Raw genomic sequence first — 56,959 nt, forward strand, 5'->3', positions numbered from 1 at the left:
TGGTGTTGCCCACATAGGCCAGCGCCTGGATCAGCAGCTCGCGCGTGCCGTGGCCAATCCAGTCGTTCACCTGCTGCTGCGTCACGGGTGGCAAATCAAACCGCGTCAGGGTGTCGTTCACCGCATCGGCAATTTCGGGCGCGGTCTCTATCAGCGTGCCGTCCAGGTCAAACAGGATCAGGTCGTAGGGGTAGGCAGCCATTCAGTGGGCCCCTTTGATGATGTGCTCGGGCAGCGTTTCTTCGAGCCGGTGGGCGGCCCGGTGCACCAGGGTGCGCACGGCGTCACACACGCGCGCACTGGTGATGCCGAAGTGCTGGTACAGGTCTTTGGCCGGTGCCGACTCGCCAAAGCTGGCGATGCCGACCACCACGCCGGTGCGACCGACGTACTTGCGCCAGAAGTCGGGGTGCGCGGCCTCCACCGCCACGGTGGGCAGCGACAGCGGCAACACCTTGTCCTGGTAGGCCTCGGGCTGGCGGTCAAACACGTTGCTGCTGGGCATGGACACCACGCGGGTGCTGATGCCCTCGGCGGCGAGCGCGGCATGGGCTTCCATGGCGAGCGAGGTTTCGGAACCGGTCGCCACGATCACCGCCTGCGGGTTCGCGCCCTCGGCCAGCACATAGCCGCCCTTGCGGATTTTCGAGACCATGGACAGGTCGCTCAGGCGCGGCAGGTTCTGGCGCGACAGGCACAGCGCGCTCGGTCCGTCACGCCGCTCGATCGCGCAGGTCCAGGCCACGGCGGTTTCCAGGCCATCGGCCGGGCGCCACACGTCCAGCCCCGGGATGATGCGCAGGCTGGGCACGTGCTCGACCGACTGGTGCGTGGGGCCGTCTTCACCCAGGCCGATGCTGTCGTGCGTGAACACATGGATGACGCGCAGCTTCATCAAGGCGGCCATGCGGATGGCGTTGCGGCTGTAGTCGCTGAACGTGAGGAAGGTACCGCCATAGGGGATGTAGCCACCGTGCAGCGCGATGCCGTTCATGATGGCGGCCATGCCGAACTCGCGCACGCCGTAGCTCATGTGGTTGCCCCAGGCGTCGCGCCCGGCCTTCACACAGCCCTTGAAGTTGGTGAGGTTGGAGCCGGTCAAATCTGCGCTGCCGCCGAAAAATTCGGGCACCAGCGGCGCCAGCACATCCAGCGCGTTCTGGCTGGCCTTGCGGGTGGCAAAGGCGTCGGCTTTGGCGGCAATGGCTTCCAGCACCTCGGGCAACTTGTCGGCGAACGCGGGCAACAGATCGCCGGCCATGCGGCGCTCAAACTCGGCGGCTTCCAGCGGGTACTGCGCGCGGTAAGCCTCGAAGCGCTCGCGCCAGGCCCGCTCGGCGGCGGCGCCGCGGTCCACCGCATTCCAGGCCAAGGCCAATTCATCGGGAACTTCAAACGGCGGCGCCGTCCAGCCCAGCGCGTCGCGCGTGGCCTGCACCTCGGCAGCGCCCAGCGCGGCGCCGTGCACGTCGTGCGTGCCGGCCTTGTTGGGCGAGCCCATGCCGATCACCGTCTTGCAGCAAATCAGCGTGGGCTTGCCGTGCGGCAGCGCGCCCTGCTTCTTGGCCTCCACCAGTGCCGCTTCAATGGCGGCGGGGTCATGACCGTCCACGTTGGGGATGACGTGCCAGCCGTAGGCGTCGAAGCGTTTGGGCGTGTCGTCGGTGAACCAGCCCTCCACATGGCCGTCGATGGAGATGCCGTTGTCGTCGTAGAACGCCACCAGCTTGGACAGGCGCAGTGTGCCGGCCAGGGCGCAAGCCTCGTGGCTGATGCCTTCCATCATGCAACCGTCGCCCAAAAACGCGTAGGTGAAATGGTCGACGATGTGGTGCGTGGCGTCCTCGTCTTCGCGGTTGAACTCGGCGGCCAGCAGCTTCTCGGCCAGCGCCATGCCCACCGCGTTGGTGATGCCCTGGCCCAGCGGGCCGGTAGTGGTTTCCACACCGGGGGTGATGCCCACCTCGGGGTGGCCGGCGGTCTTGCTGTGCAGCTGGCGAAAAGCCTTCAGCTCGCTCATCGGCAGGTCGTAGCCCGTCAGGTGCAGCAGCGCATAAATCAGCATCGAGCCGTGGCCGTTGGACAGCACGAAGCGGTCGCGGTCGGGCCAGTGCGGGTTGGCCGGGTTGTGCTTCAGGTGCCGGTTCCACAGCACCTCGGCAATGTCGGCCATGCCCATGGGCGCGCCGGGGTGGCCGCTCTTGGCTTTTTCCACAGCGTCCACCGCGAGCATGCGGATGGCGTTCGCCATCTGGCGAGCGAGTTCGGGAGAGGGGTTGTTCATGGTGTCCTTCGGGCCTGAAGTGGTTCAAGTTTCTCAGTGGGGTCTCTGCTGGCTGGCCCCCACCCCTGCCCTCCCCCAGCGGGTGAGGGAGTCAAGCGGGGAAGCTCGGGCATTCGGGCTTCGCTCCTTCCCCCGCTGGGGGAAGGCGGGGATGGGGGCCCGCGCGAAACAACGCAGATCAAAGCATCAAGCCAAGCCCATGGCTCTCTTCTTGCGCTCCACCATGCGCCATATAAACGGCGTGAAGATCAGCTGCATCGCCAGTTCCATCTTCCCGCCAGGCACCACGATGGTGTTGGCGCGGCTCATCATGGAGCCATTGATCATGCTCAGCAGGTACTGGAAATCGATGCCCTTGGGCTTGGCGAAGCGGATCACCACCATGCTCTCGTCGGCAGTGGGCACGTCGCGCGCCACAAACGGGTTGCTGGTGTCCACGATCGGCACGCGCTGGAAATTCACATGCGTGTGCTGGAACTGCGGGGTGATGTAGTTCACGTAGTCGGGCATGCGGCGCAAGATGGTGTCGGTCACCGCGTCGGCGCTGTAGCCGCGCATGTTCTTGTCGCGGTAGAGCTTCTGAATCCATTCCAGGTTGATGACCGGCACCACGCCGACCAGCAGGTCGGGGTATTGCGCCACGTTGTGCTCGGGCGTCACCACCGCGCCGTGCAGGCCTTCGTAAAACAGCATGTCGGTGTCGGCCGGCAGGTCTTCCCAGGGCGTGAAGGTGCCGGGCTCTTGCTTATAGGGCGCGGCTTCTTCGGCGTTGTGCAGGTACTTGCGGCTCTTGCCTTGCCCGGTCGCGCTGTAGGTGCGAAACAGGTTTTCAATCTCGCCGAACAGGTTGGCGTTGGCACCAAAGTGGCTGAAGTTGTTGTTGCCCGCCGCTTCGGCCTCGGCCGCCTTCAGCTTCATTTCCTTGCGGTCGTAGCGGTGAAAGCTGTCGCCTTCAATGATGCCGGCGGTCACATTCTCGCGGCGGAAGATGTTCTGGAACGTGCGGGTAACCGTCGAGGTACCGGCGCCGCTGGAACCTGTGATGGCGATGATGGGGTGGCGTTCAGACATGAAGTTCTCCAAAAAACAAAATCAGTTCAGCAGAGGGGATGCTCACCAAGGGCACAGCGGAACCGGCTTTGCCGGGCCGCCAGTGCCGCCCCCTTGAGGGGGTGACGCGCCCTTAGGCGCGGCGCGGGGGTGGTCAATCCCTGAAAAGGCTACGTTCGGCAAACAGCGGGTTCGCGTCTTCCTTGTAGGCCGCCGGCTCGTGGTGGTAGCGCTCAATGCGCTCCACCTCGTTTTTGCTGCCAAACACCAGGCCAATGCGCTGGTGCAGCGCGGTGGGCATGACGCCCAGCATGGGCACGCTGCCGGTGCTGGCGCGGCCACCGGCCTGCTCCATGAGCATGCCGATGGGGTTGGCCTCGTAAAGCAGGCGCAGGCGGCCGGGCTTGCTGGTGTCCTTGGTGTCGCGCGGGTACATGAACACGCCACCGCGCATCAGAATGCGGTGCGCTTCGGCCACCATGCTGGCAATCCAGCGCATGTTGAAGTCTTTGCCCCGGGGCCCGGTTTTGCCTGCCAGGCACTCGTCCACATAGCGCTTCACCGGCGCTTCCCAGAAGCGGCTGTTGGACGCGTTGATGGCAAATTCCTGCGTGTCGGGTGGAATCTGGATGTTGTGGTGCGTCAGCTTGAACTCGCCCAGGTTGGGGTCGAGCGTGAAGCCGTTGACGCCGTCGCCCACGGTGAGCACCAGCATGGTGGTGGGGCCGTAGAGCGCGTAACCCGCCGCCAGTTGCTGGGCACCAGGCTGGAAGAAGTCTTCGGCGGTGATGTCGCGGCCGCTGTCGATCACGTCTTGCGGCGCCCGCAAAATGGAAAAGATGCTGCCCACCGACACGTTCACGTCGATGTTGCTGGAGCCATCCAGCGGGTCAAACACCAGCAGGTATTTGCCGCGCGGGTACTGGCCCGGAATTTGATAAGGCTCGTCCATTTCTTCCGAACCCATGCCCGCCAGGTGGCCGCCCCAGTTGTTGGCGCTGATGAACATGTCGTTGCTGATCACGTCCAGTTTCTTCTGCGTTTCGCCCTGCACGTTGACGCTGGCGCCGCCGGCGGCAGCGTCGTGGTTGCCCAGCATGCCGCCGAGTTCACCAAAGGCCACCGCCCGGGCAATGGCTTTGCAGGCCAGCGCCACGTCCAAAATCAAGGCGTTGAAGTCGCCGCTGGCACTGGGGAAGCGCCGGCGCTCCTCAATCAGGAACTGGGTCAGCGTAGAGCGTTTGGACAAAGGCATGGCGGTCTCTCGGTGGTTTTTTTGATGCAGAAAGGGCTCAGGCGCTGCGGGCGTTCTTGCGCAGCTGCTTCATCACGGTGCGGTAGCCGCCGTCGTTGTCGGGCGCGCCAAACACGGCACTGCCGGCCACCAGCGTGTCAGCGCCGGCCCGCACGATCTCGGCGATGTTGTCCAGCTTCACGCCGCCGTCCACCTCCAGCCAGATCGGCTGGCCGCCTGCGGCCACGTGGGCGTCGATGCGGCGGCGCGCGTCGCTCAGCTTGGCCAGCGTGCTGGGAATGAACTTTTGCCCACCAAACCCGGGGTTCACACTCATCAGCAGCACCACATCCAGCCGGTCCATCACATGGTCCATCCACTCCAGTGGCGTGGCCGGGTTGAACACCAGGCCGGCCTTGCAGCCGTGGTCGCGGATGAGTTGCAACGTGCGGTCCACATGGCGGCTGGCTTCGGGGTGGAAGGTGATGATGTTGGCGCCCGCCTTGGCAAACAGCGGAATGAGCGCGTCCACCGGCTCCACCATCAGGTGCACGTCAATGCCGATCTTCACGTGCGGGCGGATCGCCTCGCACACCAGCGGACCGATGGTGAGGTTGGGCACGTAGTGGTTGTCCATCACGTCAAAGTGAACCAGGTCGGCGCCGGCCGCTTCAATGGCACGCACCTCGTCACCCAGGCGGGAAAAGTCGGCAGACAAGATGGAGGGCGCAAGGCGAATGGGGGTCATGGAACGGGCCGGTGGGGTGAAAGAAACGGTGGGCAAACGCGGCATCAGCCGTTGTGCCATTCGCGCAGGCGCGCCACGTTGACCTGGCTCAGGTCGGGCACCACCCGCAGGGCGCCGGTGAAGTCGTGGTGCGCGGTGAAGCTGTTGGGCGTGATCACGGTGGCGAGGCCGGCGGCCCTGGCCGCGCGCAGGCCATTGGCCGAGTCTTCAAAGGCCAAGCAATCGGCTGCACGCAGGCCCATGTCGGCCAGCACCTTCATGTAGACCTGCGGGTTGGGCTTTTTGACCGGGGCATTGCTGGCGTCGCCCACGGCCAGAAAGTGGCTGCGCCAGTCAGACCCAATGGCGCTGCGCAGCAGGGCCGCAATGTTGACGGGCGAGGTGGTGGTGGCAATGGCCAGTTGCAGGCCTTGCGCCCGGGCTTCGCTCATCAGCGCCAGCACACCGGGGCGCAGGGTCACCGCGCCGTTGTTCACCGCGTTTTCGTAATAGGCGGTCTTGATCTCGTGCAGCCGGTTGATGGTGGCCTCCACCGCGCCGCCGGCCAGCTCTTTCAAATCCGGCTGCAGGCTGCGCCAGTGGTGCAACATGCGCTCTTTTCCACCCGAAATGTCCAGCAACTGCGTGTATTGGGCCAGGTCCCAGTGCCAGCCCATACCGGCTTGCTCAAAGGCGTGGTTGAACGCGGCCAGATGCACGCTTTCGGTGTCGGCCAGGGTGCCGTCAACATCAAAAATCAGGGCTCGGAGCATGGGCTAAACCAGTGAATGCCCCCGAAAAACCGGGGTGTTGGCGAACTATAGGCATTCACTTAAATAAGGTAAATTCACGATTACTTGCTTTTAAGTTAAGCTTTTACTTAATGAAAAACGCCACCTTCCGCCAACTCAGGGTTTTCACTGAGGTCGCCAAACACCTCAGTTTTGCCCGCGCCGCCGAGGTGCTGCACCTGTCGCCGCCGGCGGTGACCATGCAGGTCAAAGAGCTGGAAGGCCATGTGGGCCTGCCGCTGTTTGAGCGCACCGGGCGCCAGGTGTCGCTGACCACGGCGGGCGAATACATGCTGGTGTACGCCCGCAAGGTGCTGGCCACGCTGAAAGACGCCGAAGACGCCGCCGCCCGCCTGCAGCGGCTGGAGGTGGGCACGCTCACCATCGGCATGGTGAGCACCGCCAAGTACTTTTTGCCCCGGCTGATGGCCGAGTTTCAGCACGAGCACGAGGGCATTGAAATCCGGCTGGCCGTGGGCAACCGCGAACAGCTGGTGAAGATGCTGCAGGGCAACGAGCTGGACATTGCCATCATGGGGCGCCCGCCCACCGAGCTGGCCACCCGCGCCGAGCCGTTTGCCGCCCACCCGCATGTGTTTGTGGCCGCCACCGACCACCCGCTGCTCAAGGTGGGCCACCCCACGGTGGACTCGCTCAAGCCCTACGGCTTTATCTTGCGCGAGCGCGGTTCGGGCACGCGCGCGGCGATGGAAAAGTTTCTGGAACGCACCCGCATGGAACCGCGCGTGGTGATGGAAATGACCAGCAACGAAACCATCAAGCAAGCGGTGATGGCCGGCATGGGCATCAGCTTTTTGTCGCTGCACACCATCGGCCTGGAACTGGAACACGGCCTGATTGCCACCCTGGACGTGGAAGGCACGCCCATCGTGCGCGCCTGGAACGTGGTGCACACCTTGTCTAAACTGCTCTCCCCGGCCGCCGAAGCGTTTCGCTATTTCATGCTCGAGCGCGCCGAAGGCCACCTGGCCGAAAAATACGGCCAGTTGCTGAAACTGCCGCAGGCGCTGTAGGCGCCCCATTTCCACCCCATACCCATGACAACCCCCAACACCCCGGCCACCGACCGCACCGACGAACGCCTGACGCAGCTCGAGATCAAGCTCAGCTACACCGAAGACCTGCTGGACACCCTGAACCAGCTGGTGGCCACGCAGCAAGACCAGATCGACCTGCTGCTGCGCGAAGTAGGCCGCCTGCGCCAGCACGGCGGCGGCGAAAGCATGGCCGCCCCACGCAACCCGCGCGACGAACTGCCACCGCACTATTGAACCCACGTTGGCCCGGGGGTGCGCGAACGAATGCACACCCCGGCCCGGGTGGTTACAAAGCGGGTTTCTGAATCGTTTCTAATTACCCCCGGCCACCGGTTTCGCCCTTTTCGGCGAATTCGATGCTGGCCACACCGGCTGCCGGCACACCTGCCGCAACCGACCCGTGTGCACACCCCAACGTTGACGCGACATTCAGGCCGAAGCACTGGATGAACACCCAGCGATGGACCGGTGCCCAGCGGCCTCCCCGGCCCACCCATTTTCAACCGCTTGATGGCCCCGTTTCGGGGTGAAGGATTGGTTTTGCGCAGCAACTTCAGCAGTTCCAGACTGGTGCGCCTGCTCGGTGACGGCATGCCCGCGCCGGCCGAGTCGCCCCGGCAGGACGTTGCCGAGCGGCTGGGCCAGTGGCTGAATGTGGCGGACGCCATTGCGCTGCATGCGGCCCACCAGTCGATCCAGGCCATGGCCTCTGCCAAGCCCGCGCGCGCCCGGGCCCACGGCACAGGCCGCGCAACCGCCTTGACCGCCGAATTTCAGCGCGTGCGCGCCACGCTGACCCAAGCCATCCAGACCCCACCGCCAACCGGTGCCAGCACCAAGCGGCACCGCCACGCGCTGCCCGCCAGCGTGCTGCCGTTGGACGCGGAAGCCCCGCCCGCCGCACCCGACATCAGCTTTGCTCCCTTCCAGCAGCGTTACCAGGAACACCAGCGGCGCATGGACATGAGCCTGGAAGCCCTGCGCGGCCATGTGCGCCAGACGCTGGCCAGCGCCACGCCAGCCCTGGCCCAGCTGGCCGCACTGGACGCCGTGCTCGACCCTTTGCTGGGCGGGCGCGAACAAAAAATGCTGGCCACTGTGCCCGCATTTCTGGAACGCCGTTTTGACCAGCTGCGCCAGCAGCACCCCACCGAGCCCGATGCGCCGGCGGCAGCGCCAAGCTGGCTGGCCTCTTTTGAACCGACCTTCCAGGCCACCTTGCTGGCCGAACTCGACGTGCGCCTGCAGCCCGTCCTGGGAATGATCGAAGCACTCAGCAACTCCGTGAATCAGTGAAGCAACAACAATGAGCAGAATCGTTTTGGCCGTGGCCTTTGTCCTGGGTCTGGTGGCCGTCCTCTGGGTGGGTGTGGGTTTTGTGGGCACCAGCGCGCTGGCGCTGGCCATGAGCGTGGTGATTGGCGCGGTGTACGTGTTGGGCGCCGTGGAAATCCGGCGCTTTCGCGCCGTGACCGCCTCGTTGCAAACGGCGCTGAGCCACATTCCGCAGCCACTGGCTCAGCTGGGCGACTGGCTCGCAGGCCTGCACCCTTCGGTGCAAAACGCGGTGCGCGCGCGGGTAGAGGGCGAGCGCGTGGCCTTGCCTGGCCTGGCGCTCACGCCCTACCTGGTGGGCTTGCTGGTCATGCTGGGCATGCTGGGCACGTTTGTGGGCATGGTCGTCACGTTCAAGGGCGCGGTGTTTGCGCTGGACGGCTCCACCGACCTGCAGGCCATTCGCTCGGCGCTGGCCGCCCCCATCAAAGGGCTGGGGCTGGCCTTTGGCACTTCGGTGGCGGGTGTGGCGGCGTCGGCCATGCTGGGCCTCATGTCGGCCATCAGCCGGCGCGAGCGCCTCGGCGTGGTGCGCCTGCTGGACGCGCAGATCGCGACCACCTTGCGGACGTTCTCGCTGGCCCACCAGCGCCAGGAAAGCTTCAAAGCCCTGCAGTCGCAAGCCCAGGCACTGCCCGCCGTGGTCACCCAGCTGCAAGCCCTGATGGCGCAGATCGAGCAGCGCAGCGAACAGCTGGACGCGCAGTTGCTCAGCCGCCAGGCGAAGTTTCACAGCGACGTGTCGGTGGCCTACACCGGGCTGGCCAGCGCCGTGGCCACGTCGCTGCAAGACAGCCTGAGCGCCAGCGCCCGGGTGGCCGGCGAGAGCCTGAAGCCGGTGGTTGAGTCCGCCATGGCGGCCATGGCCGAAGAGTCGGCGCGCCAGCATGGGCGCGTGAGCGACGCGGTGCAAACGCAGTTGAACGGTCTGGCCACCCAGTTTGGCGCCACCGCCACCACCGTGGCCGACACCTGGACCAGCGCCCTGGCCCAGCATGCGCACACCAGCGAACAGCAGGTGAGCGGGCTCGACCGCGCGCTGAACGCTTTCACCCACACCTTTGAAGAACGCGCCACCGCCTTGCTGGCCAGCGTGCAGGCCAGCGCCGCCCAGTCGCTCGCCGGGCTGGCGCAGGCCGACCAGCACAAGCAGGCCGCCTGGACGCAGTCGCTGCAAGCGCTGGCTTCCACGCTGCAAGGCGAATGGCAGCAGGCCGGCGCACAAACGCTGGCCCAGCAACAGGCCGTGTGCCAGGCACTGGAACACACCGCTACAACGATCAGCGAACGCGTCAGCCAGCAGGCCGGCCGCAGCCTTGACGACATGGCGCGCCTGCTGGCCCAGTCCGAAGAACTGGTGCGCGCCCGCACCGAGGCGGAAGCCCGCTGGGCTCAAGACCACGGCCAGCGCATGGACGCGCTGGCCACGCTGTGGCGCACCGAACTGGCCGCCCTGCGCAGCGACGAAAGCACGCGCGGCCAGGCCGCCGTGGAGCGCATGGAAGCGCTGCAGACCACGCTGGCCGACCAGCTGGCCGCCTTGCGCACCGACGAATCGGCACGAGGCCAGGCCGCCGTGGACCGCTTGGAAGCCCTGCAAACCACGTTGGCGCAACAGCTAACGGCTTTGCGCACCGACGAATCCACACGCGGCCAGGCCGCCGTGGACCGCCTGCAAACCTTGCAGGCCGAGCTGAGCGCCCACATGAGCACCCTGCGCACCGAAGAAGCCACCCGGGGTGAAGCGGCGGTGAACCGGCTGGGCGAGCTGCAAGGCGCGCTGGCCAGCCACCTGGCCACGCTGGGCACCGCGCTGGAAACCCCCATGACCCGCCTGCTGGAAACCGCCTCAGAGGCGCCGCGCGCCGCCGCCGAGGTGATTACCCAGCTGCGCCAGGAAATGGGCCACATCACCGAGCGCGACAACCTGGCTCTGAAAGAGCGCACCAGCCTGGTGGCCCAGCTCGACACGCTGCTGCACACGGTCCAGCAGGCCACGGGCGAACAGCGCGCCGCCATCGAGTCGCTGGTGGCATCGGCCGCCACGGTCATGGCGCAAGCCAGTGGCCAGTTTGCCCAGACCCTGGGCGCGCAGGCCGGCCGGGTGGACGAGGTGGCCGCCCATGTGAACGCCAGCGCGGTCGAGCTGGCCAGCCTGGGCGAGTCGTTCGGCCACGGCGTGCAGCTGTTCAGCGCCAGCAACCAGCAGCTCATGGACAGCCTGCAGCGCATTGAAGGCGCCATTCAGCATTCGATGGCGCGCAGCGACGACCAGCTGGGCTACTACGTGGCGCAGGCGCGCGAGGTGATCGACCTCAGCATCAGCGCGCAGCAAGGCATTGTGGAAGACCTGCGCCGGCTGCACGGCACGCCTGCCACCCAGCCGGTGGGAGCCGCGGGATGACCGACCTGGACGACCGCGACGACGGCGGCCTGGAACAGACCGCCCCGGTCTGGGCCGTGTTTGGCGACCTGATGTCGGGCCTGCTCGGCGCTTTCGTGCTCATTTTGGTGGGTGTGCTGGTGGTTCAGATGGACCTGATGAGCAACCTGGCCTCTGAAATTGCCAAGCGCGAGGCCGAAGAGCAGCGCCGCATGGCGCTGGAAAAAGCGCTGGCCATTCCGTTGCAAACGGGCCGCGTCACGCTGAACAACGGGCGCATTGGCATCAGCGGCAGCGTGCTGTTTCCGCTCAACTCCGACGAGCTGCGCCCCGACGGCCGCCAGCTGCTCAAGAGCCTGGTGCCGCCGCTGCAGGTGTACCTGGGCGAGCGCGACGAAATGCTGATGGTCAGCGGCTTCACTGACGACCGCCCGATCCAGGACGGCAACCGGCGCTACGCGGACAACCTGGAGCTGTCGGCCCAGCGCGCGCTCACCGTGACCCGCGCGCTCATGGACGAAGGCATGCCGCCCGCGCGCGTGTTTGCCGCCGCCTTCGGGGCCGAACAGCCGGTGGCCTCCAATGCCGAGGAACAGGGCCGCACCCTGAACCGCCGGGTTGAAATGGCGCCGGTGCCCAAAACCGCCACCCCACCCGCGGCCAAGCCATGACCGAGCCGCTGGCCGCCCTGGCCGATCTGCGCAACGCGGGCGCCCACCAGCTGGACCCGGTGCGCTTTCACTACCTGGAGGCGCTGGCCGCCCGCGTGCAAACGGCCACGCCGGGCGTGCAAAGCGCGCTGGCCGCCCGGCTGGGCGCAGCGCTGGCCGACTACCAGCAGCGCGCCACACAAGCCCTGCAGGCGCGCCAGGGCGCAGAAGACGCGCAGACCGCGCAACACACTCGGCAAAAAATGGAGCGGCGCCGGCTGGCGGCGGCCTGCGGCGTGGGCATGCCGGCAGCCAGCGCCCAGGCCGCCGAGTCGCCGCTGGCCGAGCTCACCCGCTACATCGATCGCGTGCGGCAGGCGCCGGCCGACGATCCGCTGGCGCACGGCGCCCAGCCCCACCAGCACGCCCTGCCCGAACTCAACAGCGTGCGCCGGTTTCGCGAAACCTGGTCGCGCATCTGCGCCGAAGACCAGGTGGACCTGGCCGTGGAGCGTGGCCCGGAAAACGCCGGACCGCTCAACTCGCACATGCTGGTGCTGCGCTCGCTGGCGCTCATGCGCGAGCTGTCGCCCCACTACCTGCGGCGCTTCATGGCGCATGCCGACGCCCTGCTGTGGATCGAGCAGGCCAGCGCCCGCCTGAAGCCCCCCGCCGCCAAGCCCAAGGCGGTGCGCGGCGCCAAGGCCAAAAAACCCAGCTAAAACCGGGTTTGTTGCCGCTCTTCGCGCTGCACCGGGCCGGCCTTGGCCAGCGCCATCCACACATGAAACGGCAGGCGCTCCAGCGCGCGGCGCGGTGCCTCGCGCACCACCATCAGCGCATCGGGTGTGGCCAGCATCACACCGCATTCGGGTGGAATCTCGTCGGGCTCGCCAATCGGGCGGCCGCGCGCGTCGTGCCCCAGCACATACCAGCAAGCGCTGGCCAGCCCCAGGTAGGCGGCGCGCTTGGCGGGTTTTTTCAGGTCGCCCAGCAGGTCGGCGCGGTTCACCTTGATCTCGTGCACCACCGGCTCCAGGTAGGCTTCCACCGAGCTGCGGCGAATGGAAAACACGTCGGGGCAGGCCATGCACCAGGCGTGGTCGGGCTGGCCGGGCACGGTGTCGGTGTCGTCGTCCAACGCGCTCAACTGCGCGGGCGGCCCGGCCACCACGGTCGGCGCCACGCCATCGTCCAACGGGGCGCCTTGCAACAACGTGCGCGGCAAGGGAACCCGCAGCGCCAGGCCGCGCCAGGCCAGGCGCCCCGCGCGGCCCATGGCCACCGCCACCTGCTCCACCAGCGCTTCGTGCGGGGAACGCGCCGCCTTGTTGCTGGCAAACACCCGCGCCAGCGTTTCAATGCCGGCGTCGGTCACGCGCAGCGTCTCGTGGCCCTGGTCCGACAGGCGCCGCTCTACCTGCCCCGCGGCCAGCAGCTCCACCTCAAGCAGGTCCTGGCAAGGCCAGCCGGCCGAGCGGTAAATGTCGCGCAGGCGCTGGTGGTGGCGGCGGGTCAGGGTGGGCACAAACGAACTCATCAGCTGATGGTATATCCAGTACGATGCCACACCCCAACGCCTGCCCATCTTGAACACCGCCGCCCCCCGCCTGGAAGCCGAAACCGCTGAAGACTCCCCGCTGGGCGCGGTGGCGGTGCGCGCGCTGTGCGACTTTGCGGCCCGCGCGGGCGACCTGGACCTGCGCTTCACGCCCTCGCCCAGCGGCAGCGAAGGCGTGGCCGGGCACAGCGAGGTCACCTCGCGCCGCGGCGCGGGCTACCAGCGCGAACTGCCCCTGAGTGTGGTGTGGGGCGGGCTGCGTGTGCAAGGCCGGGCCGATGGGTTTGATTCCGTGGCCCTGCGGCTGGAAGAAATCAAAACCCACCGCGGCGACCCGGCCCTGATTGGCGCCAACCAGCGCGCGCTGCACTGGGCGCAGGCCCGCGTGTATGGCCACATGCTGTGCGAACAACTGGCGCTGGACGGGCTGGACCTGGCGCTCGTTTATTTCAACATCGACACCGCGCAAGAAACGCCGCTGGTGCAGCACCACAGCGCGCCCGAACTGCGCGCGTTTTTTGAAGCCCTGTGCACGCGCTACGCGGTGTGGGCGCGGGCCGAGCGCGCGCACCGCCTGGCGCGCGACGCGGCGCTGCGCGCGCTGGCCTTTCCATTTGCCGCGTTTCGCACCGGGCAGCGCGCGCTGGCCGAGGCGGTGTACCGCACCCACAGCCACGGCCGGGTGTTGATGGCACAGGCGCCCACCGGCATTGGCAAAACCATGGCCACGCTGTTTGCCGCGCTCAAGGCCGCGCCCGGCAACGGCAAAGACCCGGGCACCGACAAACTCTTTTACCTGACCGCCAAAACCCCCGGCCGCCAACTGGCGCTGCACGCGCTGGACAAGCTCACCCAGGCCGACACACCGCAGGCCATCCCGCTGCGCGTGCTGGAACGCGTGGCCCGCGACAAAGCCTGCGAGCACCCCGACAAAGCCTGCCACGGCGACAGCTGCCCGCTGGCCCAGGGCTTTTACGACCGCCTGCCTGCCGCCCGCCAAGCCGCCGCGCAGGCCCGCTGGCTGAGCAAAACCACGCTGCGCCAGGTAGCGCTGGAACACACCGTGTGCCCCTACTACCTGGGGCAAGAAATGCTGCGCTGGAGCGACGTGGCCGTGGGCGACTTAAACCACTACTTTGACCACGGCGCCGCCTGGCACGCACTGACCGAGGCCAACGGCTGGCGCGTGGGCCTGCTGGTGGACGAAGCGCACAACCTGATCGAGCGCGCGCGCCTCATGCACAGCGCCACGCTGGAGCCCGCCGCCTTTCAGGCGCTGCGCCAGGCCGCGCCCGCCGCGCTGAAAAAGCCGCTGGACAAACTGCAACGCCGCTGGAGCGCCCTGGCCAAAACCCAGACGCAGGACCACGAGGTGCTGCCCGAGCTACCCGGTGAATTCATCACCACGCTGCAGCAACTGTGCAGCGACATCGGCGACCACCTTGCGCAGCACCCGCAAGACGCGGTGGACGGCCCGCTGCAGCGCTGGTGGTTTGAGGCGCTGCACCTGCTGCGTGTGGCCGAGCAGTTTGGCGAGCATTCGCTGTGCGACCTGACCCGCGACACCAGCACCGGGCGGGCCAAGCACCCCGCGCTGGCCATCCGCAATGTGGTGCCCGGCCCGCTGCTGGCGCCGCGCTGGGCCGCAGCCCACAGCGCCACGCTGTTTTCAGCCACGCTCGCGCCCATGGACTTTGTGGCCCACATGCTCGGCCTGCCGGCCGAGACGCTGCGGGTCGATGTGCCGTCGCCCTTCGCGCCCGAGCAGCTGGCGGTGCGCGTAGCGCCCCACATTTCCACCCGCTGGAGCGACCGCAAGGCCTCGCTCACGCCCATGGCCAAGGTGATGGCGGCGCAATACGCCGCCGAGCCCGGCAACTACCTGGCGTTTTTCAGCAGCTTTGACTACCTGCAGCAAGCGCTGGACCGGTTGCAACAGCACCACCCCGCCCTGCCGGTGTGGGCGCAGTCGCGCGGCATGAGCGAGCCCGAGCGCGACGCCTTTGTGGCCCGCTTCACCGAAGGCGGCCAGGGCATTGGCTTCGCGGTGCTCGGTGGCGCGTTTGGTGAAGGCATTGACCTGCCGGGCCGCCGCCTCATTGGCGCCTTCATTGCCACGCTCGGCCTGCCGCAGGTGAACCCGGTCAACGAGCAAATGCGCGCGCGCTTGCAAGCCCTGTTTGGCCGCGGTTACGACTACACCTACCTCTACCCCGGCCTGCAAAAAGTGGTGCAAGCGGCCGGGCGGGTGATCCGCACCGAGCAAGATCACGGCACCGTGTGGCTGCTGGACGACCGCTTTGCGCGCCATGACGTGCAACGCCTGCTGCCGGCTTGGTGGCGCGGCCCGCGCACGGCACCGAACACGCCTGACCTATAGTGCGGCCTGGGCTGCACCCGCTTGGCGGTGCACTGCGCAGTACCCCAAAGCACCACCATGCCCACGGCCCAGCGCCCTTTTCTCGCCAACCCATGCCAGACACCCAACCCGACCCAAACACGCCGCCTCGCCCCGAGCGGCCCGAAGACGCCATAGCGCTGCATGCCGAGCCCGGCCACCTCATCCGCCGCGCCCACCAGCTCGCCGTGGCCACCTTTCACGACACCCACGGCCGCCAGATCACGCCGGTGCAATACGCCCTGCTGCGCGCCCTGCAAGAAGAGCCCGGCCTGGACCAGGTGACGCTGGCGCAGCGGGTGGCGCTCGACACCTCCACCACCGCCGACATCGCCACCCGGCTGGAAAGCAAGGGCTGGATCGTGCGCGAGCTGCTGGCGCGGCGCCAGCGCAGCCTGCGCCTCACGCCGGCTGGCGAAACCATGCTGAGCGACATGCTGCCCCGCGTGGAGCCCATGTACCAGCAACTGCTGCAGCCACTATCGCCCGCTGAGCAAGCCGAGTTTTTGCGCCTGCTGCGCAAGTTTGTGCACCTGAACGAAGCCGCAGCACCGCCGCAAACCTCGGGAAAACCCGAATTTTGAACCCCTGTCATTGGCGCCACACATTCCGTAAAATACGCGTCATTCAGCATACTGAATGAAACACACCCCACAGGAGACGCTGCATGTTCCCCAAAAACACCTGGTACGTGGCCTGCACGGCCGAAGACATTGACGCCAAGCCCCTGGGCCGCAAAATTTGCAACGAGCGCATCGTTTTTTACCGCGCGCAGGCCGGCAAAGTGGCCGCCGTGCAAGACTTTTGCCCCCACCGCGGCGCCCCGCTATCGCTGGGCTACGTGTGCGAAGGCAAACTGGTGTGCGGCTACCACGGGCTGGAAATGGGCTGCGACGGCAAAACCATCGCCATGCCCGGCCAGCGCGTGGGCGGCTTCCCGGCCATCCGCAGCTTCCCGGTGGAAGAGCGCTACGGCTTCATCTGGGTCTGGCCCGGCGACAAAGACAAGGCCGACCCGGCCCTCATTCCCCACATGGAGTGGCACGACAACCCCGAATGGGCCTACGGCGGCGGGCTCTACCACGTCAAGGCCGACTACCGCCTCATGGTCGACAACCTGATGGACCTGACGCACGAAACCTATGTGCATTCCACCAGCATCGGTCAAAAAGAGATTGACGAGGTGCCCTGCAAAACCACGATCGACGGCGACACCGTGGTCACCAGCCGCTTCATGGAAAACATCTCGGCCCCGCCATTTTGGAAAGCCGCCCTGCGCGCCAACCACCTGGCCGACGACGTGCCGGTGGACCGCTGGCAAATCTGCCGCTTCACACCACCCAGCCACGTCATGATTGAGGTGGGCGTGGCCCACGCCGGCCACGGCGGTGTGAACGCACCGGCCGAACACAAGGTGTACGCCGTGGTGGTCGACTTCATCACCCCCGAAACCGACACCTCCATGCACTACTTCTGGGGCATGGCGCGCAAGTTCAACCCGCAAGACAAAGCGCTCACCGCGCAAATCCGCGAAGGCCAGGGCAAGATCTTTTCAGAAGACCTGGAAATGCTGGAGCGTCAGCAGCAAAACCTGAGCGAATTCCCCGAGCGCGCCCTGCTCAAGCTCAACATTGACGCCGGCGGCGTGCAGTCGCGCCGGGTGATTGACCGGCTGATTGCCGCCGAACAAGGCGCCGCCCCATGAACCAGCCCAGCCCCACCCTGGCCGTGTGCGTGGCCAGCAAGCGCACCGAAGCGCTGGGCATTTGCAGCCTGCAACTGGTGGCCACCGAGGGCACCACCCTGCCCGCCTTCACCGCCGGCGCCCACGTGGACGTGCACCTGCCCGGCGGCCTGGTGCGCCAATATTCCCTGTGCAACCCGCCCAGCGACGCCGGCCGCTACGAAATCGGCGTGCTGCGCGACGCCCAGTCGCGCGGCGGCTCGGTGGCCGTACACGACGCCGTGAACGAAGGCACTGTGCTGCAAATCAGCGCGCCCAAAAACCACTTTCCCCTGGCCGCAAACGCCGACCACCACCTGCTGCTGGGCGGCGGTATCGGCATCACGCCGCTGCTGGCCATGGCCGAGCACCTGGCCAGCCACGGCAAAAGCTTCGAGCTGCACCACTGCACCCGCTCGCGCGAGCGCACACCCTTCACCGAGCGGCTGGCCGCGGCAAGCTTTGCGCGCCACGCGCACCACCACTTTGACGACGGCCACGCCACCCAAAAGCTGGACATAGCCGCCACGCTGCAACAGGCCAACCCCGGCACCCACCTGTATGTGTGCGGCCCGCAAGGCTTCATGGACGCCGTGCTGAGCACCGCCCGCGCCCAGGGCTGGCCCGAAGAACGCCTGCACCACGAATACTTCAGCGCCGCCCCGGCAGATACCGCAGGCGACGGCAGCTTCGAGATGGAAGTGGCCAGCACCGGCCAGGTGATCACCGTGGCTCCCGCCCAAACCGCCCTGCAAGCCCTGCTGGCCGCGGGTTTTGACATTCCCATGTCGTGCGAACAAGGCGTGTGCGGCACCTGCCTGACCGGCGTGAAAGCCGGCACCCCCGACCACCGCGACCACTACCTGACGCCAGAAGAACAAGCCGCCAACGACCAGTTTCTACCCTGCTGTTCGCGGGCCAAGGGTGGGCGGCTGGTGTTGGATTTGTAGATGGCTGGACGCACGCATTTGCATTTATTGGGGGTACATTGATATATTGAGATCGAGCTGAGACGACGCCAAGCGCAGCAGAACCCTGCTGGAGCGTGGCCTGGACTTTGCGCATGCAAAGGCCGTGTTTGAAGGCTTGCATTTCACAGCGCAAGACACCAGAGCGGGCTACGAAGAAGATCGGTTCATCACCGTGGGGTGGCTGGATGCCCGTTTGGTGGTTTTGGTCTGGACCCCACGCGGCGAGGTACGCCGCATCATCAGCATGAGGAAAGCCAATGACCGGGAAAAAACGCTCTACGCCAGCCACCTGGAATGACCCGGACGATGCACCGGAATTGACGGATGCATTTTTCAAGTCCGCCGACCTGTATGACGGGAACAAACCCAAGGCACGCGGCCGCCCCAAAGCTGCCACCACCAAGGAGCCTGTCAAGCTGCGCCTGGATGCCGACGTGCTGGCCGCGCTGCGCGCCAGCGGTGAGGGGTGGCAGACACGCATCAACGACACCTTGCGGGCAGCACTGAGCCTGGCCGGGCGGGTCTAAACCGAGGGCTGGCCCGAAGAACGCCTGCTCCACGAATACTTCAGCGCCGCCCCGGCAGACACCGCCGGCGACGGCACCTTTGAGGCGGGAGTGCACAGCACCGGCCAGGTGGTCACCGTGGCCCCCGCCCAAACCGCCCTGCAAGCCCTGCTGGCCGCGGGTTTTGACATTCCCATGTCGTGCGAACAAGGCGTGTGCGGAACCTGCCTGACCGGCGTGAAAGCCGGCACCCCCGACCACCGCGACCACTACCTGACGCCGGAAGAACAAGCCGCGAACAACCAATTTCTACCCTGCTGTTCGCGGGCGAAGGGTGGGCGCCTGGTGCTGGATTTGTAGATGGCGGAGCGCGGGTTGCTGCGCATTCACCCATGGGCAAAGGGTCGCGATTCGCGGCCCTTTGTTTTTGGCGCGCGGCTGGAAAGGCTGCACTGCCGCAAACTGCACCTGGGTTGAAGGGGTGAATTGGGCCAACTGAATTCACATGACTGACAGTCAGGGTGCTGACTGACCACTGACGACCCGTTGCGGCCGATTGGTCATCCGAGTCAATGGCTGCAGTGCAGCGACAGCGGTAGTTGGTGGTCGCGCTCGCAGTTCACGGTCATGTACACAGACCTGTCAGCCAGGCAACTGCGATGTCGCTGGTCCGATGACCGTTCATCGGGCCAATGCTGACGTTGCCTGCTGTAAAGGAGTCGAGGCCGGCCGAACGTCCGCTGACTGATCTGTCCAACAGGCACTGCCGACCCGCAGCAGACGGGGGTTCATGTGGTTGCACTACTATTGCAACATGCCGCCAGGACTCCCAACTCCTCAAGAACTCGTCGACGGTGAGGTAGCGTTCTTTTCCCTGGACACGGATGTCATACAGGCCGCTGGCTACAACTTCGGCAAGGGAGCGCTCAACCAGCTTCCGCGCCAGCTTCCTACCGCCATGAAGCTCCAGCTCACGGAGGTCGTTCTGCAGGAGATCGTTGGTCACAAGCTGGCTCCCGTGAAGGAAGCTGCCGACAAGTTCCAGGCTTCGACCGCAGGCCTCACCAGGCTTACTGGCCTAGATTTCAGTCCAGTAGACTTTCATTTCAGCAAGCTAGATGTGCTCGCTGCCGCGCAGCGGAAATTTGAGGCAGACGTCAAGAACTACGTGTCGCAGTGCGGCGGTGACGTCCTATCCATAGCGGATGTCGACCCGGAGATGCTCTTTGCTCGGTACTTCGCGGCAGATCCCCCATTCGGCCTCAAGGCCGACAAAAAGTCGGAGTTCCCAGACGCGGCGGCGTTGTTGCTCCTTGAGCAGCACGCGATTGACGAGGAGACAAAGGGCATTCTTGCTTCGGGAGATGCTGGCTGGAAAGCCTTTGCAGACCAGTCTGCCCACCTTTACTGCGTCTCATCGCTGGACGACTTGGCAGCGCTATTTGCCGCGACCGATGCCCACGCTCAAGCGGTGAGGGACAAGATTGCGGCCGCCGTAGGCGACAAGCATTCCGCTCTACGGGCGCAACTTACGGAGTCACTCAAGGAACACGTTTCTAGCGCAGATTGGGACGCGAGCGAACTGTACAACGGGTCTCGACGCATCGAACCTGAGGTTAGTGATGTGGAGCTGACGGACTATTCCGTCCACGAAAGCTCGCTGAACGTCTGGAAGGTCGAGAACGAACCGGGAGCCTGGGTCGTCGAACTGACGGCCAGCGTAACGGTAGACGTCACAGTGAGCGTTCAGTTTTTTGTCTGGGACTCAATTGACCGTGAAGAATTGGCCTTCGGCCATGACAGCTTCACGTTCTCCCAAGAAGTGGAAGTTGAGGCGTTTCTCACCTGCCACTCTGTGAAGCTGGAAGTGGCGCCTGAATTGTGGGAAATTGAAGTTGAGATTGGCTCCGGGAAGTACTCGCTTGAAGCTGCCGAAGTGGAGCCGGACTTCAGCGACCACGATTGATCGCGGACGTTCCTAGGCTGATGCCCTTGGCCCCGTGACTGGCACCTGTATGGGAAACCATCCCAGTTGGCAGCTTAACCAACGTTGGCACTGCGCCTGGAATCAGTCACGGTCAGTTGGTGGTGCGACTCTGCTTGTCCAACTATCATTCTTCGATGCCTCAACGGACCAACCAATTCCAAAGACTCGCGGTTCACATCCACGCTCGGTTAAGTAAGGGGTGGAAGGTCGAAGAGTCAAAGATGCTGGTTGATCGGATAACGGGCGAACTGCGAGAGGTGGATGTGACAGCCACGGCGACTGTTGGTACGCATCAAATCGTCCTTAGCGTGGAGTGTCGGGACCACCAGCGGCCCGCCGATACGCCTTGGGTGGAGTCGATGGCTCAAAAACACGCTAACTTGGACACGTCAAAGCTTGTGCTCTGGTCACGCAGCGGCTTTACCGCCCCTGCAGCTGCTAAGGCGAGTTTCCTCAACATCGATACTGTTTCGGCACGTGATGTGAAAGATGCTGATTGGGCCAAGTTCGCTCGCGCCTCTGTAGGTTCCAAGATTCGACTCGTTACCCCTGCATTCCAGCCTGAGGTCTTGGTCGTAACCGCAAATAGCGACGTTGTTCCAATGAATAGCCCGGAACTGGCGGTCTGGTTCGATGAAGCTGGACGTGTGGCTGGTTCAATGCAGGGCGTACTGAACCAGCTCTTAACAGACGAAGAAGTGCGGACTGTAATGCTTGACCATGCGCCGCTCGGCTCGGGGGACTTCTGGACGCATGTTGTTCCCCCGGAAGGGAGGACATGGTTTGTCCAGTCTGACAAAGGGGAGCGCATAGTGGTCCGGCGCATCGCGGTTGGGATCAAAACCATGACCGAGGTCGTGAAATTGCAGACTGCCTCAGCGCCCTACGACGGAAAAATCGTCACGCTTGCGAGCGGTGTGCAGGAGAACGGCCGGCACGTGAACGTCTACGTCGAGGAATCCCCGCCTAGCCTAGCCAGCTCCAACATTGAAGAAGACAGTGGCACGGACCCGCAAAGTTAAGTGCCAGCTCTTGGCCGACCGCTGATTCCGCGGCTCCAGTCGTTCGACCCTTCTGTGCTCGAAAGACAGGTGAACGCGGCGTCCGACATTCAAGAGTGCCAAGTCACCGGCTGCACCCAGCCTTTATCGGGTACCCGGCTGGCGCCGGGCAAGGTCAGCTGATGGCCGAAAGCGGCTTCCTGCTGGCAAAAAACTGCTTGCTCCCGCCCGGAGCACAACGGCTCAAACCGCGCCACGACTAAAACTCAAGGCACCAACACAGCCCGCGCCACCGCGTTTGCCTCCACCTGCACGGGGTTGAACCACCACGCGGTGCGCTGGCCCGCTGCCCACAGGCGGGCCTGGTCGTTTTGGTGGGGTTGGAAGTGGCGTTCGCTCACGCCGCCGGCGAGCACGGCTTCTATTTTGTCGGGGTCGCCGAAGTCCACCACCAGCTGCATGGACGCGAAGAACTTGGTGTCGAACGGGGCCATGAAGTCGTACACGCCGCGGTTCAGGGTTTCGCCGCTGCCCGATTTGTCGAACGCAAAGCCGCCCACCAGCTCTTGGCCGGCGCCTTTGCGGCGCAGCGGGCTCACAAAGGCGAGCCGATGCGAGCGGCCCCATTGCCATTGCGACACGTCTTTGCCTTGCTGCGCTTCCAGCGTGGCGCGGGCGCGGGGGGCGGCGCTGCGGATCACGTCGGCCAAGGTTTCCTGCCGGTCGGGGGTGCTCACGTCGTCAAACCATTTCGCCTTGGGCGTGGCCACCAGGGCGGCAAAGCGCTGTTGCCAAAAATACCAGCTGGACATCATGTCGCCCGCGGTGTCGGCGCCGAGTTCGTCCACAAAGGTGCCCAGCGCCACTTCGCGGTAGAGCGCCTGGTACACCAGCGGGGCGGCGTCGGTGGCGCGGTCCACGCCGTCCCAGGCAGCGAGCAGCGCGGCCAGGTCGGCGTGGGCGGGGTCGTTTTGCAGGGCGGCCACCAGCAGCGGGCGCAACACGTCGCTTTGCAGGTTGCGGTCGTCGCGCATCAGGGCCCAGTGGTCGTCCACCCGCATTTGGGTGGCGCTGCCCAGCACCTGGCCCATGCGCTGGTAGCGGTAGTCGGGCGCCACGTAGTTGGTGTAATACCAAGGGAAGCCTTCGGGGCGGGTGTCGTGGTTGGCGGTGCCCACCCAGGCGCGTGCGGGGTTCAGCTGGCCGGGCATGCGGTCTTTGGGGATGAAGCCAATCCAGTCGTCGCCGCCGTCGGCCGGCGGCAGGCGGGGCGCGCTGCCGTCGGCCCCGGCGCGCAGGGGCACGGCGCCGCTGGCGCGGTGTCCTATGGCGCCTTGCGCGTCGGCAAACACGAAGTTGAACATCATGAGGTCGATTTTTTGCACCTCGGCGTCAAAGGCGGCGGCGTTGGGCGCGGTCAAGAAGCCTTCCACGCCGATGACCGGGCCCAGCACTTCGGCGTCGGTAGAGCGCAGCACCAGGAGCTTGTCGCCCTTGGGGCCCAGGCCGGGGTGGTCGCTGATGACGGGGCCGCGCCGGGTGCTGCGAACGGTGAGTGTGTGCTCACGCACGCCGCCGGGGGCTGCGCTGTCTTTCACGCGAATGACCTCGCTCACGGTGCCAAAGGGCACGCTGCGCCCACCGTCCAGGTAGTGCTGGGGGTTGGCCGGGTCCCGCGTTTCAATGTAGAGGTCTTGCACGTCGCCGTAGGCGTTGGTCACGCCAAAGGCCACATGCTGCGTGCGGCCCACCAGGATGCCGGGCACGCCGGGCAGCGCTGCGCCCACGGCCTGTATGCCGGGCGCGAACAGGCCCACGGGGTGCCACATGCCGGGCAAGATGCGGTTGTCCAGGTGCGGGTCGTTGGCCAGCATGGCCTGGCCCGAGGCGCTGCGCGACGGGCCCACGGCCCAGTTGTTGGAGCCCAGGCCTTGGTGGTTCAGGGTGTCGGGGCGCACCAGCAGGTGGTCCCAATCCAGGCCGAGCGCTGCGGTCTGCTCGGCGGCAGGCTTTGGCGCTGCGGTCTGGCGCTGCAGGCTGGTGGCGGGCCAGTCGGGGTTGCTCAGCAGCGGAAACAGTTCGCGGGCGCGGTCTTCGCCCAGCTGGTCGATCAGCTTCTGCGCCACCACCTCGGTTTTGAAGTTGGTGGCATGGGTGTAGTGCACAAAATGCACCAGCGTGACCAGGTCGGCCACACCCCAGGGCCTGGGCACCAGCCCAGCAATGCGCAGCTCGACCGGATGGTCGGCGGTGTGGTCTTGCACATAGGCGTTCACGCCGTCCACATAGGGCTGCAAAAACGCGCGGGTTTCGGGCGAAATGCGCTGGGCGTGGCGTTCGCCGTTGCGGGCAATGCCCAGCACGCGCATGCGGATGTCGCTGGGCAGCGCGGCTTCACCAAAGCTGGCGGCCAGCTCGCCGCGCCAGGTGGCGCGGTACAGCTCCATTTGCATCAGCCGGTGCTGCGCGGTGACGAAACCCTGGGCGCGAAACAGGTCGGGCGTGTTGGCCGCAAAGATGTAGGGCACGCCGTGGCCGTCGCGCAGCACCTTCACCGGTGCGGTCAGGCCGCTGAGCTTCAACTCGCCGCCCACCTGCGCGCGGCCGGAAGCGCGCAGCAAACCGTAGGCGGCCAGCGCAGCCAGCAAGGCCAGCACCAGCACAGCCACCACCAGCCATTTCAGGGTTCGGACCACGGCGTCTCCTCGTTGTGTTGTGAAGGCAAATGGTACCCGTGGGCCTGGGTGGGCGGTGTCACGGGGCAGCCATTTTCAGCGGTAGCTGGCCAGGTGGATGCTGGTTTCGGTGCCGCGAATGCCGCTGATCAGCCGCACGCGCTCCAGCACGTCCGACAGTTCTTTCATGCTGCCCACCTCCAGCTCGGCCAGCAGGTCCCAGCGGCCGTTGGTGTCGTGCAGGGCGGCCACACCGGGCTCGCCCAGCAGGCTGGCAATCACCAGGCGGGTCTGGTTGCCTTCGACCTGCACACCCATCCAGGCGCGTATACGTTCGGGCTGTGCTTCGGGCCGCAGGCGCACGGTGTAGCCCACGATCACCTGCGTGTCTTCCAGCTTGCGCAGCCGGTTGGTGACGGTGCCGCGCGACACCTTGAGCTTGTGCGCGAGGTCGGCCACCGAGAGCCGGGCGTCTTGCCGCAGCAGGGCAATGAGTTGCTGATCGAGCTGGTCCATGGTCAAAACGCCATCCAAGGTTGCCGAAATGCTTGATTTTCTGTCATTTCAATACCTTTTTGGCGATTTTCATTGCCGCGCCACCCCGGCAAACTGCTTGCACAGTTTGGCGAACCCACGCCAGCCCCCCAAGAGACGACCATGAACAACACCGCACTGACCCGATTCAAAGACACTGGCACCCTGTACCTGAGCGCGCCCGAAGCCGCCGAGCTGGTGCGCCGGCTGGGCCTGCCGCACTGCCTGCAACACATGGCCGAGCACATACGCGCCGACTTTCTGCGCTGGGCCGACTTCGACAAAAGCGCCCGCGTGGCGGCCCATTCCAAAGACGGCGTCATCGAGCTCATGCCCGTGGCGGACGACCACCGCTACAGCTTCAAATATGTGAACGGGCACCCGGGCAACACGCGCTTGGGGCTTTCCACCGTGATGGCCTTCGGTGTGCTGGCCGACGTGGACACCGGCGCACCGCTCTTCCTGAGCGAGCTCACGCTCACCACCGCGCTGCGCACCGCCGCCATGTCGGCCCTGGCCGCCAAAACCCTGGCCCGGCCTGAAAGCCGCGTGATGGCGCTGATTGGCAACGGCGCGCAAAGCGAGTTTCAGGCGCTGGCTTTTCAGCACCTGGTGGGCATCACCACCCTGCGGGTGTTTGACGTGGACCCTGCCGCCAGCGCCAAGCTGGTGGCCAACCTGCAAGGCAGCGGGCTGCGCATTACCGTGTGCCCAAGCACGGCCGAAGCCGTGCGCGGGGCTGACATCGTGACCACCGTGACCGCCGACAAGGCGATGGCCCTGATCTTGACACCCGAAATGTTGGAGCCCGGCATGCACCTGAATGCCGTGGGCGGCGATTGCCCGGGCAAGACCGAGCTGCACGGCGCCATATTGGACGCAGCCAAGGTGTTTGTGGAATACGAGCCGCAGTCGCGCGTGGAAGGCGAAATACAGCACAAGCCCGCAGACTTTGCCGTGACCGAACTCTGGCAGGTGTTGCGCGGTGAAAAGCCCGGGCGCGACCACGCTGCCCAAGTGACGGTGTTTGACTCGGTGGGCTTCGCGCTGGAAGATTTTTCAGCCCTGCGCTTCATGATGGACAGCGCCACCCGCCTGGGCATGGGCGAGCGCATGGCGCTGATTCCGCAGCTGGCAGACCCGAAGAATTTGTTTGGCCTGCTGGGCGCTACCGCGCCGGTGGCCTTGGCCGCGCACGCGAGGCGCCTCGCGGCCTGAGGCAACGCTTACTGGATTTTTTGGTAACGGCCGTCGCGAATTTCGGTGAAAAACACCTTGCGCTGGGTGTCGCCGTTGGCGTCAAAAACCATTTCTTGCTGCAGGCCGGTGAAAGGGCTGCTGCGCAGCGCAGCAGATTTCACGGTTTCGCCCTTCTGGCGGTTTTTCAGCGCCTGCAGCACCACGGTGGCCGCGTCGTAGGCCGACACCGAGCTGTAACCCGGGTTGCGCTGGAAGCGCTTGAAATAGGCTTCGCTGAACGCTTTGAAACGCTCTGAGGTGTCATCGCGGTCGTAGTTTTGCACGATCAGCAGGCCTTCCACCACCGGGCCACCCAGCTCGATGAGCTGCTCGGTCGAAGCCCATTCAGCCGCGCCAATGGGCAGCGTGGGCGCGAGTTTGCGGGACTGCTGGGCAAAGCGGGCCACGTCCAGCGCACCCGAAATGAAGAACAGGCTGTCGGGATTGACGACCAGCATGTTTCGCACCACGACGTCAAAGTCGGTGTCGATGCCTGAGGCATAGGGCACCTCTGCGGCCAGCTCGGCGCCCAGGGCGTTTGCCGCGGTCCGGAATTCGGTGAGCCAGGATTCGGTGAAGTTTTTGTTGCGCGTGTCATAGGCCACGGCCACACGCTTCTGGCCCATGCCCACCATCACTTGCGCGTAGTCGCGGGCGTTGTCACGGGTGGTGCGGTTGATGCGAAACAGGTTGTCGTCTTTGCCGTAGAAGTCCATCGAGGTGATGGTGGGGCTGACCTGAAAAATGCCCGCAGCGCCGGTGATGGGCACGATCACCTGGGCCATGCTGCTGGTGAACGGCCCGACCACCGCTTCCACCTGCGCTGCCACCAGCTCTTCAGACGACTTGGCTGCCACAGCCTTGTCCTGGGCATCGTCTTTGGGCAGCAGCTCGACCAGCCGCCCGTCCACACCGCCCGCGCGGTTGAACTGTTCCACCGCCAAGATCACGCCATTCAGGCCGGACTGGCCGTTGTCCGAGTTGCGATCGGTCAGGCCGCCAATGAACCCGATTTTGATGGGCGGCGGTGGGCTGCAAGCGCCCAACAACAAAGAACCTGCCAGAAGCAAAAAAAGAGGCAATTTTTTCATATTTGTACCGATAAACAAGGGATGAAATCCCATTCGTCGAAAGAGCACCCGAGAACGGGTCTGCTGAGCAGCCACCACAAAAGCCCTTCAGCGCCTGAAAGCGCGCGGTGCAACCGCCTAGAGCGCCATGTCTGACCACGATCCGATATCGACCTTTCCGGAAGAAACTGAAACGCTGTACAGCCGCTCTCTGGCGAGCCAATGGCGCCGGCGCTGGACTGGGTCTCTGCGCTTTCGGCTGCTCGCGCTCGGCCTCATGCCGCTGCTGGTGGCGTTTCCGCTGGTGATTGCAGCGCTGGTGGTGCTGGGTGGCCAGCGGGCCCAGGCGCTGCTGGAGTCCAACCTGCGCAGCCACCTGGCGGCGAGCCGCAACTACCTGAGCCAGGTGAGGCTGGAAACCGGGGTGCGGGTGACCCAGCTCGCCCGATCTGAGCGCATGCGCGACCTGCTGGCCCCCGACACTCCCCAGGAAATCCGTCAGCGCGCCCTGGCCGCCGCCGCCGAGAGCAGTGGCCTGGACTACCTGCTGCTGGCCATGGCGGACGGGCGCGTACTGGGGGCCAACACACCGGTCGCTGAAGGCGCCCGGTTGCCCGACTCGTTTGTGATCCGGCAGGCCGCCATTGGCGTGGCCAACGCGGCGTATGAGGTATTTGATGCGCAAACGCTGGCCACCTTTTCGGCGGCTTTTCCCGAGGTGGCCCGGGTGCCCCTGGCGCTGCAGGGCGGCAAAGCGGCGGAGTCTGAAACCCGTGGGCTGCTGATCAACGCGGCGGCGCACTTCCCGCTGGGTGTGGACACGCCCGACGCGATCTTGCTGGGCGGCGTGCTGCTCAACCGCAACAACTCGCTGATCGAGCACATGCGGGAGATCATTTACCCGGTGGGCTCGCTGCCCGACGATGCCGAGGGCATCACCGCCATTGCCTTGGGCGGGGTGCATGTGGCCATGAGCCACCAGCGCCAGCAGGGCCACCGGGTGCTGGGCACACCGGTGAATGACGCAGCGTTTTCAGCGGTGATGGAACAAGGCCAGGCGTGGCACAGCCGCCTGGTGCTAGACGGTGCCGAGCACCTGGCGGCCTACGAACCGATCGTTAACGGCGATGGCCAGCGCGTGGGCATGCTGGGCGTGGCGTTTCCGTATGCGCCGTACCAAAACAGCGTCCAGCTGCTGATGTGGATGGTGGGTGCTTTGCTCGCGCTCACCATGCTGGCCATTTCGCTGGCCTTCCTGTTTGCGGGCCAGCAGCTCACGCAGCGGCTGGCCCACATTGGGCAGACCATGTCGGCGGTGCGCCGCGGTAACCGGCACCACCGCGTGGCATCGTCGGTGCACCAGGACGAGCTGGAACAGCTGGCGCGGCACTTCAACGTGTTGCTCGACACCATTGCCACCCAGGACGCCGCGCAGCACCAGGCGCAGCAGACGATTGCGGACGAAGCTTCGCGCCGGCGCGCGTTGTTTGAACACGAGCGCGACGGCGTGGTGATTCTCAACGCCGACGGCACGGTGTTTGAAGCCAACCCCAAGAGCGCGGCCATGCTGGGCTACAGCGGCGAAGAAATGCAAGGCCTGCATGTGAGCGACTGGGACGCCCACTACAGCGCGGCCGAGGTGCGCGCCATCATCCAGACGATGGGGCCCGCCGGCGAGTTTTTGCAAACCGTGCACCGCCGCAAAGACGGCAGCACCTACGACGCCGAGGTGTCGATCAGCCTGGCCACATGGGGTGACAAAACCTTTGTGTTCATGCTGCAACGCGACATTTCAGAACGCAAGGTGGTGGAAGCCGAACTGGAACAGTACCGCCGCGACCTGGAGATTCTGGTGGGGCAGCGCACGCAGGAACTGTTTGACCGCTCGGAACAGCTCAACACCATCTTTGCCCTGAGCCCGGACGGCTTCGTGTCGTTCAACCACCGGCGACAGGTGAACTTTGCCAACGAAGCGTTTTTGCGCATGACGGGCCTGTCCGTGCAGGACGTGGTGGGTCTGAGTGAGGCGGCCTTTGCGGCCCGCATGGGCGGGCTGTGCCGCAGCGCAGAAGACTTCCCCGACATTGCTTCGCTGCGCCAGGCCCAGCAGCGCCAGGAAGACGAACCCGCCAAACACGCACCGAAGGCGCAGCGGCACCAGTTGCTGGAACTCACCGCCGCAGGCAACCGCATGCTGGAGCTGGATGTGCGGGTTTCCGAGTCGGCCAATGTGTCGCTGGTGCTGTATTTCCGCGACGTGACGCACGAAACCGAAGTAGACCGCATGAAGAGCGAGTTTTTGTCCACCGCCGCCCACGAATTGCGCACACCCATGGCGAGCATTTACGGGTTTTCCGAGCTGCTGCTGGCGCGCAAATTCAGCGAAGAACAGCGCCGCGATCTGCTGGAAACCATATCGCGCCAGGCCACCCGCATGTCCACCATCATCGACGAGCTGCTGGACCTGGCCCGCATTGAAGCCCGCCAGGGCAAAGACTTTGTGCTGGCCACGCTGCCGCTGCAGGCGCTGGTGAAACAGGTGCTGGGCGACTACAACCCGCCCACCGGCCGAACCGCGCCCAGCCTGGACGCGGGCCACCACCCGCTGCAGGTGCGCGCCGACAGCGACAAGCTGCAACAGGCGTTGCTCAACGTGGTGTCCAACGCCTACAAATACTCGCCCGAAGGGGGCGAGGTGCAGGTGCGGTGCCTGTGGGACGAAGCAGGCCAGCGCGCCGGCGTTGAGATCAGCGACCAGGGCCTGGGCATGACACCCGAGCAGGTGGCGCGCTTGTTTGAGCGCTTTTACAGGGCCGATACCTCAGGCCAGATCCCCGGCACGGGGCTGGGCATGAGCATCGTGAAAGAAATTGTGGAACTGCACGGCGGGCAGATCGATGTGCGCAGCGCCCACGGCCAGGGCACCACCATCACCCTGTGGCTCCCTGTGTGGAACAGCGCCACAGCACACAGCGAAGACACGGAGCCAGCAACCGCGTGAGCGGCTGCCGCGCCCAAAGCCACGCTCAGCCTCTTCAGTCGTCGTCGCCCAGCTCGGCGCTCCAGCCGGCGGCCTTGGCGCGTTGCACGGCGCCGGCGTGGATGCGGGCATGGCGCTCGGCCAGTTCGGGCGGCAGGCGGCTGGGCAACTGGCCGTAAGGCTCCCAGGCCTGGTGCACGGCCTCGAACAGGTTTTGCATGTCGCCTGCGCTTTTGCCGGCAAAGCCATCGCCCTCGGGCAGCACGCCAAACACCCAGGCGTCTCGGATGATGCGTCCGGTCATGGTCATGCCGTGGTTTTCTTCGTGGTCCATGCCAGCGTAGCTGTGGGTGCGGGTGTGAATCATGGCAAGGGGTGCTTTCAGGTTATCGGGTGAGGCCAGCATAAAGCACCGGCAGTTTCTCGGGCAGGCGTTCCACCTTGTCCACCACCATGTAATGCCGCTCGCCAAAGATGCGGCGCACATACTGGTCGGCGCGCGGGTCCAGGCTCATGCAGTAGGTCATCACGCCGTTTCGCCCCGCTTCTTCCACCGCCTTCTTGGTGTCGTGCCGCAGGTACTGCGGGTCGCGCACGTCCACGTCGGCCGGTTCGCCGTCGGTGATGACGAGCAGCAGTTTCTTGCTGCTGCGCTGCGCCTTGAGCGCGGCCGCGGCGTGGCGGATGGCCGCGCCCATGCGGGTGGACAGCTGCCCTTCCATGCCGGCCAGGCGCGCCTTGGCCAGGTCGTCGTAGGGCTGGTCAAAGTCCTTGAAGCGCCAGTAGTTCACGTCGTGCCGGCCGTCGGAGCAGAAGCCGTGGATGGCGAACGGGTCGCCCACCTTCTGGATCGCGTCGGCCAGCAGCGCGCAGGCGGAGCGCGTGAGTTCCAGCACCGTGTGCTCCTGCCCGGTCACCTTGTCGTTCGTCGACTGGGACAGGTCAAGCAGCACCAGCACCGAGATGTCGCGCGTCTTGCGCACGCTGCGCATCATGATGCGCGGGTCGGGCTGGCGGCCCATGCGCTGGTCGATCACCGAGGCCAGCGCGGCATTCAGATCAATCTCGTCACCGTCTTCCAGTTTGCGGATGCGCTGCACGCCCTGCGGCTGCATGGCGTCCAAGATGTACTTCATGCGGCCGGTCAGGCGCCGGTGTTCGGCCAGGATCGCGTCGATCACCGCCGCGTCGCCAGCCTTGGGGCGGCGCTCCTGCACCGTGGCCCAGGCCGGGCGTTCGAGCTGGATCATGTGGTCCCACTCGCCGTAGTGCACCGGCGGCAGAACCGGCTCGCGGCCTTCGCTCTGATTGAACGACACGCCCAGGTCTTCGTAGGGAAACAGCTCGGTGCCCAGCACCCAGATTTCCTGTGCGTCGTCGCCCGCGCCCTCCACCTCCAGCTCGTTGACGAACTCCATCAGGTTGACCTGCTTGCGCACCTGCTGCGGCGGCTCGTAGCCGGCTGCAATCGATCGCTCAAAGTCGAAACCGTCGAAAGCCCAAAAGTAGCGGTTGTCGTCGCGGTAGGCAGCCGTCTGCAGGTCCGTGCGCGGCTGGAAGGCTGGCCCCTGTGTGAGCTCGCGGTAGCTGTGCGCCAGCTGCACGCCAATGTCCCACGACACGGTGTTGTCGTGCGGATCGGCCTGCATGCGCGGCAGCGCCTCGGCCAGCAGCGTGCGGCCCTGGGCGATCCAGGGATGCGCGTCTTCGTACGCAGGGTCGAGCAAGGCGCGCGCCAGGCGGTTGAGCCAGTCACCAGCGGTCTTGTCTTCTGTGGCTTGCACGGTGTGCAACTGCGCCCAGAGCGGGCGCAGGCCGGGAAAGCGCGTCAGCGTCAGCGACTCGACCCGCGCATCTTCCACCAGCCCGATCAGCGCCATCTGCCAGGGGTTGAGCGACTCGGCCGAGATCGGCTGGCGGGTGAACACCACGTGCGCCGCGGCGTGGGCGGCGGCGGCGCGGTAGAGCTGTGTCGCGTCCACGGTGCCAGCGTTGCCGTCGACCGCGTCGTAGGCGTCGGGCAGGTGGATGAAGTAGTCCTCGATGAAAGGGCGGTAGCCTTCGCGGCTCTCAAAATCGCCCGCCGTGGGGCGCATGAAGAAGTCGCGCCCCCAGAGCGCGCGCAGGTACATGTTGATGCGCCGCTGCACGTCCACCAGCAGCGTGCCCTTGCGCTCTTTCTGCAGCATGGCCAGCGACTCTTTCGACTGCAGACCGAAGTAGGCGATCTGCTCTTCGTAGTTGGTGCGGTGCGCCTGCGCGCCCCAGGCGGCCCAGCGCCGCAAGCCGCCCAGCGTGAGCTGACCCAACAGCGCGTCGAGCTGGCCCAGCATGGGCCGCAGGCCGCGCGGCGCCTGCGCCACCAGCGTGTTGAGGAACTGCAGGTACTGCATGAACAGCGCACCGTCGGCCAGTCGGCGCGCGGCGGTGGGCGCGGTGGCCAGCACCAGCTCGATCACCGCGCCCGAGGTCTTGGACGCCAGCAGCAGCGCGGTGGTGGCGAGTTCGCCGACCACGTCTTCGCCAATCTCCTGCGCCACCTGCGGCGCGCCGTCGATCCAGGCGTTGACCAGCTCGTGGCCACGGCCCAGCCCGCGCAGCGCGGCGGCGCCTTTGACGTAGTTGTCCAGCCCGCGCGCCGAGAACACCTTGGTCGCGTCCGGCCAGCGGTGCGCCAGCAGCTCGCGCGAGGCGGGCTCCAGCTGGTCGGTCCACTCGGCGTGGTCGTGCAGGTGGACGCTCATGGCTCGTCAGAAAAACGTGGCGACGGCGGCATCCAGCGCGTCGCGCATGTCCGGGTCGTCCGTGATCGGGCGCACCAGGGCCACGCGGCAGGCGGCCTGCGCGGCCACGCCCTTGGCGATCAGGCTGCCCGCGTAGATCAGCATGCGGGTGGAAATGCCTTCGTCCAGGCCATGGCCCTTGAGGTTGCGCGCACGCTCGGCGATGCCGACGAGCTTGCCCGCCACGTCCAGACTCACGCCGGTTTCGTGGGCCACGATCTCGGCCTCGACGGCGTGTTCGGGGTAGTTGAAATCCAGTGCGCCGAAGCGCTGTTTGGTGGACTGCTTCAGGTCCTTCATCAGGCTCTGGTAGCCCGGGTTGTAGGAGATGACGATCTGGAAGTCCGGGTGCGCCTTGACGAGTTCGCCCTTTTTTTCCAGCGGCAGCACGCGGCGGTTGTCGGTCAGCGGGTGGATGACCACGGTGGTGTCCTGCCGCGCTTCAACCACTTCGTCGAGGTAACAGATGGCTCCCAATCGTGCGGCCATGGCGAGCGGGCCGTCTTGCCAGCGGGTGCCTTGCGCGTCGAGCAAGAAACGGCCAACCAGGTCGGAAGCCGTCATGTCTTCGTTGCAGGCCACGGTGATGAGCGGCTTGTTGAGCTTCCAGGCCATGTACTCGACGAAGCGCGTCTTGCCGCAGCCGGTGGGGCCCTTGAGCATCATGGGCATGCGCACCGAGTAGGCGGCATCAAACAGCTCGACCTCGTCGGCCACCGGGCGGTAATAGGGTTGCTGTGCGACGCGGTAGGCGTCGAGGGTGTCGCTCATGTTCGTCTCCGTTGCTTCTCGTTCGCCTACACCGCGTGGCACGGCGCGGCCGACTCCGTTCGTGTCCCCCGCCGGCCTGCGGCCGGCTCCTCCTTTACCTCACTGCGTCAGCCATCCCGCGCCACGCTCACGAGCACTCAGCAGAAAAGACATTCCAGCCAAACGTCCGGAGCGCGTGCAGTGACCAGAGATGCCGTGGAACTGGCTCCGCCAGGCCACAGGCATCGCCCCCTGGGGGGTGACGCCGCAGGCGGCGCGGGGGGATCACCAATCAGACAGTCTTCCCGCGGAAGATCACCATGCTCGCACCCTGCGACTGCTTGAAGTTGTCGTAGCCAATCAGGCGAATGTGGTTGTCCGGGTTCGCTTTGCGGCAGGCTTCGCATTCGGCCAGCACCACGTCCACGTCGGTCTCGCCAAACATGGGCAGCTTCCACATGTACCAGTAGGAGTCCATCAGGTACTGCGGCTCGATGTGCTCAATGGCCGGGTTCAATCCCTTTTTCACCAGGTATTGCACCTGCTTGCGGATTTCCTCGGTGGTCATCGCGGGCAGGTACGAAAAGGTCTCGAACTTGCGGCTGGCCGGGTCGGAGAGGCGGGAGTTGTAGTCTTGCATGCTCATGGTGTGTGTCCTTTAAAAAATGGGGCTGCGTCCGACAGGTTCACTTGTGAGCGATGTCGAGCTTGTCCACCGTGTCAAATTCGAACTTGATCTCTTTCCAGGTTTCCATGGCGATCTTGAGTTCGGGCGAGTGTTGGGCGGCGTCCATCAGCACGGTCTTGCCTTCCTTCTCCACCGCCACACCCTCGTTGCGCGCCTTCACGCAAGCTTCCAGTGCCACGCGGTTGGCGGCGGCGCCGGCGGCGTTGCCCCAGGGGTGGCCCAGCGTGCCGCCACCAAACTGCAGCACCGAGTCGTCGCCAAAAATGTTCACCAGTGCGGGCATGTGCCAGACGTGGATGCCGCCCGAAGCGACCGGCATCACGCCAGGCATGGAGCCGAAGTCCTGGTCGAAGAAAATGCCGCGGCTGCGGTCTTCTTTGATGAAGCTGTCGCGCATGATGTCGATCCAGCCCAGCGTGGAGGCGCGGTCGCCTTCGAGCTTGCCCACCACGGTGCCCGAGTGCAGGTGGTCACCGCCCGAGAGGCGCAGCACCTTGGTCAGCACGCGAAAGTGGATGCCGTGGTGCGGGTTGCGGTCGAGCACGGCGTGCATGGCGCGGTGGATGTGCAGCAGCATGCCGTTGTCGCGGCACCAGTTGGCCAGGCCGGTGTTGGCGCACAGGCCACCGGTCAGGTAGTCGTGCATGATGATCGGCGAGCCCAGTTCCTTGGCGTATTCGGCGCGCTTGTACATCTCTTCGGGCGTGGGCGCGGTCACGTTGAGGTAGTGGCCCTTGCGCTCGCCGGTCTCGCGCTCGGCCTTTTCGATGGCTTCCTGCACGAAGTCGAAACGCTGGCGCCAGCGCATGAAGGGTTGCGAGTTGACGTTCTCGTCGTCCTTGGTGAAGTCCAGGCCACCGCGCAGGCATTCGTACACGGCGCGGCCGTAGTTCTTGCCCGACAGACCCAGCTTGGGCTTGATGGTGCAGCCCAGCAGCGGGCGGCCGTACTTGTTCATGATGTCGCGCTCGACCTGGATGCCGTGGGGTGGGCCACCGCAGGTCTTCACATACGCAATCGGGAAGCGGATGTCTTCCAGACGCAGGGCGCGCAGGGCCTTGAAGCCAAACACGTTGCCCACCAGCGAGGTCAGCACGTTGACCACCGAACCTTCCTCAAACAGGTCGATCGGGTAAGCCACGAAGGCGTAGAAGCAGGTGTCGTCGCCGGGCACGTCTTCGATGCGGTAGGCGCGGCCCTTGTAGTAGTCCAGGTCGGTCAGCAGGTCGGTCCAGACCGTGGTCCAGGTGCCGGTGGACGACTCGGCGGCCACGGCGGCGGCCACTTCTTCGCGGTCCACACCGGGCTGAGGTGTGATCTTGAACACCGCGAGGATGTCGGTGTCTTTCACGGTGTAGTGGGGTTCCCAGTACGTGCTGCGGTATTCCTTGACACCGGCGTTGTAGGTTTTCGTGGCCATGCTTGCTCCTGTTCGGGTGGTTCTGAATGCGGTTCTTCGGCGCTCAACACGCGGGTGAAAGACTTTCGAAGCCCGTCGTTTTGCGTTGAACTGGAGCGGATTGTTGGCCAGCCAGACGATAAATAAAAGTAAAATGTTTAGACCGTTACGTTAGATTTTTATAAATGTATTGGAGCCATCGGTATGCACCTGCGCCACGCCACCTTGCACCAGCTGCGCATATTTCTGGCGGTGGCACGCCACTGCAGTTTTGCGCGTGCGGCCGAAGAGCTGCACCTGTCACCGCCCACGCTGTCGCTGCAGGTCAAGCAGCTGTCGGAAACGGTGGGGCAACCGCTGTTTGAGCAACTGGGGAAAAAAATCTTTTTAACGGCCGCTGGCCAGACCCTGGCCGAGGCCTGCCAGGACATCGAGGGCCGCATGGAACGGCTGTCGCAAGACCTGGCCGCGCTGCAGGGCGTGGAGCGCGGCAGCCTGAAGCTGGCGATTTTGACCACGGTGAAATACACCGTGCCCAAGCTGCTGGGCGGCTTTTGCGCGGCGCACCCTGGCATTGACGTGGCCATGGTGGTGGGCAACCGCGAAAACCTGCTGCAGCGCCTGGCCGCCAACCAGGACGACCTCTACATCATGGGCCAGCCGCCCGAGCAGATGGACGTGGTGTGTGAAGACTTTGCCGACAATCCGCTGGTGCTGGTGGCTCCGCCCAACCACCCGCTGGTGGGCCAAAAGAACCTGTCACCCCAGCGGCTGATGAACGAGCCCTTCATCTTGCGCGAACCCGGTTCGGGCACACGGCTCACGGCCGAGAAATTTTTTGCCGCGCAAGGCGTCACCCTGAAGAACCGGCTCGAAGTCGGCAGCAACGAAGCCATCAAACAAACCGTGGCGGGTGGTCTGGGGCTGGCGGTGCTCTCGGCCACCACGGTGGTGTCAGAACTGGCGCTGGGCGAGCTGGTGCTGCTGGATGTGCAGGGCTTTCCGCTCATCCGGCGCTGGCATGTGGTGTACCCGCGGGGCAAGCGGCTCTCGGCCGCGGCGCTGGCCTTCAAGGCCTGGCTGTTTGAGCACCGCGAGCAACGCGGCTGAACCACTCAATCTGCGGTTGCCTCGGCTTCAGGCAAGCGCGCAATCAGCACCTGGTCGATGCGCCGGCCATCGAGCACCAGCACCTCAAAACGCCAGCCTGCCGCATGGACCTCCTCGCCCTGTTGCAGCAACTCGCCCGCCACGGTCTGCATCAGGCCAGCCACAGTGTTGTAGCGGCCCTTGTCTTCGTCGGGCAGCTCCTCAATGTCCAGGCGCGACTTGAGCTCGGCCACCGGCATGGCCCCGTCCACCAGCCAGGCACCGTCGTCTCGCTGGGTGGCCCAGGCGTCCACCGCGGCCTCGGGTGACAGCTCGCCGGTGATCGCTTCCAGCATGTCCAGCGGGGTCAGCAGACCCTGCACCACGCCGTATTCGTCCACCACAAACACGATGCGGGTGGCGCGCTCACGGAACTGCTCCAGCAGCTCCATGCCGGTCAGGGTTTCGGGCACAAACACGGCCGGCTGCACGTGGCGCATGAGCGGCTCGTTGTCGCCTTCGGCCTGCAAAGCCAACATGCGCGGCAGGTGGATCACGCCCACCACGTCTTCCAGCCCGCCGCGGCACACCGGGTACCACGAATGGCCGGTGGTCCAGGCCTTTTGCACCGCGTCGTCGATGCTGTCCTGCGCGTCCAGCCACTCGATCTCGGAGTGCGGCACCATGATGGACGTGAGCTGGCGGTCGTCGAGCAAGAACACATTGCGCACCATCTGGTGTTCGTGTTCTTCAATGATGCCCGCGTCAACGCCCTCTTCCAGGCTGGCATTGATCTCTTCTTCGGTCACATGCTGCACAGCGTTGCTGTCCACACGCAACAGCTTGAGCATGCCTTGCGTGGTCTGGGTCAGCAGCCACACAAACGGCTTGGCGGCCTTGGCCACAAAGGCCATGGGGCGAGACACCCAGCGCGACACGGTCTCGGGGTAGAGCTGGCCAATGCGCTTGGGCACCAGCTCGCCAAACACAATGGTGATGAAGGTAATGACCACCACCACGATGGCCGTGGCCGTCACGTTGGCCGTGGTGTCTGCCATGCCAAAGGTTTGCAGCCACAGGGCGAGCTTGCCGCTGAAAGCGGCTTCACCCACGATGCCGTTGAGCATGCCGATGGAGGTGATGCCCACCTGCACCGACGACAGAAACTGGGTCGGGTTCTCCAGCAGCTTCAGGGCGGTGATGGACCCCTTGTCACCGGCCTCGGCCATGGCCGCCAGACGCGCCTTGCGGCTGGAGGCCAGCGCCAGCTCGGACATGGCGAAAGCGCCATTGAGCAGCGTGAGAAAAACAATAAGGAGGATGTCCATAATCGGTCGATGGCAATTTACATGATTGGCGATGTGCAGGGCTGCGATGAAGCCCTGGGCCGCCTGCTCGAAACAGTTGATTTTTCACCCAGCCGCGACACGCTGTACCTGCTGGGCGACCTGGTGAACCGGGGCCCGCAGTCGCTGGCGGTGCTGCACCGCTTGATGGCGCTGGAAGGCTCGGCCCACTGCCTGCTGGGCAACCACGACCTGCACCTGCTGGCTACCGCGCACGGTGTGCGCAAGCCGCACCGCAGCGACACGGTGCAAGACATCCTGAACGCACCCGACCGCAGCGCCTTGCTGGACTGGCTGCGACACAGGCCCATGGCGCTGTATGCACACGGCTGGCTCATGGTGCACGCCGGCGTGCTGCCGCAGTGGGATCTGACGCAGACACTGGCACTGGCGGGCGAACTGGAAACCGTGCTGCGCAGCCCCGGTTGGGCCGATTTTTTGACCGGCATGTACGGCAACCAGCCTGACTTTTGGAGCGACAGCCTGCGCGGGGCCGAGCGCCTGCGCGTGATCGTCAACAGCCTCACGCGGTTGCGGTTCTGTTCGGCCCAAGGCGTGATGGAATTTGACGCCAAAGACGGTGCCGACACCGCCCCGCCGGGGTTCATGCCCTGGTTTGACGTGCCTGGACGCCGCACCGCCGGTGTACCGATGGCATTTGGCCACTGGTCCACGCTGGGCGCGGTACAGCGCGAAGGCGTGTTGCCGCTGGACACCGGTTGCGTATGGGGTGGTTGCTTAACGGCAGCGCGTGTTGGCAGTGCACCGGGCAGCTTTGAGCTGCTCTCGGTGCGGTGTGCGCAAGCACGCAAACCAGGCAAGGACTGAAGCGACACCGTGGGCGAGCCTGAAAGGCTCAGCTTTCCTCGGTCGTGCTGGCTACCGGGCTCGGGGCCTGTGCGGGCGCTGCGGCCTCGGGGGCCTGCACCGGTGCCGGTGCACGCTTGAACAGAGCCGCCACTTTCTTGCGGGACTTGATGTTGGGCGACAGGCTGCGTGCCGCAGCCGGCTGTGAGGCTTCCCACGACGGCTTCACGTCGGCACCCACGCTGGGCTCGTAAGGCTTGTCAAACAAGGGATCGGCCGGTGCGCGCGGCGCACGCGGGGCGCGACCAGCCGAGGCCGAGCGCGGGTCAAACTCAGCCCGGCCCCCGCCACGGCCTTCACGCGGTGCGCGGCTTTCACGGGCTGCGCGAATTTCACGGTCTTCGGTGGCTTCCGGCTGCTTCCAGGCGCGCTGACCGTCGTTGAAATGGCCGGCTGGGCGCTTGTCGGCTTCCAACTCCAGCGCTTCGAGTTCCAGTTTTTTGCCCAGCAATTTTTCCAGATCGCCCATCAGACGCGTGTCGCGTGCGCTGACAAACGACACCGCCAGGCCCGAGGCACCCGCGCGGCCGGTGCGGCCAATGCGGTGAACGTAGTCTTCGGCGTTGAACGGAATGTCGAAGTTGAACACCGCCGGCACGTCCTTGATGTCCAGACCGCGCGCGGCCACATCGGTACACACCAGCAAATCCACCGCACCGCTCTTGAAAGCTTCCAGCGCTTTCAGGCGTTCGTCCTGGCTTTTGTCGCCGTGCAGGGCGGTGGTGTTCAGGCCTTCACGTTCCAGCGAACGCGCCAGCCGGGCACAACCCAGCTTGCTGTTGACGAACACAAAGGCCTGCTTGAGACCGCGCTCGCTCAAAATCTTCTTCAGCACGTGACGCTTGTCGTCGTCGTCCACGCGGTAGAAATGCTGTTCCACCGTGGAAGCCGTGGCGTTGGAGCGCGCCACTTCAATGGTCACCGGGTCTTGCAGATAGCTGCCCGCCAGGCGCTTGATTTCGGGCGAAAAAGTGGCCGAAAACAGCAGCGTGGTGCGCTGCTTGGGCAGGTAGCTCAAGATGCGCTGCAGGTCGGGCAAAAAGCCGATGTCGAGCATGCGGTCGGCTTCGTCGAGCACCACATATTCCACCTGGTTCAGCACGCAGTTTTTGGCTTCAATGTGGTCGAGCAAGCGCCCGGGCGTGGCCACCAGCACTTCGACGCCTTTTTTCAGCTCGGCGGTCTGGGGCTTCATGTCCATGCCGCCAAACACCACCGCGCTGCGCAGGTTGGTGTACTTGGCATAGAGCTTCACTTGCTCGGCCACCTGGTCGGCCAGTTCGCGCGTGGGCAAGAGCACCAAAGCGCGCACCGGATGCCGGGCGGGCGAGGTGGAGGCGTTTTCGTGCTTCATCATGCGCTGCAGCAGCGGCAGCGTGAAGGCGGCGGTCTTGCCGGTGCCGGTCTGGGCGGCGCCCATCACGTCACGGCCTTGCAACACCACCGGAATGGCCTGAGCCTGGATCGGCGTCATGTTCTCGTAGCCCATTTCGGCCACGGCACGCTCCAGCGAAGGAGAAAGGGAGAGTTCGGAAAAAGATTGGGTCATTTCTGTATCGGTTAGCCCGCTATTGTCTCACTTTGACCCGAAATCACCCAATCAGCCCGCGTCTGGCTTCGCTCTGGGGCCATAGACGGCCTTACAAATTGCGGGCGTTGAAGGTGTCGCACAAGGGCACCTGGCCTTGTTCCAACCCGATGTGGAACCAGCGCTGGCGCTGCGCACTGGTGCCATGGGTGAAGCTGTCGGGCACGATCTGCCCCTGGCTCTTGCGCTGCAGGGCGTCGTCACCAATGGCCGCAGCGGCGTTGAGCGCTTCTTCCACATCGCCGGGCTCCAGAATGGCCTGGGTCTTGTGGTTGTGGTGCGCCCAGATGCCGGCAAAACAGTCGGCCTGCAGTTCCAGCCGCACGCTCAGGGCGTTGTATTCGCGCTGGCTGACACGGCCGCGCATCTGGTCCATCTTGTCGGTGATGCCCAGCAGGTTTTGCACGTGGTGGCCCACCTCGTGGGCAATCACATAGGCCTGCGCAAAGTCGCCAGGGGCGCCAAGCTCGCGTTTGAGCGTGTCGTAAAAGCTGAGGTCGATGTAGACCTTTTCGTCGCCCGGGCAATAAAACGGCCCCATGGCGGACTGACCCGTGCCGCAGGCGGTGGGCGTGGCGCCGCGAAACAACACCAGGCGGGGTTTGCGGTATTCGCTGCCGCCCTGGCGAAACACCTCACCCCACACGTCTTCGGTGCCGCCGAGTACAGCGGCCACAAACTGGCCCATGTCGTCGGTGGGTTTCTGGGTCGCCGCTGGTGCGCTCTGTGTCTGGGCCGGGGCCATGAGGTCGCCACCGCCGCCCAGCACACCCAAAATGGTCATCGGGTTGATACCGAACACCCACCCCGCCACCAGCGCAATGGCGATGGTGCCCAGGCCAATGCCTTTGCCACCGGTGCGGCGACGGCCACCCGTGGGCAGGCCAGCACCCGGCTGCGAGCGCCGGTCTTCCACCTGGTCGGACTGGCGGTTGTTGCCCCACTTCATGGCTGCAACGCCGTCGAATGGGCCAATGGCTGCGGGCAGGCAAGCGTTAGAACGTGCATGGTTTCTCCGGGATCTGCGGTGGGGTGTGGGGAACTCGGCGGTTGCGCGAATGGTCGCACAATGCCTTGGCAACCGAACAGCACGGCCCCGCTTTTCAAACGCAACTCAACGCAACGGCACCGCCACACCCATTATGCAAACAGCCCGCCACTTGCAACCCCACCGGTTTACGCCGGCAGCGCCATCTCGGCGCGCAGCGTGGCGTTGTGCCGCAGGTGTTGCTTTGGCGTCGCTGTTGCTGCTGGCCGGCTGCGCCAGCACGCTCACAGCCAAGGTGACCCGTTTCAACCAGTGGCCAGCCGACGCGGCCGGCCAGCGCTTCAGCTTCGCGCCGGCCGAGCCTGAAAGGGAACTTGAAATGGCGGCTTACCAGGCGCTGGTGGCCACCGAGCTGGAGCGCCTGGGTTTGCAGCCTGCGCCTGCGGGAGCGACAGGGCCGTTTGTGGTGCAACTGCAGGCCACGCTGAGCGAGCGCGAGCGCAAGCGGCTGGAGGCGGTGTACAGCGACCAGTGGGTGTATGTGCCGCCCTGGCGCGATGCACAAGGGCGGCTGTTGGGTGGCCACTGGGTGCCCGACCCCATGGGCGTGCGCTACGTCGGCGACCGCGAGGTGACCCGCACGGTGCAGGAAAGTCGGCTGCAAGTGCGCATCACGGCTGCCCAAGCGCCCACCGGCGTGGCCCGCACGGTGTTCGAGGCCACCGCCGTGCACGACGGCCGTGACGGCGATCTGGTGGAGGTGGTGCCTTACCTGGTGCGGGCCGTGTTTCAGGACTTTCCGGGTGCTAACGCTCAGGTGCGGCGCATCAGCTTTGAGCTGAAAAAACCCTGACTCTGCGCCCAGTGCAGCACACAACCGACACAAAAAAGCGCTGCCATGCAGCGCTTTTTTTATGAATTCGAGAGGCGTTGCTTGACGCTCGCGCCCCTCACACCATGGCGGGCTTGAAGTCGCTGGTGGGGCGACCCTGGAAGTCGGTCCAGCAGCGGCGGGTGAAGTCGTACAGCTTGCATTTGCGGGCGGTGTCAAAGTACCAGGCCCACGAAAATTTCTGCACGATGATGCGGCCTGGCAAGGCCTCTTCCAGCACCTGTTGTGCGCCTTCGAGCTTGTAGAGCGGAATGCTCATGTCCACGTGGTGCGCGGTGTGCTCCATGATGTGGTGCATCAGCGCGCCAATGCGCATGGGGAAGCTCATGTGTACCGTGGTGGAGACAAACGGCGCGGCCTTGGCCCAGGCGGCTTTGTCGTCGTGCCACTGCACGGCGGTGTGCGTGTGGTGCACGTACACCACAAAGCCGATCATGGCGTTCCAGAACATAAACGGCACCACAAAGCCATAGCCCAGGGTAGCCCACACCGACTGCCCGGTGGCAAACGCTGCGGCCACCAGTGCGCCGATCCACACCAACGCGCTGGCAACCACGTACACGCCGTCCCACATGAATTCTTTGCGCTGGGTGCCCATGTAGGTTTTGCGCGGGAAGAACATGCGCAGCCACCACATTTCAATCAGGTAATAAAACGCCGGGCCCAGGCCGCTGCGGTAGAGCCGCTCCAGCGCACGGCGGGTAGGGGACAGCGCTTCAAACTCTTCTTTGGTGAGCGGTGCCCACACAAAGTCCACGCCCTTGAGGTTGGTGTACCCGTGGTGCACCACGTTGTGCCCCACTTCCCACAGGCTGTAGGGCGTGAGCGACACGGTGAAGGCGATGCGGCCCAGCACGCGGTTCAGGCGGCGGTGCGGGGTGTAACTCTGGTGGCAGGCGTCGTGCCCGATGACAAACAGCCGCCCGATCATGAAACCCGCTGCCATGCCGCACAGCAGCTTGGCCCACCAGGCGTCCAGCAGCACGGTGCCAGCCATGAGAGCCGCGTAAATGACCAGATCCAAGGCCAGCAAAAACACCGCCAGCGCGGTGCGGCGCTCGACGATGGGCGCCAGCCAGCCGCGGATCACCTTGCGGTGCGGCAGGGGCTGCCCCAAGGGAATGGGTTCAGGATGCTGGAACGAAGGGGAAACGTGAGACATGGAGCAAATGGGGAGGTAGGTCCCGGCAAGCACACACGGAAGGCGTGCGGTACACACAAACGCCAGCCAAAGCCAGCGAGGAACACGCAGCGACACCACCGGGGGTGCCCGCAAACAAGAAGCGCGATGCTAGCCGGAGCGCTGCCCCGCCGCTTTGATGCATGTCAAACAGCCCATGCCAGCCCAGGCACTCAGGTCTTGGGCAGCGTCACGCCCACCTGGCCCTGGTATTTGCCGCCACGGTCTTTGTAGCTGACTTCACAGACATCGTCCTTGTCGCTCTCAAAGAACAGCACCTGGGCGCAGCCTTCGCCCGCGTAGATCTTGGCTGGCAGCGGCGTGGTGTTGCTGAACTCCAGCGTCACATAGCCTTCCCACTCGGGCTCGAACGGGGTCACATTGACGATGATGCCGCAGCGCGCGTAGGTGCTTTTGCCCAGGCAAATGGTCAGCACATTGCGCGGAATGCGGAAGTATTCCATGGTGCGCGCCAGCGCAAAACTGTTGGGCGGAATGACGCACACGTCTTTGTTGATGTCGACAAAGCTGTTTTCATCAAAGTTCTTGGGGTCCACCACGGTGCTGTGGATGTTGGTGAACACCTTGAATTCGGGCGCACAACGGATGTCATAACCGTAGCTGCTGGTGCCGTAGCTCACGATTTTTTCGCCAGCGGCGTTTTGTCGGATCTGGCCCGGCTCGAAGGGCTCGATCATGCCGTGCTGCTCGGCCATGCGGCGGATCCATTTGTCGCTCTTGATACTCATGCTGGTGTGCTCCGTGGAATAGCTGCCGATTGTACGGACGCAGCCCTGCACCGCTGAACGCGTCAGCCCGTCACTGTGCGGACAACAACCCGGTCATCGCCCAGCACGATGAGCGCAAACAGCAATTCTTCCAGGCTGTTGGCCTGCGCGGTCTTGCGTGCCAGCAGCGGCGTGGCCTGCGGGTTGAGCACCACGAAGTCGGCTTCGCAACCCGGCTGCAAGTTGCCCACCACGCCGCCCAAGCCCAGCGCCTGCGCGGCGCCCGCCGTGTGCTGCCACCAGAGCTGGCCTGGGGTCAGGCTCAGGCCGGTCTTGGTGTGTCCCTCACGGCCCACGTAGTAGGCCGCCAGCATGGTGTGAAACGGTGAAAAACTGGTGCCCCCGCCCACGTCGCTGGCCAGGCCGTAGCGCATGCCCGCGGCGTCGGCGGCGGCGTAGTCAAAAAATCCGCTGCCCAAAAAGAGATTGCTCGTGGGGCTGATGGCGGCTGCGGCGCCGGTTTGCTGCATGAGCGCACGGTCGGCCGTGTCCAGGTGGATGCAGTGGGCGTAAACAGCGCGCTCGCGCAGCAGGCCGAAGTCGGCGTACACCCCCAGGTAGCTGCGCGCGTGCGGAAACAGCTCGGCCACCCACTGCACCTCGTCGCGGTTTTCGGCCACATGCGACTGCACCCAGACGCTGGGGTAGCGGGCGGCCAGCTCGCCCGCGCCGCGCAACTGCTCGGGCGTGCTGGTGGGCGCAAAACGCGGCGTGATGGCGTAGCCCAGGCGGTCCACGCCGTGCCAGCGCTGGATCAGCGTTTCGGTGTCGATCAGGCTTTGCTCGGTGTCATCGCGCACGCCGTCGGGGCTGTGGCGGTCTTGCAGCACTTTGCCGGTGATGAGGCGCACGCCCCGGGCCTGAGCAGCCTCAAACATGGCGTTGACCGAACTCGGGTGCGAGGTGGCAAACGCCAGCGCCGTGGTGACACCGTGGCGCAGCAACTCATCCAGAAAAAATTCGGCCACGCCGCGTGCGTAGTCCGGGTCTGAAAACCGGGACTCGTGCGGGAAGGTGTAGTTTTCCAGCCAGGGCAACAAGCCCGCCGCCGGCGCCCCGATCACATCGGTTTGCGGATAGTGGATGTGCATGTCCACAAACCCCGGCGCAATGATGTGGCCCCGCAGGTCTTCAATGGCCACACCGGGGAAGCGGTCCACCAGCGCGGTATGGTCGCCCACGGCCCGCACCACGCGCTGCCCGGTGGCATCTGGACCCACCACCAGCAGGCCATCGGGCTCGTAGACGGGGGTCTGGTCGTCGGCAAAACGGAGAACGGCGGCACGGTAGGCTTTCATAAGGCCTTGAGCTTAGCGGGGTTCTGCCCCGCAGGCATACCGCTCTTGGCATAGTTGCCATGCCGGCAGACACCCCGCCAACCGTCAGTGACCCAGCTTGGCCTGCACGCCGTCCACCAGCCAGTTCATATTGAGAATGTCGGCGTCCGACAGCGCCTGCCCCGCGCCGATGACCACCTGGCCCTCGTTGCTGAGCACCGCGGTTTTGGCGGCAAACACCCGCAGCTTGCCGGCCGCCATATCGGCCTGGCGCGCCAGCACTTCCTGGCGCACAGCAGCCGGCACCTGGCTGCCGAAACCGTCCACACGCACCATGCCGTCCTTCACGCCGCCCCACACACTGGCGCTCTGCCAGGTGCCGTCGAGCACCGCCTTTACGCGGCGGGTGTAGTAATCGCCCCACAAGTGGGTCACGGCCACCACCTGCGCATCGGGCGCCACCTTGCGCATGTCGGAGTGGTAGGCCACGGCCAGCTTGCCGCGCTCTTGCGCAGCGGCCATCACCGCGGTGGAGCCGGTGTGAAACGCCAGCACTTCGGCGCCCTGGTTCATCAGCGTCATGGCGGCGTCGCGTTCGCGCGGCGGGTTGAACCACTCACCCAGCCACACCACCCGCACCGTGGCCGCGGGGTTGACCGAGCGCATGCCCAGCGTGAACGCATTGATGCCCTGAATCACCTCGGGAATCGGGAAGCCCGCCACGTAACCGGCCTGACTGGCCATGCGGCCCGCCGCAATGCCAGCCAGGTAGCGGCCTTCGTAGTAGCGCGCGTTGGCAGTGGCCACATTGAGCGCATTTTTGTAGCCGGTGATGGACTCGAACTTCACGCCCGGAAATTCTTTGGCTACCTTGAGCGTGGGCTCCATGTAACCAAAACTCGGCGTGAAGATAATGCCGTGCCCCTGACGCGCCAGGTCGCGGATGACGCGCTCGGCATCCGCACCCTCGGCCACGTTTTCCACAAAATGGGTTTGCACCTGGCTGCCCAGCGCAGCCGCCACCGCCAGGCGGCCCTGTTCGTGCTGGCGCACCCAGCCCGCTTCGGTGAGCGGTGCGACGTACACAAACGCAACCTTCAGCGGCGCCCCCGGCGGCGACTGGCTGGCCGTCTGTGCGGTCGTGGCGAGGGGAAAAGAAAAGAAAAAGCTGGTAACCGCCAAGGCGCAGGCGCGCCGGGTCACGAGGTTTTTGTACATGGTGGTCCTCTACATGGCTTCCGTGAATAAAAAAGCGAGCCGGGGAAGCACCGGCTCGCAGGCTGCATTTTAACCCGCCACCTCCTGCGCGCTGGCGCCATGCCTGCACGCCGTGCATGCGCTGCGGTGCCCTGAACAAGCTAAGTGCAATTACGTAGCGACAGCAGAAGGTTTTGCCTTTCCAATCTGTGTGCAGCGACATAGGAACAATGGCGCACAACATACGTCAACCAGGAGACAAAAAATGAAACACAAGGACATGCAGGATGTTCTCGGGGGCCTGGCGCTGGCCGCCCTGGGCACATTCGCCGCCGTCTACGCCCAGCGCTATGAGTTCGGTGATCTCAACCGCATGGGCGCAGGCTTCTTCCCGGTCACGCTGGGTGCGTTGTTGGCGGTGCTTGGGCTCATGATCGCTGTTCCAGCCTTCTTTCGCAGCGGGCCAGCCATCAATGTGCAATGGAAAACATTCGCGCTGGTTATGGCCAGCATCGTGGCATTTGCCCTCACGCTGAAGGTGCTGGGCCTGATTCTGGCCACCATGCTGACCGTGGTGCTGGCTTCGTTGGCCGACAACGAGACACGCTGGAAAGGCCGCCTGATGGTTGCAGCGGGCGTGGCATTGATCACTTATCTGGTGTTTGGATTGGGTTTGAGCATGGTGCTGCCCATTTGGCCATGGAGCCCGTAACAGCACACAACGCCCAGCCGGCCCACCCCTCACCCCACTAAAAGAGACAACACCATGGATATTCTCAATGGCCTGATGCTTGGCCTTGAATCCGCATTAAATCCCGTTACGTTGCTGTACTGTTTCATCGGCGTCTTTCTGGGCACACTCATTGGAGTCCTGCCCGGCATCGGGGCACTCGCCACGATCTCCCTGCTGCTGCCGATCACGTACCACATTCCCCCGACCGCGGCCATCGTGATGCTGGCAGGCGTTTACTATGGCGCCCAATACGGCGGCTCCACCGCGTCGATCCTGCTGAATCTGCCCGGCACCCCATCGTCGGCGGTGGCCTGCCTGGACGGCTACCCGATGGCCAAACAAGGGCGAGCGGGCGTGGCTTTGTTCATGACCACCATCGCTTCGTTCGTGGGTTCCATGCTGGGCATTTTGGCGCTGGTGTTGTTTTCACCCGCCATTGCAGAGCTGGGCCTGAAATTCGGCGCCGCCGAGTACTTCGCCATGATGTTGCTGGGCCTGATTGCGGCGTCGGCGCTGGCGTCGGGCTCGCCAGCCAAAGGTTTGTCGATGGTGATCCTGGGCCTGTTGCTGGGCACCGTGGGCACCGACGTCAACTCAGGCCAGGCGCGTTTCGACTTCGGTATCCCCGAGTTGATGGACGGCATCAACCTGGTGGCACTGGCCATGGGCGTGTTTGGTATCGCTGAGGTGATTTCCAGTATCAACCAAGTTCGCGGCAGCGAGGTCAAGGAAAAGATCACCATGCGGTCGATGACGCCTACCCGCAAAGACGTCAAAGATTCCATCATGCCCATGCTGCGTGGTACCGGCATCGGCAGTTTCTTTGGCGCCCTGCCCGGCACCGGTGCATCCATTGCGTCGTTCATGTCTTACGCGGTTGAAAAGAAGATCGCGAAAGATCCCAGCCGTTTTGGCAACGGCGCCATTGAGGGCATCACCGCGCCCGAAGCAGCCAACAACGCCGCCGCTCAAACCGCCTTTGTGCCCACGCTCTCGCTGGGTATTCCGGGCGACGCCGTGATGGCCCTGATGCTTGGCGCTCTGATCATCCACGGCATCCAGCCCGGCCCCATGCTCATGAGCCAGCAGCCTGACCTGTTCTGGGGTTTGATCGTCAGCTTTGGTATTGGCAACATCATGCTGATGGTGCTCAACCTGCCCATGATCGGTCTGTGGGTCGCCATTTTGCGTATCCCTTACCGCGTCTTGTTCCCCGCCATTCTGGTGTTCATTAGCCTCGGGGTGTACAGCGTCAACAACAACACCTTTGACGTGTTGATGGTCGCGGGCGTTGGCGCTGTGGGTTACTTGCTAGCGGTGTTCAAGTTTGAAGCCGCACCGCTGTTGCTCGGTTTTGTGCTGGGCCCGCTCATGGAAGAAAATCTGCGCCGCGCCCTGTTGCTGTCACGCGGCGAGCTGTCCACCTTCATTGATCGCCCCATCAGCGCCGGCTTCCTTGCCTTTGGTGCTGCCATCCTGCTGTGGAGCGCCTGGGGTTCACTGAAGAACTTCATGCGTGCCCGCGAAAGGGAAGCAGACGCCCAGCAGATCTGACCCTGCTGCGCTGAAAAGCACAACGCCGTGGGCATCCACTTGTGATGCCCACGGCGTTTTTTATGGGTGTTTCAAACCTTCAAGTCAAACGCTGCCACCACTCGGTTCACAGCGGCATACAGGCTGCTCCGCTGGGTATCGCTCACAAAACTGGCTTCAACACTGTTGCGCGCCAGGGTAACCACCTCGGCTTCGGACAAGCCCAGCGCGGCCACCGTCTGCTCAAAGTTGGCGTTCATATAGCCACCAAAATACGCGGGATCGTCTGAATTCACCGTCACACAAAGCCCCGCGTCCAGCATCGTTTTCAGCGGGTGCTCGCGCAGGTCGCGCACCACGCACAGTTTCAGGTTGGACAACGGACACACCGTGAGGGGCAGGCGCGTGTGCGCCAGTTCAGCCACCAGCAGCGGGTCTTGCAGGCAGGCCACACCGTGGTCGATGCGCTGCACCTTCAGCAGGTCGATGGCTTGCCACATGTAATCGGGCGGGCCCTCCTCGCCCGCATGCGCCACCAGGCGCAAACCCAGCTCGCGGCAGCGGGCAAACACGCGCTCGAATTTTTCGGGTGGGTGGCCGAGTTCGCTGGAATCGAGCCCTACGCCAATGAAGTGCTCGCGGTAGGGCAGCGCGGCTTCCAGCGTGGCAAAAGCGTCTTCCTCGCTCAGGTGGCGCAAGAAACACAGGATCAGCGCCGAACTGACGCCCAGCTCGGTTTCGGCCAGGCGGCAGGCGCTGGACAGCCCTTCCACCACCGTGGCCATGGGCACTCCGCGGGCGGTGTGGGTCTGCGGGTCGAAAAACAGCTCGGCGTGGATGACGTTGTCGGCCTTTGCGCGCAGGAAATAGGCCCACGCCATGTCGTGAAAATCTTGCGCTGTCAGCAACACGCTGGCGCCAGCGTAATAAATGTCCAAAAAGCTCTGCAAGTCGGTGAAGGCGTAGGCCGCTCGCAGAGCCTCCACGCTGGCGTAGGGCAGCTTGACGCCGTTGCGCTGGGCCAGCGCAAAAATCAACTCGGGCTCCAGCGAGCCTTCAATGTGGATGTGCAGCTCGGCTTTGGGGATGGCGCGGGCCAGCGCCACAGCGCGTTCAACAGCGGGGTTGGTCATGTCAACTCCAGAAAGGTTTCAATGCAGGGGTCGGTGTTCAGCACACACCGAGCGACACGCCCAAACGGGCCAGGTAGCGGCGGTAGGCGCTCGACATGCGGTCGGCCGGGCTGTGCACTTCGGTCATGGGCAGGTCTCGCCCAATGGGCAGGGCCTTGGGTTGCTGAGATTCAACGATGGGCCGGTCTTGCGCAAACACCGCGTCCTGAAAGGCCCGCAGCTCTTCGTCGTCCGACAAGTCGCCCAGCGTCGCCATGGCAAACCAGGCGGTGCAAGACTCAGACGAGTCGGGCCGGATGAACAGCGCAATGGCGTTGCTCACCGGGTCGCCCTCGGTGGCGTCTTTGCGCAAGATGGCGGCAAACGGATGCGGCACGGTGTAGCGGTAGGCCACCCAGCCGCCGTCGCTTGCGCCCGCATAGGCGCGCGGCTGCCAGGCGCGGCAGTCGCTCGCCACCAGGCCTTCAGCGGTTTCCTGCACCTGGCCGGTGTCCACCTGCGCGTGGCTGCGTGCGCCCAGCCAGCCTTCGTGCACAAAGCCGAAATGGCTCAGGTCCAGAAAGTTTTCAACCAGGCGCGGTGCGCTGGTGTTCACCTCGTAGGGGCCACACAGCACCTGCCGCCACAGCGGGTCGTGCCACGGGTCAAACGCGGGGGGCTTCCGCAGGCCAGCAGGCACGCGGGTGCTGTCTGGGGCGGCCAGGCGCACCCACACCAGACCATGCTGCTCACAGGCCTCAAACACCGTGGCCGTGTGCGCCGCGGGCGGCTCGAACAGCGGCGCGGCAGGCACATGCACGCAGCGCCCACACGCGGCAGTGGCCTGAGCGGCCGCTGCGTCGCCGCCAAACTGCCAGCCGTGATACGGACACTCCAGCCGCGCGCCGTGCAGATGGTGCAACACCCGGCCCAGCGACAAGCGAGCACCCCGGTGCGGGCAGCGGTCGGCCCAAGCGTGCACCACACCCGGCGCGCCTTCGTGTCCCGGCTCGCGCCAGAGCACGAGCGACTGCCCCAGCAGCGCCACCGCCACGGGCGCTTCGCGCACGCTGTGCGAAGCGGTCACCGGATGCCAAAGCTGTGTTTCGATCATGTGGAACTCCTAAAAGCAAAAAAGCCGCCCGGAGACAGCTTTTTCGAGCGCCTGGGTTAGAGGCGCGTCAGACGGGTGCAGGGCTAGGCGCGGGTGTCAGGCCACCGGAATGGACTTGCGGTCCATGAGGATGGCCTGAACGGGACCCGCAACAACGCCATGCGCACGTAGGACGTGCCGAACTCAGTTAGGCACTTTGCCTTCTACGCCCTTGACGTAAAACTTCACACCACCCAGGAAAGCGTCGTCAGCCACGGCATCAGCCGCCAGCACTTCTTTGCCGGCCTGGTCCAGGATGGGGCCCTTCCAGATGGAGAACGTGCCGTCCTTCAAACCATTGCGGATTTCGTCCACTTTGGCTTTGGTTTCGGCAGGCACGTCTTCGGCCACCGACACCATGTCAATCGCGCCCTCTTTCACACCCCACCAGACACCACCCGTGCTCCAGGTGCCTTCCAGCGCATCTTTGGTGGCCTTGATGTAGTAAGGCGCCCAGTTGATGATGGCCGAACCCAGGTGGGCCTTAGGGCCGTAGGCGGTCATGTCAGAGTCCCAGCCAAACGCGCGCTTGCCCATTTTTTCAGCGGTCTGCAGCACGGCCGACGAGTCGGTGTTCTGGAACAGCACGTCAGCGCCGCCGTTGATCAGCGAGGTCGCGGCTTCCGTCTCCTTCGGTGGGTCGAACCAGCCGTTCACCCACACCACCTTGGTCTTGACCTTCGGATTGACCGACTGCGCGCCCAGGGTGAAGCTGTTGATGTTGCGGATCACTTCGGGAATTGGGATGGAAGCCACCACGCCCAAGGTGTTGGACTTGGTCATGGCGCCCGCGATCACGCCGGCCATGTAGGCGCCTTCGTAAGTGCGGCTGTCGTAGGTGCGCAGGTTGGCGGCTGTTTTGTAGCCGGTGGCGTGTTCAAACTTCACATCGGCGAAGTCAGGCGCCACTTTCAGCATGGGTTCCATGTAGCCGAAGGTGGTGCCGAAGATCAGTTTGTTGCCCTGACCGGCCAGATCGCGAATGACGCGCTCGGCGTCGGCGCTCTCGGGCACGTTTTCCACAAAGCTCGTCACGATCTTGTCGCCAAACTCGGCTTCCAGCGCCTTGCGGCCGTTGTCGTGCGCAAAGGTCCAGCCGCCGTCGCCCACCGGGCCCACGTAGGCAAACGCAATTTTCAGCGGCTCGGCCTTGGGCGCTTCCACCACAGCCGGTGCAGGCGCGGGTGCCGGGGCCGCCTCTTCTTTCTTGCCGCAGCCGATCAGCGCGGCGCTGGCCACTGCCGTCAGGGCAGCGAGCTTGATCAAGGAACGTTTGCTCAGGTCAGTCATGAAAACCTCTTGGAGGGTTGGGAGAGTTGAAGAAAATCAAACACAGCTGGTAATTGAAACACGAATCTGCACTGCAACGGTGCCTCGAAAACCGGCCGGGGACACCGCCGGGCCGGCGCTGCCGGACGGCTGGTGTCGCCCCCTGGAGGGTGACGCCGAAGGCGGCGCGGGGGGTACTTCATCAAGCACCGGGATAAAACGGTTTGCCGATCGACGTGGGCATGTTGATGCGAATCCAGGTGGGGTTGCGCGAGATCAGCACCAGCACCACGATGGTGGCCAGGTAGGGCATCATGGTCAGGAACTGGCTGGGCACGTTGACGCCAATGCCCTGCAAATGGAACTGCAGCATGGTGACGCCACCGAACAGATAGGCACCAAGCAATACCCGTGCCGGGCGCCAGGTGGCAAAGGTGGTGAGGGCCAGCGCGATCCAGCCCTTGCCGGCGATCATGCCTTCCACCCACAGCGGCGTGTACACGGTGGACACGTAGGCGCCCGCAAGCCCACACAGGGCGCCACCGGCCATCACGGCCATCAGCCGGATGCGGCGCACCGGGTAGCCCAGCGCATGGGCCGACTCGGGACTTTCGCCCACGCTGCGCAGAACCAGGCCGGCGCGCGTGCGGTACAAAAACCAGATCAACCCAAACACGATGCCCACACACACGTACACCATGGGGTGGTGGCGAAACAGCGCCGGGCCCAGCAGCGGAATGTCCCCCAGCACCGGAATAGCGAACTGGGCCTGCTCGGGCAGTTTTTCCTGCACGTAGCGCGTACCGGCGAAGGCCGAAAAACCGCCGCCAAACAGCGACAGCGCCAGCCCGGTGGCGTACTGGTTGGTGTTGAGCCAGATCACCAGGCCGCCAAAAATGGCAGCCAGCAAAGCCCCGGCCGCCATGCCGGCGGCAAACCCCGCCACGGTGCTGCCGGTGTGCACCACCGTGGCAAAACCGGCCAGCGCGGCGCACAGCATCATGCCCTCGGCGCCCAGGTTGACGATGCCGGCCTTTTCGTTGATGAGCAGGCCCAGTGAAGCAATGGCCAGCACGGTGCCGGCGTTGAGCGACGCGGCGATGAGGAGTGCGATGGATTCCATGTTCACTTCTTCCAAACAAGCCGGTAGGCGATGAGCGTGTCACAAGCGAGCAGCGCAAACAGCAGCAGCCCCTGAAACACCCCGGTGATGGATTTCGGCAGGCCCATGCGCGACTGCGCCAGCTCACCGCCGATGTAGAACATGCTCATGAGAATGGCCGAAAACACGATGCCCACGGGATGCAAGCGGCCCACAAACGCCACGATGATGGCGGCGAACCCGTAGCCTGCCGGCACGTAGGGCGTGAGCTGACCAATAGGCCCGGCCACTTCCAGCGCACCGGCCAAACCGGCCGCACCGCCCGATGTGAGCAGCGCCACCCAAAGCGCCCGGCGCGAAGAAAACCCGGCGTAGCGCGCCGCCGCCGGCGCCAGCCCGCCCACCAGCTGCGCATAGCCCGCATAGGTGCGAAACAAAAAGACCCACACCGCCGCCACGCCGGCCAGCGCAATCAGTAGGCCTATATTGACGCGCGAGCCCTGCATGAGCTTGGGGATTTGCGTGACCGACTCGAAGGTCTTGGTCTGCGGAAAGTTGTAGCCCAGCGGGTCCTTCCAGGGGCCATACACCAGGTAGTTCAGCACCTGAATGGCCACATACACCAGCATCAGGCTGACCAGAATTTCGTTGGCGTTGAAGCGGTCGCGCAGCAACGCCGTGATGCCCGCCCACACCATGCCGCCCAGCACGCCCGCCGCCAAAATGGCCGGAATGATCCAGGGGCCGGTGGTTTTGTCAGCCATGAGCGCCACACCGGCGGCAAAAATGGCCCCAATGACAAACTGACCCTCGGCACCAATGTTCCACACATTGGAACGAAAACACACCGCCAGCCCCAGCGCAATGATCAGCAGCGGCGTGGCCTTGACCATCAACTCGGACAGCGCATAGGTGCTCTTGATGGGTTCCCAGAAAAACACCTGCAGGCCGCGCACCGGGTCTTTGCCCAGCAAGGCAAACAAAATCACACCGATGACCACGGTGATGGCCAGTGCCAGCAGCGGCGAGGCGTAACCCCAGCGCGCAGAGGGCTGGGGACGGACTTCAAGCCGCAGCATGGGCGGTCTCCTTGTTGTTGTTGGTCGCCTGCTGATCCCACAGGCCAGACATCCACTCGCCAATGCGCTCGATGGTGGCGTCGGCCCGGTTCAGGCTGGGCGAGAGCCTGCCTTTGGCAATGACATGCAAGCGGTCGCTGATCTCGAACAGCTCGTCCAGCTCTTCGCTGACCACCAGCACGGCGCACCCGGCGTCGCGCAGCGCCAGAATTTCGCCGCGAATCTGTGCCGCCGCGCCCACGTCCACGCCCCAGGTGGGCTGGCTCACGATGAGCAGTTTTGGCTTGGCTTCAATCTCGCGCCCGACGATGAACTTTTGCAGATTGCCACCCGAGAGCGACTTGGCCGCCGCGTCCGGCCCGTTGGCCTTCACGTTGTAGCGCGCAATGATGTCGGCCGCCTGGCGCTTGAGCGCGCGCACGCCGATCCACCCACCGGCACCCAGTGCGTCGCGGCGCGACAGCAGCAGGTTGTGGGCCAGCGACAGCGTAGGCACGGCGCCGCGGCCCAGCCGCTCTTCGGGCACAAAATGCAGGCCCAGGGCTCGGCGTTTGCCCGGCCCAAAGCGCGAAGCGTCCACCCCGCCCACCCGGATGCTGCCCACCGGCGCCCGCGTGGTTTCGCCCGACAGGCAGTACAGCAGCTCGCTCTGGCCGTTGCCCGACACGCCAGCAATGCCCACCACCTCGCCGCTGCGCACGGTGAGCGCAATGTCGGCCAGATGGGTGCCAAACGGGTCGTCGCTGGCGAGCGTGAGACCGGCCACCTGCAACACGTCAGCCCCCGCGTTGAGCGCGCGCACGTTCAGCGCGGGCGGCTCGGCGCCAATCATCAGGCGGCTCAGCGAGGCGTTGCTTTCTTGCCGCGGGTCGCACACGCCGGTGACCTGCCCGCCGCGCAGCACCGTGCAGGCGTTGCACAGCTCGCGAATTTCGTGCAGCTTGTGACTGATGTACAAAATGCTGCACCCCTCAGAGGCCAGCTTTTTCAGCACCACAAACAGCTTTTCCACCGCCTGTGGCGTGAGCACCGAGGTGGGTTCGTCCAAGATGAGCAGTTGCGGGTTGGTCAGCAGCGCGCGGATGATTTCCACCCGCTGCATTTCGCCCACGCTGAGCGTGTGCACCGGGCGGGCGGGATCGATGTCGAGCCCGTATTCGGCCGCCTTGGCGGTGACGCTGGCGCTCACCTCGGGCAGGCTCAACGACTTGTCCAGTCCCAGCCACACGTTTTCGGCCACGGTGAGCGTGTCAAACAGGCTGAAATGCTGAAACACCATGCTGATGCCCAGCGCCCGCGCCTCCTGCGGGTTGCGCACATGCACCGGTCGGCCGTTGAACATCACCGCGCCTTCGTCGGGTTTGACCGAACCGTAGATGATTTTCATCAGCGTGGACTTGCCGGCACCGTTTTCGCCCAGCACGGCGTGGATTTCTCCAGGGGCCACCGTGAGCGAGACACCGTTGTTGGCCACCACACCGGGGTAGCGCTTGGTGATGCCGGTGAGTTGCAGTCGGGCAGTGGTCATGGGGTCCTTCTTGTTATTCAGGCGGCCGCGGCGTCCGCCTCCGGGCGGCGCAGCGAAGCCGCCACGCTCTTGACCTGCTCGCGCAGCCAGCGCCCGGCATTGGACGCGTGGGTGCGCTCGTGCCAGAGCTGGTAATACATCATGCGGGGAAACGGCACCGGGCACGGCAGCACCTGCACCGGCAGCGTGGTGGTGAAGCGCTCGCAATATTGCCGCCCGGTGGTCAGCACCAGCAGGCTGCCCGCCACCATGGCGGGAATCAGCCCGAAATGCGGGCAGCGCACTGTGATGTGGCGCACAAGCCCCTGGGCGGCCAGGTGCTCGTCGATCACGCCACGCGCGCCGGGGTGGGTGGGCGTGGGGGCAATGTGTTCGGCCGCCAGCCAGGCTTCGGCGTCCCAGCCGCGGCGCACCGCCGGGTGCTGGCTCGACACCAGGCACACCACCTCGTCGCCAAACAG

50 protein-coding genes and 1 pseudogene (2 of these 51 running past the window's edge) are annotated in these 56,959 nt (G+C 65.0%); 22 read left to right on the plus strand and 29 right to left on the minus strand.

Going from position 1 to position 56,959, the window contains the following annotated elements:
* From AC4QBL_RS11970 to AC4QBL_RS11995, 6 genes are all read right to left on the minus strand, one after another.
* Positions 1 to 202, minus strand: partial view of an HAD family hydrolase gene (locus AC4QBL_RS11970; protein WP_472901064.1) — the beginning only. It extends 491 nt beyond the left edge of the window; 202 of the gene's 693 nt are visible here — the first part of the coding sequence; its start codon is at positions 200 to 202; the stop codon falls past the left edge of the window.
* Positions 203 to 2,284 carry a transketolase gene (gene tkt, locus AC4QBL_RS11975; protein ID WP_472901065.1) on the minus strand — a complete coding sequence of 694 codons (2,082 nt, stop codon included), beginning with the start codon at positions 2,282 to 2,284 and terminating at the stop codon, positions 203 to 205.
* 186 nt (positions 2,285 to 2,470) lie between these two features.
* On the minus strand, positions 2,471 to 3,355 hold the full coding sequence (locus AC4QBL_RS11980; RefSeq protein WP_472901066.1) for a phosphoribulokinase: 885 nt from the start codon (positions 3,353 to 3,355) through the stop codon (positions 2,471 to 2,473).
* A 133-nt stretch (positions 3,356 to 3,488) separates the two neighbouring features.
* Positions 3,489 to 4,589, minus strand: a complete 1,101-nt coding sequence (locus AC4QBL_RS11985) for a class 1 fructose-bisphosphatase (protein ID WP_472901067.1) — start codon at positions 4,587 to 4,589, stop codon at positions 3,489 to 3,491.
* A 37-nt stretch (positions 4,590 to 4,626) separates the two neighbouring features.
* Positions 4,627 to 5,316 (minus strand): ribulose-phosphate 3-epimerase, encoded by a 690-nt coding sequence (rpe, locus tag AC4QBL_RS11990; RefSeq protein WP_472907775.1) that lies wholly within the window; start codon positions 5,314 to 5,316, stop codon positions 4,627 to 4,629.
* 44 nt (positions 5,317 to 5,360) lie between these two features.
* On the minus strand, positions 5,361 to 6,068 hold the full coding sequence (locus tag AC4QBL_RS11995) for an HAD-IA family hydrolase (protein ID WP_472901069.1): 708 nt from the start codon (positions 6,066 to 6,068) through the stop codon (positions 5,361 to 5,363).
* A gap of 110 nt (positions 6,069 to 6,178) precedes the next feature.
* Here AC4QBL_RS11995 and AC4QBL_RS12000 point away from each other — a divergent pair, with 110 nt between their 5' ends.
* The 6 genes from AC4QBL_RS12000 (at position 6,179) to AC4QBL_RS12025 (ending at position 12,234) form a co-directional block, all read left to right on the plus strand.
* The gene (locus tag AC4QBL_RS12000; protein WP_472901070.1) at positions 6,179 to 7,120 is read left to right on the plus strand and encodes a LysR family transcriptional regulator; all 942 of its coding nucleotides are present in this window, start codon (positions 6,179 to 6,181) and stop codon (positions 7,118 to 7,120) included.
* A gap of 24 nt (positions 7,121 to 7,144) precedes the next feature.
* Positions 7,145 to 7,378: a SlyX family protein gene (locus AC4QBL_RS12005; protein WP_472901071.1), complete on the plus strand. Its 234-nt coding sequence runs from the start codon at positions 7,145 to 7,147 to the stop codon at positions 7,376 to 7,378.
* A 306-nt stretch (positions 7,379 to 7,684) separates the two neighbouring features.
* Positions 7,685 to 8,440, plus strand: a complete 756-nt coding sequence (locus AC4QBL_RS12010; RefSeq protein WP_472907776.1) for a DUF3348 family protein — start codon at positions 7,685 to 7,687, stop codon at positions 8,438 to 8,440.
* 10 nt (positions 8,441 to 8,450) lie between these two features.
* On the plus strand, positions 8,451 to 10,883 hold the full coding sequence (locus tag AC4QBL_RS12015) for a DUF802 domain-containing protein (protein WP_472901073.1): 2,433 nt from the start codon (positions 8,451 to 8,453) through the stop codon (positions 10,881 to 10,883).
* Positions 10,880 to 11,533, plus strand: coding sequence for an OmpA family protein (locus tag AC4QBL_RS12020; protein ID WP_472901074.1), 654 nt, complete (start codon positions 10,880 to 10,882; stop codon positions 11,531 to 11,533). Before AC4QBL_RS12015 ends, AC4QBL_RS12020 begins: the two co-directional genes overlap by 4 nt.
* Positions 11,530 to 12,234 carry a DUF2894 domain-containing protein gene (locus AC4QBL_RS12025; protein WP_472901075.1) on the plus strand — a complete coding sequence of 235 codons (705 nt, stop codon included), beginning with the start codon at positions 11,530 to 11,532 and terminating at the stop codon, positions 12,232 to 12,234. Before AC4QBL_RS12020 ends, AC4QBL_RS12025 begins: the two co-directional genes overlap by 4 nt.
* Here the strand turns inward: AC4QBL_RS12025 and AC4QBL_RS12030 are convergent.
* Positions 12,231 to 13,052, minus strand: a complete 822-nt coding sequence (locus AC4QBL_RS12030) for a hypothetical protein (protein WP_472901076.1) — start codon at positions 13,050 to 13,052, stop codon at positions 12,231 to 12,233. The genes AC4QBL_RS12025 and AC4QBL_RS12030 overlap by 4 nt on opposite strands.
* Before the next feature lie 49 nt (positions 13,053 to 13,101).
* Between AC4QBL_RS12030 and AC4QBL_RS12035 the strand changes: the two genes are divergently transcribed.
* From AC4QBL_RS12035 to AC4QBL_RS12075, 9 genes and pseudogenes are all read left to right on the plus strand, one after another.
* Positions 13,102 to 15,453: an ATP-dependent DNA helicase gene (locus AC4QBL_RS12035; protein WP_472901077.1), complete on the plus strand. Its 2,352-nt coding sequence runs from the start codon at positions 13,102 to 13,104 to the stop codon at positions 15,451 to 15,453.
* Positions 15,454 to 15,545: 92 nt separating this feature from the next.
* Entirely contained in the window at positions 15,546 to 16,055 is a 510-nt protein-coding gene (locus AC4QBL_RS12040; protein ID WP_472901078.1) for a MarR family winged helix-turn-helix transcriptional regulator, read from the plus strand.
* Between the two features lie 83 nt (positions 16,056 to 16,138).
* Entirely contained in the window at positions 16,139 to 17,176 is a 1,038-nt protein-coding gene (locus AC4QBL_RS12045) for an aromatic ring-hydroxylating dioxygenase subunit alpha (RefSeq protein WP_472901079.1), read from the plus strand.
* The gene (locus tag AC4QBL_RS12050; RefSeq protein ID WP_472901080.1) at positions 17,173 to 18,144 is read left to right on the plus strand and encodes a PDR/VanB family oxidoreductase; all 972 of its coding nucleotides are present in this window, start codon (positions 17,173 to 17,175) and stop codon (positions 18,142 to 18,144) included. The genes AC4QBL_RS12045 and AC4QBL_RS12050 overlap by 4 nt, the downstream gene beginning before the upstream one ends.
* Before the next feature lie 100 nt (positions 18,145 to 18,244).
* Complete coding sequence (locus tag AC4QBL_RS12055) at positions 18,245 to 18,463, plus strand: BrnT family toxin (RefSeq protein WP_472901143.1); 219 nt, start codon at positions 18,245 to 18,247, stop codon at positions 18,461 to 18,463.
* Positions 18,423 to 18,692 (plus strand): BrnA antitoxin family protein, encoded by a 270-nt coding sequence (locus AC4QBL_RS12060; protein WP_472901081.1) that lies wholly within the window; start codon positions 18,423 to 18,425, stop codon positions 18,690 to 18,692. Before AC4QBL_RS12055 ends, AC4QBL_RS12060 begins: the two co-directional genes overlap by 41 nt.
* Before the next feature lie 6 nt (positions 18,693 to 18,698).
* Positions 18,699 to 19,031, plus strand: a pseudogene (locus AC4QBL_RS12065) (2Fe-2S iron-sulfur cluster-binding protein); the annotation flags it as partial.
* A gap of 430 nt (positions 19,032 to 19,461) precedes the next feature.
* Positions 19,462 to 20,637 (plus strand): PIN domain-containing protein, encoded by a 1,176-nt coding sequence (locus AC4QBL_RS12070; protein ID WP_472901082.1) that lies wholly within the window; start codon positions 19,462 to 19,464, stop codon positions 20,635 to 20,637.
* Between the two features lie 242 nt (positions 20,638 to 20,879).
* Entirely contained in the window at positions 20,880 to 21,680 is an 801-nt protein-coding gene (locus AC4QBL_RS12075; protein ID WP_472901083.1) for a hypothetical protein, read from the plus strand.
* A gap of 245 nt (positions 21,681 to 21,925) precedes the next feature.
* Here the strand turns inward: AC4QBL_RS12075 and AC4QBL_RS12080 are convergent, their stop codons facing one another.
* Both AC4QBL_RS12080 and AC4QBL_RS12085 read right to left on the minus strand, forming a co-directional pair.
* A complete protein-coding gene (locus AC4QBL_RS12080) occupies positions 21,926 to 24,355 on the minus strand; it encodes a penicillin acylase family protein (RefSeq protein ID WP_472901084.1) in 2,430 nt (809 codons plus the stop codon).
* A 75-nt stretch (positions 24,356 to 24,430) separates the two neighbouring features.
* Positions 24,431 to 24,850, minus strand: a complete 420-nt coding sequence (locus tag AC4QBL_RS12085; RefSeq protein ID WP_472901085.1) for an Lrp/AsnC family transcriptional regulator — start codon at positions 24,848 to 24,850, stop codon at positions 24,431 to 24,433.
* Positions 24,851 to 24,991: 141 nt separating this feature from the next.
* On the opposite strand from AC4QBL_RS12085, the gene ocd reads away from it, so the two are divergent.
* Entirely contained in the window at positions 24,992 to 26,086 is a 1,095-nt protein-coding gene (ocd, locus tag AC4QBL_RS12090) for an ornithine cyclodeaminase (RefSeq protein ID WP_472901086.1), read from the plus strand.
* Positions 26,087 to 26,094: 8 nt separating this feature from the next.
* Here ocd and AC4QBL_RS12095 read toward each other — a convergent pair whose 3' ends face one another.
* The gene (locus AC4QBL_RS12095) at positions 26,095 to 27,198 is read right to left on the minus strand and encodes an ABC transporter substrate-binding protein (RefSeq protein WP_472901087.1); all 1,104 of its coding nucleotides are present in this window, start codon (positions 27,196 to 27,198) and stop codon (positions 26,095 to 26,097) included.
* Between the two features lie 127 nt (positions 27,199 to 27,325).
* Between AC4QBL_RS12095 and AC4QBL_RS12100 the strand changes: the two genes are divergently transcribed.
* A complete protein-coding gene (locus AC4QBL_RS12100) occupies positions 27,326 to 30,178 on the plus strand; it encodes an ATP-binding protein (protein ID WP_472901088.1) in 2,853 nt (950 codons plus the stop codon).
* Positions 30,179 to 30,212: 34 nt separating this feature from the next.
* Here the strand turns inward: AC4QBL_RS12100 and AC4QBL_RS12105 are convergent, their stop codons facing one another.
* The 5 genes from AC4QBL_RS12105 to AC4QBL_RS12125 form a co-directional block, all read right to left on the minus strand.
* On the minus strand, positions 30,213 to 30,524 hold the full coding sequence (locus AC4QBL_RS12105) for a hypothetical protein (protein WP_472901089.1): 312 nt from the start codon (positions 30,522 to 30,524) through the stop codon (positions 30,213 to 30,215).
* Between the two features lie 19 nt (positions 30,525 to 30,543).
* A complete protein-coding gene (locus AC4QBL_RS12110; RefSeq protein WP_472907777.1) occupies positions 30,544 to 32,901 on the minus strand; it encodes a nitric oxide reductase activation protein NorD in 2,358 nt (785 codons plus the stop codon).
* Positions 32,902 to 32,907: 6 nt separating this feature from the next.
* Positions 32,908 to 33,711 carry a CbbQ/NirQ/NorQ/GpvN family protein gene (locus AC4QBL_RS12115; protein WP_472907778.1) on the minus strand — a complete coding sequence of 268 codons (804 nt, stop codon included), beginning with the start codon at positions 33,709 to 33,711 and terminating at the stop codon, positions 32,908 to 32,910.
* Between the two features lie 271 nt (positions 33,712 to 33,982).
* Positions 33,983 to 34,336, minus strand: a complete 354-nt coding sequence (locus tag AC4QBL_RS12120) for a ribulose bisphosphate carboxylase small subunit (RefSeq protein ID WP_472901092.1) — start codon at positions 34,334 to 34,336, stop codon at positions 33,983 to 33,985.
* A 40-nt stretch (positions 34,337 to 34,376) separates the two neighbouring features.
* Positions 34,377 to 35,798, minus strand: coding sequence for a form I ribulose bisphosphate carboxylase large subunit (locus tag AC4QBL_RS12125; RefSeq protein ID WP_472901093.1), 1,422 nt, complete (start codon positions 35,796 to 35,798; stop codon positions 34,377 to 34,379).
* A gap of 183 nt (positions 35,799 to 35,981) precedes the next feature.
* Here AC4QBL_RS12125 and AC4QBL_RS12130 point away from each other — a divergent pair, with 183 nt between their 5' ends.
* Complete coding sequence (locus AC4QBL_RS12130) at positions 35,982 to 36,887, plus strand: LysR family transcriptional regulator (RefSeq protein ID WP_472907779.1); 906 nt, start codon at positions 35,982 to 35,984, stop codon at positions 36,885 to 36,887.
* A 5-nt stretch (positions 36,888 to 36,892) separates the two neighbouring features.
* Here the strand turns inward: AC4QBL_RS12130 and AC4QBL_RS12135 are convergent, their stop codons facing one another.
* Positions 36,893 to 38,194, minus strand: coding sequence for a hemolysin family protein (locus AC4QBL_RS12135; protein ID WP_472901095.1), 1,302 nt, complete (start codon positions 38,192 to 38,194; stop codon positions 36,893 to 36,895).
* Positions 38,195 to 38,203: 9 nt separating this feature from the next.
* Here AC4QBL_RS12135 and AC4QBL_RS12140 point away from each other — a divergent pair, with 9 nt between their 5' ends.
* Positions 38,204 to 39,040 (plus strand): symmetrical bis(5'-nucleosyl)-tetraphosphatase, encoded by an 837-nt coding sequence (locus AC4QBL_RS12140; protein WP_472907780.1) that lies wholly within the window; start codon positions 38,204 to 38,206, stop codon positions 39,038 to 39,040.
* Positions 39,041 to 39,068: 28 nt separating this feature from the next.
* Here the strand turns inward: AC4QBL_RS12140 and AC4QBL_RS12145 are convergent, their stop codons facing one another.
* Positions 39,069 to 40,628 carry a DEAD/DEAH box helicase gene (locus AC4QBL_RS12145; protein WP_472907781.1) on the minus strand — a complete coding sequence of 520 codons (1,560 nt, stop codon included), beginning with the start codon at positions 40,626 to 40,628 and terminating at the stop codon, positions 39,069 to 39,071.
* Positions 40,629 to 40,719: 91 nt separating this feature from the next.
* On the minus strand, positions 40,720 to 41,616 hold the full coding sequence (ypfJ, locus tag AC4QBL_RS12150; protein ID WP_472901098.1) for a KPN_02809 family neutral zinc metallopeptidase: 897 nt from the start codon (positions 41,614 to 41,616) through the stop codon (positions 40,720 to 40,722).
* Positions 41,617 to 41,899: 283 nt separating this feature from the next.
* On the opposite strand from ypfJ, the gene AC4QBL_RS12155 reads away from it, so the two are divergent.
* On the plus strand, positions 41,900 to 42,508 hold the full coding sequence (locus tag AC4QBL_RS12155; protein WP_472907782.1) for a DUF4136 domain-containing protein: 609 nt from the start codon (positions 41,900 to 41,902) through the stop codon (positions 42,506 to 42,508).
* Between the two features lie 97 nt (positions 42,509 to 42,605).
* On the opposite strand, the gene AC4QBL_RS12160 is transcribed toward AC4QBL_RS12155, so the two are convergent.
* The 4 genes from AC4QBL_RS12160 to AC4QBL_RS12175 form a co-directional block, all read right to left on the minus strand.
* A complete protein-coding gene (locus AC4QBL_RS12160) occupies positions 42,606 to 43,709 on the minus strand; it encodes a fatty acid desaturase (RefSeq protein ID WP_472907783.1) in 1,104 nt (367 codons plus the stop codon).
* 191 nt (positions 43,710 to 43,900) lie between these two features.
* Complete coding sequence (gene dcd / locus AC4QBL_RS12165; RefSeq protein WP_439115076.1) at positions 43,901 to 44,476, minus strand: dCTP deaminase; 576 nt, start codon at positions 44,474 to 44,476, stop codon at positions 43,901 to 43,903.
* Between the two features lie 62 nt (positions 44,477 to 44,538).
* A complete protein-coding gene (gene guaD / locus AC4QBL_RS12170; protein ID WP_472907784.1) occupies positions 44,539 to 45,813 on the minus strand; it encodes a guanine deaminase in 1,275 nt (424 codons plus the stop codon).
* Positions 45,814 to 45,897: 84 nt separating this feature from the next.
* The gene (locus AC4QBL_RS12175) at positions 45,898 to 47,010 is read right to left on the minus strand and encodes a BMP family ABC transporter substrate-binding protein (RefSeq protein ID WP_472907785.1); all 1,113 of its coding nucleotides are present in this window, start codon (positions 47,008 to 47,010) and stop codon (positions 45,898 to 45,900) included.
* A 244-nt stretch (positions 47,011 to 47,254) separates the two neighbouring features.
* On the opposite strand from AC4QBL_RS12175, the gene AC4QBL_RS12180 reads away from it, so the two are divergent.
* Together AC4QBL_RS12180 and AC4QBL_RS12185 are read left to right on the plus strand one after the other, a co-directional pair.
* Positions 47,255 to 47,701, plus strand: a complete 447-nt coding sequence (locus AC4QBL_RS12180; protein ID WP_472907786.1) for a tripartite tricarboxylate transporter TctB family protein — start codon at positions 47,255 to 47,257, stop codon at positions 47,699 to 47,701.
* A 54-nt stretch (positions 47,702 to 47,755) separates the two neighbouring features.
* Positions 47,756 to 49,276, plus strand: coding sequence for a tripartite tricarboxylate transporter permease (locus AC4QBL_RS12185; RefSeq protein WP_472907787.1), 1,521 nt, complete (start codon positions 47,756 to 47,758; stop codon positions 49,274 to 49,276).
* A 71-nt stretch (positions 49,277 to 49,347) separates the two neighbouring features.
* Here the strand turns inward: AC4QBL_RS12185 and AC4QBL_RS12190 are convergent, their stop codons facing one another.
* The 7 genes from AC4QBL_RS12190 to AC4QBL_RS12220 form a co-directional block, all read right to left on the minus strand.
* Positions 49,348 to 50,388: an adenosine deaminase gene (locus tag AC4QBL_RS12190; RefSeq protein ID WP_472901105.1), complete on the minus strand. Its 1,041-nt coding sequence runs from the start codon at positions 50,386 to 50,388 to the stop codon at positions 49,348 to 49,350.
* A 37-nt stretch (positions 50,389 to 50,425) separates the two neighbouring features.
* Positions 50,426 to 51,481, minus strand: coding sequence for a Rieske 2Fe-2S domain-containing protein (locus AC4QBL_RS12195; protein WP_472901106.1), 1,056 nt, complete (start codon positions 51,479 to 51,481; stop codon positions 50,426 to 50,428).
* A 183-nt stretch (positions 51,482 to 51,664) separates the two neighbouring features.
* A complete protein-coding gene (locus AC4QBL_RS12200) occupies positions 51,665 to 52,810 on the minus strand; it encodes a BMP family ABC transporter substrate-binding protein (protein WP_472901107.1) in 1,146 nt (381 codons plus the stop codon).
* A gap of 181 nt (positions 52,811 to 52,991) precedes the next feature.
* Positions 52,992 to 53,912 (minus strand): ABC transporter permease, encoded by a 921-nt coding sequence (locus tag AC4QBL_RS12205; protein ID WP_472901108.1) that lies wholly within the window; start codon positions 53,910 to 53,912, stop codon positions 52,992 to 52,994.
* Between the two features lie 2 nt (positions 53,913 to 53,914).
* Positions 53,915 to 54,970 (minus strand): ABC transporter permease, encoded by a 1,056-nt coding sequence (locus AC4QBL_RS12210; RefSeq protein WP_472901109.1) that lies wholly within the window; start codon positions 54,968 to 54,970, stop codon positions 53,915 to 53,917.
* Positions 54,957 to 56,498, minus strand: coding sequence for an ABC transporter ATP-binding protein (locus AC4QBL_RS12215; protein ID WP_472907788.1), 1,542 nt, complete (start codon positions 56,496 to 56,498; stop codon positions 54,957 to 54,959). The genes AC4QBL_RS12210 and AC4QBL_RS12215 overlap by 14 nt, the downstream gene beginning before the upstream one ends.
* Before the next feature lie 17 nt (positions 56,499 to 56,515).
* On the minus strand, positions 56,516 to 56,959 hold the 3' portion of the coding sequence (locus AC4QBL_RS12220; protein ID WP_472901111.1) for a LysR family transcriptional regulator. The gene runs 510 nt beyond the window's last position; only the last 444 of its 954 coding nucleotides appear in the window; its start codon lies off the right edge, out of view; the stop codon is at positions 56,516 to 56,518.

It is taken from the genome of Hydrogenophaga sp. L99, assembly GCF_058731905.1.

Coding starts and splice junctions, on each gene's coding strand:
- AC4QBL_RS12005 (WP_472901071.1), top strand. CDS start 7,145: ATGACAACCCCCAACACCCCGGCCACCGACCGCACCGACGAACGCCTG.
- AC4QBL_RS12040 (WP_472901078.1), top strand. CDS start 15,546: ATGCCAGACACCCAACCCGACCCAAACACGCCGCCTCGCCCCGAGCGG.
- ypfJ (WP_472901098.1), bottom strand. CDS start 41,616: ATGAAGTGGGGCAACAACCGCCAGTCCGACCAGGTGGAAGACCGGCGC.
- AC4QBL_RS12045 (WP_472901079.1), top strand. CDS start 16,139: ATGTTCCCCAAAAACACCTGGTACGTGGCCTGCACGGCCGAAGACATT.
- AC4QBL_RS12185 (WP_472907787.1), top strand. CDS start 47,756: ATGGATATTCTCAATGGCCTGATGCTTGGCCTTGAATCCGCATTAAAT.
- AC4QBL_RS12120 (WP_472901092.1), bottom strand. CDS start 34,336: ATGAGCATGCAAGACTACAACTCCCGCCTCTCCGACCCGGCCAGCCGC.
- tkt (WP_472901065.1), bottom strand. CDS start 2,284: ATGAACAACCCCTCTCCCGAACTCGCTCGCCAGATGGCGAACGCCATC.
- rpe (WP_472907775.1), bottom strand. CDS start 5,316: ATGACCCCCATTCGCCTTGCGCCCTCCATCTTGTCTGCCGACTTTTCC.
- AC4QBL_RS12135 (WP_472901095.1), bottom strand. CDS start 38,194: ATGGACATCCTCCTTATTGTTTTTCTCACGCTGCTCAATGGCGCTTTC.
- AC4QBL_RS12070 (WP_472901082.1), top strand. CDS start 19,462: ATGTGGTTGCACTACTATTGCAACATGCCGCCAGGACTCCCAACTCCT.
- AC4QBL_RS12130 (WP_472907779.1), top strand. CDS start 35,982: ATGCACCTGCGCCACGCCACCTTGCACCAGCTGCGCATATTTCTGGCG.
- dcd (WP_439115076.1), bottom strand. CDS start 44,476: ATGAGTATCAAGAGCGACAAATGGATCCGCCGCATGGCCGAGCAGCAC.
- AC4QBL_RS12145 (WP_472907781.1), bottom strand. CDS start 40,628: ATGACCCAATCTTTTTCCGAACTCTCCCTTTCTCCTTCGCTGGAGCGT.
- AC4QBL_RS12200 (WP_472901107.1), bottom strand. CDS start 52,810: ATGACTGACCTGAGCAAACGTTCCTTGATCAAGCTCGCTGCCCTGACG.
- AC4QBL_RS12175 (WP_472907785.1), bottom strand. CDS start 47,010: ATGTACAAAAACCTCGTGACCCGGCGCGCCTGCGCCTTGGCGGTTACC.
- AC4QBL_RS12105 (WP_472901089.1), bottom strand. CDS start 30,524: ATGATTCACACCCGCACCCACAGCTACGCTGGCATGGACCACGAAGAA.
- AC4QBL_RS12210 (WP_472901109.1), bottom strand. CDS start 54,970: ATGCTGCGGCTTGAAGTCCGTCCCCAGCCCTCTGCGCGCTGGGGTTAC.
- AC4QBL_RS12160 (WP_472907783.1), bottom strand. CDS start 43,709: ATGTCTCACGTTTCCCCTTCGTTCCAGCATCCTGAACCCATTCCCTTG.
- AC4QBL_RS12180 (WP_472907786.1), top strand. CDS start 47,255: ATGAAACACAAGGACATGCAGGATGTTCTCGGGGGCCTGGCGCTGGCC.
- AC4QBL_RS12195 (WP_472901106.1), bottom strand. CDS start 51,481: ATGATCGAAACACAGCTTTGGCATCCGGTGACCGCTTCGCACAGCGTG.
- AC4QBL_RS12030 (WP_472901076.1), bottom strand. CDS start 13,052: ATGAGTTCGTTTGTGCCCACCCTGACCCGCCGCCACCACCAGCGCCTG.
- ocd (WP_472901086.1), top strand. CDS start 24,992: ATGAACAACACCGCACTGACCCGATTCAAAGACACTGGCACCCTGTAC.
- AC4QBL_RS11995 (WP_472901069.1), bottom strand. CDS start 6,068: ATGCTCCGAGCCCTGATTTTTGATGTTGACGGCACCCTGGCCGACACC.
- AC4QBL_RS12020 (WP_472901074.1), top strand. CDS start 10,880: ATGACCGACCTGGACGACCGCGACGACGGCGGCCTGGAACAGACCGCC.
- AC4QBL_RS12060 (WP_472901081.1), top strand. CDS start 18,423: ATGACCGGGAAAAAACGCTCTACGCCAGCCACCTGGAATGACCCGGAC.
- AC4QBL_RS12025 (WP_472901075.1), top strand. CDS start 11,530: ATGACCGAGCCGCTGGCCGCCCTGGCCGATCTGCGCAACGCGGGCGCC.
- AC4QBL_RS12205 (WP_472901108.1), bottom strand. CDS start 53,912: ATGGAATCCATCGCACTCCTCATCGCCGCGTCGCTCAACGCCGGCACC.
- guaD (WP_472907784.1), bottom strand. CDS start 45,813: ATGAAAGCCTACCGTGCCGCCGTTCTCCGTTTTGCCGACGACCAGACC.
- AC4QBL_RS12215 (WP_472907788.1), bottom strand. CDS start 56,498: ATGACCACTGCCCGACTGCAACTCACCGGCATCACCAAGCGCTACCCC.
- AC4QBL_RS11985 (WP_472901067.1), bottom strand. CDS start 4,589: ATGCCTTTGTCCAAACGCTCTACGCTGACCCAGTTCCTGATTGAGGAG.
- AC4QBL_RS12085 (WP_472901085.1), bottom strand. CDS start 24,850: ATGGACCAGCTCGATCAGCAACTCATTGCCCTGCTGCGGCAAGACGCC.
- AC4QBL_RS12095 (WP_472901087.1), bottom strand. CDS start 27,198: ATGAAAAAATTGCCTCTTTTTTTGCTTCTGGCAGGTTCTTTGTTGTTG.
- AC4QBL_RS12125 (WP_472901093.1), bottom strand. CDS start 35,798: ATGGCCACGAAAACCTACAACGCCGGTGTCAAGGAATACCGCAGCACG.
- AC4QBL_RS12000 (WP_472901070.1), top strand. CDS start 6,179: ATGAAAAACGCCACCTTCCGCCAACTCAGGGTTTTCACTGAGGTCGCC.
- AC4QBL_RS11980 (WP_472901066.1), bottom strand. CDS start 3,355: ATGTCTGAACGCCACCCCATCATCGCCATCACAGGTTCCAGCGGCGCC.
- AC4QBL_RS12140 (WP_472907780.1), top strand. CDS start 38,204: ATGGCAATTTACATGATTGGCGATGTGCAGGGCTGCGATGAAGCCCTG.
- AC4QBL_RS12100 (WP_472901088.1), top strand. CDS start 27,326: ATGTCTGACCACGATCCGATATCGACCTTTCCGGAAGAAACTGAAACG.
- AC4QBL_RS12190 (WP_472901105.1), bottom strand. CDS start 50,388: ATGACCAACCCCGCTGTTGAACGCGCTGTGGCGCTGGCCCGCGCCATC.
- AC4QBL_RS12110 (WP_472907777.1), bottom strand. CDS start 32,901: ATGAGCGTCCACCTGCACGACCACGCCGAGTGGACCGACCAGCTGGAG.
- AC4QBL_RS12075 (WP_472901083.1), top strand. CDS start 20,880: ATGCTGGTTGATCGGATAACGGGCGAACTGCGAGAGGTGGATGTGACA.
- AC4QBL_RS12015 (WP_472901073.1), top strand. CDS start 8,451: ATGAGCAGAATCGTTTTGGCCGTGGCCTTTGTCCTGGGTCTGGTGGCC.
- AC4QBL_RS12115 (WP_472907778.1), bottom strand. CDS start 33,711: ATGAGCGACACCCTCGACGCCTACCGCGTCGCACAGCAACCCTATTAC.
- AC4QBL_RS12050 (WP_472901080.1), top strand. CDS start 17,173: ATGAACCAGCCCAGCCCCACCCTGGCCGTGTGCGTGGCCAGCAAGCGC.